This is a genomic window from Deltaproteobacteria bacterium (assembly GCA_009692615.1).
Taxonomy (GTDB): Bacteria; Desulfobacterota; Binatia; order UBA9968; family UBA9968; genus DP-20.
This window is the reverse complement of sequence record SHYW01000023.1, coordinates 1-54,118: the sequence shown is the minus strand read 5'-3', so window position 1 is coordinate 54,118 and position 54,118 is coordinate 1. Positions and strand designations below refer to the sequence as shown.

The window sequence follows — 54,118 nt, the reverse complement described above, 5'->3', positions numbered from 1 at the left end:
GCAAATCGAGGCAAAACTAAGGACCCTATTAACCACGAGAGCAAAATGTAATCTGATATAACTTCGCAAAAACTGTAACTCATTACGAAAAAAACGATCTATCCTCCGCTGCCCTGCTTCCAGGGCAGTTGTTCAGAGGTTCCTTAACAAGAGTGTGTGGTGGAAGTCCGTTCCGTCATTCCGGCGCAGGCCGGAATCCAGAGCCCCGAGGCGATGGTGAAAATACCCATGAGACAAAGACTGGATGCCCTTCGCCGGCATGACAAGAGCGCAATTCGCCGTGGATCAATTTCATGGTTTCTAATCATGGCCGTCCTGTGCATGAACCAACCTGCCAACGCACAAGAACGACTGCGCGTCGGCCTCAGTTCGGTCAGCGCGACTCAGGGCGCCATGTGGGTGGCCGAAGAGCGCGGCTTGTTCAAAAAATACGGCATCGATCCCGAAGTGATCGTCATCGGCGGGGGCGCGTCGCTGGTCGTTAGCTCTCTGCTCGCCGGCGAAATTCAATTTTCCGTCGGCGGCGGCGACGCGGTGATCCGCGCGGCGCTCAAAGGCGCCGATACGGTGCTGGCGGTTTCGCCGTTGAAAACCGGCTTGCAGCGCTTGATGACCCGCGCGGAAATCAAAACGCCGGCGGATCTCAAAGGCAAAAAGATCGGCGTCACCCGCTTCGGCTCGGCGTCACACTGGGTACTGCAAATGTTTTTGCGCAAATGGAACATGCGCAACGACGACATTCAAATCTTGCAGCTGGGATCGTCGCCGGCCAACTTGGCGAGCATGGACAATCGCGCCATCGACGGTGCGGTGCTCACGCTGCCGTCATTTTTTGTCGCCGAAGAGCGCGGTTACCGCCTGTTCGCCGACCCCGCCGACCTCGACATCGTCTACTTGCAGAACTCCATCGACACCACGCGCGGCTATTTGAAACGTAACCGCGATCAAGCTGTGCGCTTCGTCAAAGGCTACTGCGAAGGGATAGCTTATTTTAGAAAGAACAAGCGCGACAGCGTCGCTATCATGCAAAAGAAACTGCGCATCCAATCAGCCCAGGAGAAAGACACCAAGTATCTGGAAATGTCCTACGATCTGCTCGCCAGTAAGTTTTACAATCTCATTCCCTACGCCACGCCCAAGGCTGTGGAAACGACATTGGATTTCGTCGGTCTCGACGAACCCAAAGCCAAAGGCGCCGACGCTAAGCTATTTCTCGACGAAAGCATCGTTCGTGAACTGGAGACCAGCGGCTTCTTCAAGTCGCTCTATGAAGGAGCCTATCGTTAATCGATCGACCGTAGGGGCGACCGGCGGTCGCCCTTCCCTCTGAAAGGAAACTCATGTCTGACTACAAAGAAATCATCTACGAGAAAAAACGCGGCGGCGTTTTGATCACATTGAATCGCCCAGACGCGCTCAACGCGATCACCCGGCCGATGTTGAAAGAATTCCACGACGCCTTGGATCAAGCCGAAGCCGACCCGGAGATTCGCGCCGTGATTATCACCGGCGCCGGGCGCGCCTTTAGCTCCGGCTTCGATCAAGCGCCGAACAGCGGCCGGCGCCGCGACATCGAATGGCCCTACGGCATTCAGAGCGGCATGAGCGCCGCCGATCTGATGAACTACTGGTCCCACGACGACGTCAATTTGGTGCGAATATTTGAAATGACCAAGCCGGTCATCGGCGCCGTGCGCGGCTGGGCCATGGGCGGCGGTTGTTGGCTGGCGCTTTACACCCATATCACCATCGCCGCCGAAGACGCGGTCTTCGCCCAACCCGAAGTGCGCCACGGTTCGAACACGACGTTCATGTGGACGCTCCTCGCCGGCTTTAAAAACGCCCTGCGCTACGGTTTGGTGGGCGATCACATCGACGCCAAAGAAGCGCTGCGCATCGGCCTGGTCAACAAAGTAGTTCCCGTGGAAGACCTGCTCGAAGAATGCTTCGGCATCGTCGAACGCATCGCCCGGGTGCCGCCGGAAACCGTAAAGATCAATCTCGCGATCTCGACCATGGGCTTGCAGATGATGGGCCTGCGCGATGCGCTACATTTGGACGAAACGTTATCGATCCCCGCGCATATGATGCTCAACGAAGAGTTCCGCCGTCCGCTCGACGAAGCGCGCGCCAAAGAGGGCACGAAAGCCTATCTGCAAAAACGTGACGGACCGTTCCAGCCGGAGCCGTTTGGGCCGCGATCCAAGAAAAAATAAGTCTGATAAAGAGAGGTCGGATTAAGTTCCAGCCTTTCGACCTTTAAACCTTCAGGCTTATTAGCATTGAGTAAAACTATGACTACGGAACAAGATCCAACACAGACAGTCATCCCCTGGCGCGACCTCACTCCACTGATCGCGCCCAAGTCCGTTGCCATCGTCGGCGCGTCGCAGCGCGGCGCGGATGCCAATCTGGCGCGAGAGCCGCGCGGCAATCGGGTCATTCGCAACCTGCGCAACTTCGGCTTCACCGGCCGTATCGTCACGGTCAATCCGAAATATAGCGAGATCATGGGCTATCCCTGTTATCCAGATGTTGCTTCGATTCCCGAGCCGGTGGACTGCGTGGTCTCAGCAGTACCGAACCGCCATGTTCCGGATTTATTGGAATCCGCCGCCAATGCCGGCGTACGCGCCGCCGTCGTTTTCGCCGCCGGATTCGGCGAAATCGGCGGCGAAGGCAAGGCCCGACAAGCAAGGCTCGAAGCATTATCCAAAGAGCGCGGCTTTCTGATCTGCGGACCGAACTGTTACGGCGTGTTGAATGTTCACGGCAAGGCGCCGCTGTTCGCCTCGACGATTCCCGCTGGTTTCATCGCCGGCTCGGTGGCATTGATCTCCCAGAGCGGCGGTCTCAGCACGACCATCGCCAACGCGCTCATGCTCAACCGCCACGTCGGCCTGAGCCACATTATTTCCTGCGGCAACCAAGCCGGCGCGACCATCGAAGAGTACATGAACTACTTCGTCGAAGACGCCAACACCAAAGTCATCGCCGTATTCGTCGAGGGCTTCAAGCAGCCGGAGCGCTTGCTCACCGTCGCGCGCAAAGCCGCCGAAGCGAACAAGCCTCTTATTATTTTAAAAGGCGGCCGCTCCGATGTTTCGAAGCGCGCCGCGGCGACTCACTCTGGATCGTTGGCCGGCGCGACCGAAGTCGTCGACGCGGCGTTTCGCCAAGGCGGCATCGTCGCGGTGCGCAGTATCAACGAATTAATCGACAGCGTCAGCGTCTTTTCCTGCGACGGCTTCATGAAGAAATATCGCGGCGGCCGGCGCATCGGCGTGCTCAGCGGGTCGGGCGGCGAGTGTACGCTGGTCTCCGACGCCGCGACCAACGTCGGTGTCGAAGTTCCCGAGCTCACCGAAGCGACCAAAGCGAGCTTGCAAGCGGCGGTCGCCGACTTCGGCAACATGAACAATCCGCTCGACGGCACCGGCGCCATGTACGACGACGACAAAATATTTCCGCGCCTGCTCCAAGGCTTGATCGACGATAGCAACATCGACATCGTCACGATCAATCTCGAAACCAACGATCCGCGGCCAAAAGAATTGAAGAGCGGCAACCGATTCACCCTGGCGATCGAGACCGCCGCGGCGGCGAGCAACAAGCCCATCGCCACTTTCAGCTCAGTGGTCGGCGGGCCGGTCGATCCAGAAATTCTCCAGCCGCTGCGCGCCGCCGGCATCCCGATCATGGAAGGCGCCGAATGCGCCACAGCGACGATTCGCAATCTCGCCGACTATTACGACTTTCAGAAAGCGCGCTTAAGCGGTGGCGGTGAAGTTCCCCGGCCGGTAGCACATGCAAAATTGCCGTCAGGAATTCTTGGCGCGGAAGCAGCGTTCGCGCTCTTCAAAGCATTCAACATTCCAGTCGCGCCGACGGTGCTGACGAGAAGTGCTGACGAAGCCGCGCTTGCCGCGGATAAGATCGGCTATCCAGTCGTCCTTAAAGTTGAGTCATCACAGATCACCCACAAGAGCGATGTCGGCGGCGTCGCCTTGCGACTTTCTAATGCCGGCGAAGTTAGAGCTGCGTTCACGCGCATCCAAAGCGAAGTCAAAAGCCGAATGCCGAGCGCGAAGATCGACGGCGTCATTGTCCAGCGAATGGCGGGCGAAGGCATCGAGATGATTCTCGGCATCAAGCGCGATCCGCTGTTCGGTCCGGTCGTCCTGTGCGGATTGGGCGGCATTCTCGTCGAAGTGTTGAAAGATATCGCCGTCGGCATTCCGCCGCTGTCGCGCCAGCAGGCGAACGATATGCTCACGCGCCTGCGCGGCTATCAGATTCTCGGCGGCGTGCGCGGCAAACCTGCCGGCGATGTGGACGCGCTGTGCGATGCGATCGTCGCCATCGGCAATCTCGCGGTCGGCTTGGGCGATCAGTTGCTCGGTGTCGATATCAATCCGCTGATCGTACTGCCGAAAGGCCAAGGCGTCGTCGCCGTGGACGCGGTGGTGGAGATCCAATGAAAGCTTCGAACAAGTTTCATTCGATTCCCCCCTTTGAAAAAGGGGGGCCGGGGGGGATTTTCTTACACACGCGCACAAGAAAATCTCCCTCGCTCCCCCTTTTCCAAAGGGGGAAGTGGCACTCGGGCGCGCTGTCGATTTCACATCCGTCATACCGGTGCAGGCCGGTAACCATCTTCATTGCGAATACCGCCCCTCCCCTGGATGCCGGCCTGCGTCGGCATGACGGAATTGGATTCGGAGCGGAGGAAAAATGAAACGCATCACTACCTTGATCTGTGCAGCGATTGGATTGTTGATCATTTTCCCAACATTCTCACCCGCCCAAACCAAACCGCTCAAAGAAGTCCGCGTCCCCTACGCTCTCGGCGGTTCCACCGGCTTCTTTTGGGTCGCTCAACGCTCAGGCTCATTTGAAAAATACGGCCTCAAAGTCTTGCCGATTTTCATGCGCGGCGGACGCGAGGCGGTGCAGGCGTTGATCTCGCGCGACGTGACGATCCTGCAACAGGGCAGCGCCGGCGTGGTTCTCGCATGGGCCCAGGGCGCCAAGGATCTGGTTGTGCTGGGCGCCACCGGTAATAAACTCGATTACGTCTTCGTCAGCAATTCCAATATCAAGAAACCCGCCGACTTGAAGGGCAAACGAATCGCCATCAGTCAATTGGGCGCCAGCACCGATTTCATTGCGCGCATCGCGTTAAAACAACTGGGCATCAATGACAAGGAGGTGCAGATCCTCGGCATCGGCGCCCAGGGCGAGCGTTGGGCCGCGCTGGCCGGCGGCCATGTCGATGCTTCGGTGTTTCAGCCGCCGGTGACTTTGCGCGCGCGCAAGTTGGGTCTGCCGGTCTGGGTCGATTTTTCCAAGAGCGATTATGAATACGTCGTCGCCGGCCCGGTGACGCTGCGCTCGTTTATCAAATCGGACCGCGACACCGTGATGAATTTCATGCGCGGTCTAGCCGACGGCATGGATTTTTACCGTGACGAAAGAAACAAAGACACGGTCATCAAGTATCTCGGCGAGTTCTACAAATCGAACAATCTGGAAGAGCTGGATGAAACCCGCAAGGTTTACACGCAAGTGACGCCGGGATTGCCCATCGTCACGGCCAAAGCGATGGACAACATGATCGCCAGCGACCGCACCATGGCGACAATGAATATCAGCAGCGGCGATGTCATGGACTTGTCGTTCCTAAAACAGCTGGAGGAAGAACGGAAACTTAAACGGTGACTGGAGTGATGGATTTCGGACCGACCCAACACTCCATCACTCCACCACTCCAATTTTTTCCAAAGGAGTTTTGATGCCCGACTACAAAGAAATCCTCTATGAAAAACAGCGCGGCGGCGCGCTGATCACGCTCAACCGGCCGGATGCCTTGAACGCCATCAGCCGCAGCATGATCAAGGAGATCCATCAGGCTCTCGATGAAGTCGAACAGGACAAGGAAGTGCGCGCCGTCGTGCTCACCGGCGCCGGACGCGCCTTTTCCGCTGGCATGGATCAGGGCAATGCTTCGGGGCGGCGGCGCGATTTGCATTGGCCCTACGGCATCGTCACCGGTGAAACCGCCGCCAGCGTGGTCGATTCCTGGCGCAACGATCCGCGCAACTTCCGGCGCATGTGGGAGTTCGGCAAGCCGATCATCGGCGCGATCAACGGCTGGGCCATGGGCGCGGGCTCCTGGCTGTCGCTGTTCACACATATCACGATCGCCTCGGAGCACGCGGTGTTCGCCCAGCCGGAAGTGCGCCACGGTTCCAACACCAGCTTCATGTGGACGCTGCTCGGCGGTTACAAAAATGCCTTGCGCTACGGCCTCACCGGCGATCACATCGACGCTCAGGAAGCGCTGCGCATCGGCCTGGTGGTCAAAGTCGTGCCGGCCGATAAGTTGATCGACGAAAGTTTTAGTATAGTCGAGCGCATCGCTCATGTGCCGCCGGAAACAGTGAAAGTCAATCTGCAAGTGGCGACCATGGGGCTCGATATGATGGGGCTGCGCGATGCCTTGACCATGGACAATCAACTCTCGGCGCCGGCCCATGTCATGTTGCGCGAAGAGCTGCGCAAGCCCCTCGACGACGCCCGCGCCAATCAAGGGATTCGCGATTATTTGCAGAAACGCGATGGCCCGTTCCAGCCCGAGCCGTTTGGGCCGCGATCGAAGAAAAAAACGGAGTGATGGAGTATTGGAGTGGTGGAGTGGTGGGTTTTTCCGGCCCATTACTCCAGTACTCCAACACTCCAGTACTCCAACTTAACTTGATAGGAGCAGACAATGGCAGAGTACAAAACGATTCTTTATCAGAAGCAGCGAAAAGGCGTCTTGATCACGCTCAATCGGCCCAATGCGTTGAACGCGATGAACCAGGACATGATGGAGGAGCTCGACGCGGCGTTTGCCGAAGCCGAACATGACGCGGAGATCCGCGCGGTGGTGGTTACCGGCGCGGGCGGCGCGTTTTCCGCCGGCGAGGATATCGCCGGCAACGATCCGGCCACCGAGTGGCCCTATGGCATTCCAACCAATACTTCGCTCAACGCGACGTATAATAAATTTCGCGACGCCGACCGCAAAGATATCTTGGGCCGGCAACTTTACCGCTGGCAATATTCCAAGCCGATTATCGGCGCGGTCAGCGGTTGGTGCTTCGGCGCAGCCTCGTGGCTGGCGCTCACCTGCCACATCACCATCGCCGCCGAAGATGCGGTGTTCGGCCAGCCGCAGGTGCGCCACGGCGCCAATACGGATTTTATTTGGGTTGCCTTGGCCGGTTTTAAAAATGCCCTGCGCTACTCCCTCACCGGCGATCACGTCGATGCTCAGGAAGCGCTGCGCATCGGCCTGGTCAATCAAGTGGTGCCCAAGAGCGAACTTCTAGAGACCTGCTTCAAGTTCGTCGAGCGCGTCGCTTTGGTGCCGCCCGAGACGGTGAAAATAAATTTGCATATCTCGACCATGGGGCTGGAGATGATGGGGCTGCGCAAAGCCTGGACGTTGAATTCTGAACTGGCCGCGATGGCGCGCTTAACCAAACGCGAGGAATTCAACAAGCGCCTCGACGACGCCAAGAAAAAAGGCGGCCTCGCCGCCTTTCTAGAAGCCCGCGACGGCCCGTTTCAACCGGAACCGTTCGGACCGAAGGCGAAGAAGAAGTAAGGGGTAAGGCGTTCGCGCCGCAGTAATACCCACCGCGGCGCCCCTCTTACCTCCTCTCCCTCGACGGGAGAGGAATGAGGTGAGGGTGCCAGAAGTTTTCAACTAGAGAGATAGGAATCCGCAAAATCTATCGGGTGCGTACGGCTGGAATCCGATCGATTATCTTTTCGTAAGAGCCCGCGTCGCCTGCGTCCAGCGATCCTCGGCTTTCTCGTACTCGGCGCTGGTCATGCCGCGTTCGGGGTATTCGCGCTTGAATGGGTACTCTTTCCACGCCACTCCGTAGCGAAACTGCTCCATCAGTTTTTGTCCCTCAGCGCCGATGACGAAATCCGTGAACAGCAACGCCGCGTGCGGATGGGGCGCGTTGGCAACGACCGCCGATCCGCCGGCATTGGCGACCGCTACGTCGAGCGGCACCCAATCGACCGGCGCTCCCCGCTCCTTCTTAACCGCCACCTGATTCTGAAACACCACCGGACCGCCGCCAACTTCACCGGCGGCGATGAGATCGAGAAAGCCGGCGCTCGAAGCTTTGAACAGCCTCACATCCTGTGACCGCAAGCGCTTGAAATATTCATCGCCCTTGTACTTGAGCATGGCACCGATCACGCGGCTGGAGGAACTTTCAGTGGTGACCGCCATTTTGCCCTTAAGTTCTGGCTTCAATAGATCTTGATAATTTTTTGGCACTTCCGTTGGCGCGATCAGACGGGTGTTGTAACCGAATCCCATGTACGCTTCGCGGTCGGTCACCCAGAAAACCCGCGCGCCATCGGCTTTGCCTTTAGCTTCATCGGGAAACTTCGAAAGCTCCGGCGAGACGTAGGGCTTGAGCAGGCCGCGATCGCGCAAGACCATGAGCAGCCCCGGCGTGCTTTCGAGGGCATCCGCCACCGGGCGGCCGGCTTGCGCTTCGTTGATAATTCTTGGCGTAAGGTCATTGCTGCCGCCGCGAAACACATCGACCGCGATGTCCGGATATTTTCTTTTGAACGCATCGACCATCTCTCGGTAGACGCCGGACAGCGAAGTGTACCAAACGATCTTACCCTCCGCCTTGGCGCCGTCGAGCAGGATTTGCTGGCGGTCAGAACCCGTGTAAGCCGCCAGATCGTCCAGCGTCCGCGGTTTTCTTGCTTGCCCCCAACTCAACGAAGCCAGCGTCGCCAGCAGCACCAAAACAAGCGCCGGAATTTTCATCGTAGGCCTCCTCGCGTGGTCATTTAGCTAGCCGAAGCTAATCATTCTGGCTCGGCAGTTATCACGTCATCGACGATCCTGGCAAGCGACAACAGCTTCGCCCACGGTCACACCGGGCAAATACATTGACAGCCGCGCGCGAATCGGACTATACGGCAGTTGACGATTGCGGGAGAACCCAGCACAGCACTTTTACTGTCCCAAATCCAACCGATACCCATAGGAGATCTTTTTATGCTCGGCGGTCATGCGGTGGCTCAATGTTTGCACAACGAAGGCGTGCGCCATGTTTTCAGTGTACCCGGCGAAAGTTACATCGCCGTCGTTGACGGACTGGTGAATTTTCCGGAGATCAAACTCATCACCAACCGCCAAGAAGGCTGCGCGGCGTTTATGGCCGAAGGCTATGCCAAAGCCACGCGCACGCCCGGCGTCTGCATTGTCACCCGCGGTCCCGGCGCGACCAACGCGAGCATCGCCGTCCATAGCGCGAAATACGATTCCGCACCGCTCGTCCTGCTAGTCGGCCAAGTCAGCCGTGCCGCGCGCGGACGCGAAGCAGGCCAAGAGATCGACTACGGACAATTCTTCGGCAGCATCGCCAAGTGGGTGATCGAGATCAACGATCCCAAACAGATCCCGCGCATTATGAGCCGGGCATTTCATATCGCGCGCAGCGGCCGGCCCGGTCCGGTGGTGGTCGCCTTGCCGCGCGACGTCACCGAGACGGATACCGAAATCGTCATGAGCGCGCCGATTCCGCGGCTCACGCCCAATGCCGATGCGGCGGCGGTGGATAATCTGGTCGGGCGGATCAACGCAGCGCGCAAACCGGTGCTCATGATCGGTTCGGGAACGCAGTACTCGAACGCTTGGAAAGAAGTGATTGAGTTTGCCGAAAAATTTCAGCTCCCTGTGCTGACATCGTACAAACGGCAAGATGCTTTCCCCAACAATCATCCCAACTATGCCGGCAATATTTTGACGTCGAACAAACATGCGCAAAACCTCGCCTATGAAGAAAGCGACCTGTTGATCGTCCTCGGCAGCAGGCTCAGCCAGCAGAACACCGCCGGCTTTACCTTTCCGCGCCCAGGCCGCCCGTTTGTTCACATCGACGCGGACGAAGAAAACATCGGCCAAAACTCGCGCCCAGAGGTCGGCATTGTCGCCGAAGCTAAACAGTTCCTGCTCGCAGCGTTGAAACATCCTGCGCCGCGCCCCAACGAGAACCGCGCGTCGTGGATTGCCGAGCAGCATGCGGCGCAAAAAGATTTCTGCACCCCCAAAGAGCGCCCGACAGCCAAAGTCTCCATGGAACGAGTCATGATAGATCTGAAAGCAGCGATGCCCGCCGATGCGATCACAACCACCGATGCCGGCAGCTTCGGCCAATGGCAGCAGCGCTATCTCGAGTTCGATCATCCCGACTCGTACATCTCGCCGACCCTCGGCTGCATGGGACCGGGCGTGCCTTCAGCAGTAGCCGCGAAGCTCGCGCACCCACATCGCACGGTCATCGCCCACATCGGCGACGGCGGCTTTCTCATGACCGGCCAAGAGATGGCGACGGCGAAACAATACAATGCCCCGATCATCGCCATCGTCTACAACAACGAAGGCTACAACTCGATTCGCATGCACCAGGAAGCGCAGTTCCCCGGCCGCCAACACGGCGTCGCCCTGGAGAATCCCGACTTCGCTCTCATGGGTGAATCCTATGGGGCACTCGGATTGAAGGTGACGCGCGACGAAGAATTTTTGCCGGCGTTTAAAAAAGCTCTGGCCGCAAATCGCTCGGCGCTGATCGAAGTGCAGACCGATTACGAATACGTCACGCCAACGGCGAATCTCGCAGAGCTGCGCGGCAAAAAATTGGCGGGGGATTAGTGCGCGCAACCAGATATTTCCCTCTCCCTCTGGGAGAGGGTCAGGGTGAGGGTCGACCGACAGGCGCGCCATAAGATTCGCCCTCACCTCAGTCCTCTCCCAAAGGGAGAGGAGGTAAATCCGAAAGCGAGGCTCCATGCGATCCGCTTTTCGAGTAACGATTGCGATTCAGCTCCTGCTTTGGAGTTGGCAGGCGGCCCAAGCTCAGGACGAACTCGTCGCCAAAGCGCAAGTCGAGCGCGAATTGGTCGTCTACGGGACCGCGTTGGTGACCCAGTTCGACAAATTCATCGAGCCCTTCAAGCGCCACTATCCGTTCATCAAGCCGATGTACTCGCGCACCACCGGCGAAGCGCTGACAACCAAGATCTTGCAAGAAGTGGCCGCCCGCCAGTTGAGCGCCGACGCCATCCTGATCAACAACTACACCCAACGTATCTTCATGAAGAAAAACATCATCACCGCCTACTTCCCGCCGGGCGCGAAAAATTTCCCGGCGGGCTTCGCCGACAAGCAGGGCTATTGGTACGGGTTTTATTTGGTTCCCTACGCCATCACCTACAACAGCAATTTGGTTTCGAAAGCCAATGCACCGAAATCCTTTGACGATTTGCTGCTCCCTAGATGGAAATGGCAAATCTCTCTGGAACGGGAAGAATATCTAGTGACCCAAGCGCACACGCAGTTCCTGGCCAGCACAAAGCCATCGACTATTTCAAAAAGCTCGCGCGCCAAGATCTGATCATGATCAACGGCCACAGCAAACAGGCGGTGCTGCTAACAGCCGGGGAATTTCCCATCATCGTCTACAGTGACATCGCCCGAACCGAAGAACTGAAGCGCAAAGGCGCGCCGGTGGAATGGGTGAGCACCGAACCCCATGTCACGGTGCTGGTCACCGCGTCGATCACTCGCGAAGCCAAACATCCGGCGGCCGCCAGACTCTTCATGAATTACCTGGCCTCGGACGAAGGCCAAAAGGAAGTCATCAGCATGGACAAGCCGCCGGCGCTACCGAAGTTTCAGCCGGAATATCTGCGCGGAGTGAATTTATTTCCAGCGGATTGGACGTTGTCGGATAGCTTTGAGGAGTACAACAAAACCTATCGGGAGATTTTTTGGAAGTGAACGATACCGACACTTACGGAGCGGATTCGTTCACACAGCACTCATGCCCACGAAAGCTGGCATCCAGGCTAATTCCGTAGGGGCGGACCTGCGTGTCCGCCCTCTCCCTGCATTCCCGCGTGCGCGGGAATGATGGAGAAAGAGATTCTGCCCGTCAGCGCTAACAGAGAATTAGATGAAAATAAAGGAGACGGAAACAATGACAATTTTAAGCATGATCCTGTTGGCTCTCTCACTTCTCCCCTCCGGCGCCTGGGCGCAGGCGCGCAAACCATCGACCATCGCCGAACTGGCGATCTACCGCGGCGCCGACCGCGAGCAACTGCTTTACGCCGGCGCCAAGAGCGAAGGCCGCATCGTCTGGTATACATCGCTGGCCGGCGACTCCTACAAAGAGATCGTCAAGGCCTTCGAGACCAAGTATGCCGGCGTCAAAGTCGACTCCTACCGCGCCCCGGGACGCCGATTTAGTCGTGCGCTTGGAAGAGGAAGCCAAAGCCCGGCGCAACATCGCCGACGCCATCGAAACCACCGAGGGCAGCCTGATCTTCCTGCGCGATGGCAAACTGCTGCGCCCCTACGACTCGCCGCACCTCGACCGCTATCCGGAAGACGGCAAGGAACGGGCCGACAAGAATCTGGTTTACTGGGCGCTCGCCAGAGAATCCTACATCGGCTTCACCTACAACAAGACGCTCCTGACCAAAGACGCCGTGCCGAAGAATTTCGACGGCCTGTTGCACCCGCAGTTGAAGGGTAAAATGGGCATCAGCATCGGCCAGACCAGCGACAAAGTCATCGGCGCCATGATCAAAAGCAAAGGCGAAGAGTTCGTCCGCAAACTCAAAGCCCAGGAGATCAAGCTCTACTCCATCGACGCGCCCGCGCTGGTGAATACGATCACCATCGGCGAAATCGCCGCGTCGCCGGCGATCTTTCAAACCCACACGCTGCTCGCCGCGGCCAAGGGCGCACCGGTGGAATGGGTGCCCATGGAGTTCGTGCCGACTAACGTCGGCAGCGCCGCCGTCGCCGCCAACCCGCCCCATCCCCATGGCGCATTACTAATGGCGGATTTTCTTTTGAGCCCCGACGGCCAAGCGGTTTTAGAAAAGTATTACTACGGCAGCGGCGCCAAGGATTACGGCTTCAAAAAATGGCGCCCAGAGCATGGTCTAACGACGGATCAATATGAAAAGGAACTGCTACGCTGGGACAAACTGCTGCATTCGATCACGCGCAAATGAACTGCGTTATTCGGCGTCGGGGCGAAAAGTTTTTCGCCCCGACAATAATTCAACCTGGTGGAAACCCATCAACTGTGGAAGGCACCCAAACATGAACAACCTACGCATCATCGACGCCGACGGCCATGTCCAAGAGCGCGATGCCAACTGGCAGGAACTTCTGGACCCGCCCTATCGCAAGCACGCGCCAAGCATGGTCATGGGCGCCGATGGCAGGACGCATTTATTGCTCGAAGGGAAAATCTGGGCCAAGCCCAGCGGTTTCGGCTGCGGCATCGGCACCGCGCCAATCACGCGCAAACCGCGCACCACCACCGGCATGTGGGACCCGGTGCAGCGCCTCAAAGACATGGACCTGGAAGGCATCGACACCGCGGTCAACTTCGGTACCACGGTGTTTTTAAGTCTGCCGTTTCTGGAAAATCACGACCTCGCCTGCGCCATCGCCCATGGCTACAACACTTGGCTGCACGAATACTCTAAGACCGATCCGCGGCGCTTGAAGGGCGTCGCGCTGGTGGCCCAACAGGAGCCGCTGGAGGCGGCCAAGGAACTCGAACGCTGCGTCAAACAATTGGGCTTTGTCGCCGTCGCGGTGGCTGCCCACTCCGCCGGGCGCAATCTCGATCATCCCGATCTCTATCCGTTCTACGCCAAGGCCGAGGAACTGGGCGTGCCGGTTTGCGTCCATGTCGGCTCGGGCCGGCCGGCGGCGGCGGCGGAACGTTTCGACAATCCTTACTTTGTCCACGCGACGACCCACGCCTTCGAGCAGATGATCGGCGTCATGTGCATCGTCGGCGGCGGTATACTCGAACGCTTCCCGAAATTGAAAGTAGCCTTTCTCGAAGCTGGCGCCGGCTGGGTGCCGTACTGGATGGAGCGTTTGGACGAGCATTATGAATATATGTCCCCCGCCGTGCCGCTGATGAAAAAGGAACCGAGCGAATACATGAAGAGCGAGCAGGTTTATTACTCCTTCGAGCCCGACGAACGCACGTTGAACTTCGTCATGGATTACGTCGGCGAGGACCGCTTCGTTTTCGCCTCGGACTACAATCACGGCGACAGCAAATTTCCCCATACGGTGGAGTCCGTCACCGGCCGAAAAAATTTAACCGAGTCGCAATTGCGCAAATTGATGTGCGACAATGCGCGGCGGTTGTATAACATTTGAAGAAGGCAATAGGCAACAGTTCGGAGGCTGACGCCAATGACACGATTGAGTCGTTTGATCTTATTCTTTCTGACTATTGCCTATTGCCTGTTGCCTGCTGCCTCTTCAGCCCAGCTGAAAAAATTTCGCTGGGGCGTGACTTCGCTCTCGGCGTCGCAATGGATTCCGTGGATCGCCAAGGACGTCCGGCTTTACGAAAAACATGGCATGGAAGCCGAGCTGGTGCTGCTGCGCGGCTCCGGGCAATCGGCCCAGGCGATCATCGGCAACAGCATTCTCGGCGCCCCCTGCACTCTGACGACGGTGATGGGCGCGGACATGAGCGGCGCGGATCTCGTTACCGTGGCGCATACCGTGGCCGGCGTGTAGAGTAAGTTGTTGGTGCGGCCCGAGATCAAGAAGCCGGAGGATCTGCGCGGCAAGAGAATCGCGGTCTCGGGCTTCGGCTCATTGGGGGATTTTCTCGAGCGCTATATCCTAAAAAAATACGGCCTCGATCCTGGCCGGGATGTCATCATGCTTTCCATCGGCACCCAACCCGACCGGATTCAGGCGCTGATAACAGGCGTCGTCGATGCCGCCGATCTATCCCATCCTGCCGACCTCCAAGCCGAGCGCAAAGGATTTAAGATTCTGTGGGACGCCAAGCAGGAAGTCGCCTATCCTTCCATGTCGATCGTGACCCGGCGCAAATGGGTCACCGAAGAGCGCGACAGCGTGATGCGCATGATCAAAGCCCACGTCGAAGCGATTCACTATCTCAAGGCGAACAAGGAGTCGAGCATGAAGATTCTCGGCAAGTATCTTAAAACCAACGACCGCGAACTGCTTGAAGGCTCCTATGAGATCTACCACAAAGACTTCATTTCGGTTCCCTACCCGATCACTCAGGGACTTCAGCCGACCTACGAATACGTCGCCGCGCAGCGACCCGAGATCTGGAATCACAAGCCAGAAGCGTTTATGGACGCCAGCTTCATCGCCGAGCTGGAAAAAACCGGCTTCATCAGGAGCTTATCGGCCGCGCGCTGATTTGCAAACGCAGCGATTTGGAGTATTGAAAGTATAAACGGAGGACCGCATGAGCAACATTTCCGGCAAGTACGCGATCGTCGGCGTCGCTGAAACCAAAGTCGGCAAACGGCCGGACGCCAGCACGCATTCGCTGCATTTGGAATGCATTAAAGCTTGCCTCGACGACGCTGGATTAAAAGCGTCTGATATAGACGGCTTCATCACCAACCAACCGCTCAACGACGCCCATCGAAGCTACGCCGTGCGCATGGCGAACATGGCGCGCATGAGTCCGACCTACGCTACTGATCTAGCGCTCGGCGGCGCGACACCGATCGCGATGGTGCAAAACGCGGTGATGGCGATTGAGGCGGGCATGGCGAACACGGTGCTCTGCGTCCACGCCCGCAAGCGCGGCACGCCCGATCCCACGCCGGGAAATCCGATTCGCCACGGCGACGAACACTGGGAAGAACCCTGGGGACATTTTTCGGCGGTGGCCAATCACGCCTTTGCCGCTCAGCGCCACATGTACGAGTTCGGCACCACCAGCGAAGATCTCGCCCACGTCGCCGTCGCCACGCGTAAGCACGCCTGCTTGAATGGCAACGCGACCATGCGCAAGCCCATGACCATCGCCGATCATCAAGCCTCGCGCTTCATCTGCGAGCCGTTACGACTATTCGACTGCGCACTGGAATCGGATGGCGGCGGCGCGGTGATCGTTACCAGCGCCGAGCGCGCCCGCGACTTTCCCAACAAAGCAGTGGCGGTGCTCGGCATGGGCCAGCATCATCCGCACTTCAGTTTGATGGACGCGCCAAGCTTGACCACACTCGGCGGCAAGAGATCTTCCGCGCACGCGTACGAAATGGCCGGCCTTACTCCGAAAGACATGAACTTCGCCGAGATCTACGACTGCTTCACGATCACGACGATGATCACGCTGGAAGATTACGGCTTCTGCAAGAAGGGCGAAGGCAAAGACTTCGTCAAGAACGGCCGCATCGAAATCGGCGGCGCGTTACCGGTCAACACCCACGGCGGCCTGCTATCGCAAGCGCATATCGAAGGTATGCTGCATGTCACCGAAGCGGTGCGCCAATTGCGCGGCAATTCCGTCGAACCCGAACGCCAAGTGAAAAACGCCAAAGCCGGCATCGTCAGCGGCCACGGCGGCAGTCTGTGTATGCATGCAAGTTTAATATTGGGGGCCCTATGAGCGAAGCAAGCGATAATCGCGGCAGAAATGTCAGAAGAGTCCGGCCGTTTCTTGAAGAACTAGAGGCCAAACCGTTCTGGGCCAATTTGCGCGAGCACAAGCTCACGGCGCAGAAATGCAAATCCTGCGGCAAATTTTTCTCCTACCCGCCCCAAGGCTCGTGTCCGCATTGTTTGTCGAGCGATTATGAGTGGGCACAACTCAGCGGCAAAGGCATAGTTTATTCCTTCGTCAACTATCACCGCGCCTGGCATCCGGCCTTCGAAGGCAAGACGCCCTACAACGTCTCGCTGGTGGACTTGGATGAAGGGCCGCGCTTGATCAGCAACGTCATCGACTGCCCGACGGATCAAGTGAAGATCGGCATGGCAGTGCAAGTATTGTATGAGGATAATGAAGAGTTCACTCTGCCGAAGTTTCGGCCTGCGACGTAAGCAGCTTGAGCGGCGGAAAATATTTTCTTGACTCAAATAACCACGACGGTAATATGACGGGCCGTGGGCGATCTGATGGAGTTCATCGCAGCATTATTGTTCCATTGGCTGCTATTGGGCCTCGGCGTCATAGCGCTTGCCGTTTCCCAGGCCGTCGACTTCAAGGATGACAGACGCTCCAGCCGCTGCTGGTTATTTTAGGACTGGGCTGCGTCCTGGTCGCCTTCTTCCTCACAGTCAGCGGACAACTGACAACGCCAAAGTAGTGGCTTGAACCCCAAGCTCTCTGGCGTCAGCTGAAATCTTCACTGCCCTAAAGCCTTGCGCGCCTCGTCGAGAAAGCTCGACGCCATGATGTCCTCGACTCTCGGCAAAGGTTTCTTCAGCACGCCGTCCTCGGCCATCAGGTTGAGAAGGGTCTGCACGCCCTTGACGCTCACCGCGCCGTTGCGCGGCCAGATTTGGGTCTTGGTATAGACCTCCCACGAGGCGGGAATGTATTTGCGCTCCAGCTTGGTGATCGGCCCCAGCAGCTTGATCGCTTCGTCGCGGTTGTCGTGCAGCCACTGATAAGTGGACAAAAGCGCTTTTAAATAACGCACCACCAGCGGGCGATTTTTTTGCGCCCAACCGTCGCGCACGCCGATCGCCGACAGCTGATACTCGGGCAACACTTTGTAGGCATCGAGGAGATTGCTCAGCCCCTGCTCAATAGCGATCAAACTCAATGGCTGCGCCAACAGCGCGGCATCGATTTGGCCGGCCTGCAAGCCCTGGAGCAGGCCGGCGGAGCCGTTGCCGATGGAGATCAAACTATAGTCGCGCGGATAAATCACGCCGCGCTCCTTCAACAGCTGCTTCATCATCATCGTGCCCGCCGAGGTGAAGCCCGACATGCCGAGGCGCGCGCCGCCTTTCAAATCCTCGATTTTTTTGTGTTTGGCCAGCGCGACCAGCGAATAGGTCGTGCCGTTGAACGAACCGGCGATCAGTTTGATTTCGCCGAAGCCCTGCTGCTGCATGGTCAGCAGCAAATTGGGCGGCACGTTGCCGAACTGAAGCGAATCCGACACCAGCGCCTGAACGATATTTTCATTGCGGCTGATAACCACGATCTCGGGATAGAGACCTTCGCGCTTGAAGAAACCTTTTTCCTTGGCGACGAACACCGGCGCGTAACCGAAGACGGTGCTGATGATGCCGATGCGGATGGTGTCTTCGGCCCGTGCCACTTGTGCGCACAACAGCAGCGCCAGCGCCGGCAACAATGAAATTCGCTTCATAAGACCTCCCCGAATCAGAAAAGAGTTAGACCGGCTATTTGATCGCTTCGGCTTTTTGCAGCTCCTCGACTCGCTCTTGAGTCAAGCCGAGAATCCGCCCGAACAATTCATGGTTGTGCGCGCCGATCCAAGGCGCGGGCCGCGCCGCGCTAGCCTGCGACAACGAAGGAATACCCGGCAAACCATGATGGGTGATCTTGCCCCATGGCGGCGCTTCGCTTTCGACGATGTGGCCGCGCGCGCGCAGGTGGATGTCGTGAAATAAATCTTCGCCGGAGGAAGGAATTCCCGCCGCGACGCCCGCTTCTTGCAACAACCGGAACGCTTGTTTCGCCGTGCACTTCCGCGTCCACTCGGAAAGCTTTTGCTCAAGCTCTTCGCGATGCTCCTCGCGTCCGGCTTTGGTTGCGAATTTACCATCGGCAGCCCAAGAGGATTTGCCGATGAGATTTACCATGGCGCGCCACTGTTCATCATTGGCGCAGGCGATGATGATCCAATTATCTTCGCCGGCGCAAGGGTAAACACCGTAGGGTGCATAGCACTCGCCGAGAATTTCGCGGTAACCCAAGGCGTCCCATTCGTTGCCGTTGACCGTGTAATCGAGAATCGCCGGCCCCATCATCGCGCCCTGAGCTTCGAGCATGCCGGCTTCGATAAACTGTCCTTTGCCGGTGCGCGCCTGATATTCCAGCGCGGCAAGCACGCCGAGCGCCATGGTCACCGAACCGACGCGATCGGGCCAGGCGATCTTGCAGCGCGTCTCCATCGGCGAGTCGGAATAACCCCAGAGCCGCATGATGCCGGTGTAGGCGAGCAGCTGCCAGCCCCACGCCACCCAAGTTTTCATCGGCCCGCTCAAACCCCAACCTGGCATAACGGCTTGGACGATGCCGGGATTGATCTGCTGCAACACTTCGAATGAAAATCCCAAGCGTTCGACGACGCCGGAGCTAAAATTATCGACGACTACATCCGATTTCGCGACTAACTGTCGAAACAATTCCTTGCCCTCGGCATTGCGCAAGTTGAGCGTCGCGCCGAGCTTTCCCCGGTTCATGCAGGCATGCACCGCCGCCTCGCGCTCCTTGCTGGGAATCGTGCCGGTCTCGATCTTGACGATTTCCATGCCGTAGTAAGCAAGCAATTCGGTGCCCAACGGCCCGGCGTATTGTTGGGTCAGATCGGCCATGCGCAAACCGGCGAGCATCGGCGCTCCCAGCCGTTCACTATCTAATTTCACACTGTTGGCAGCCAACTTCTCAAGCTCAAGCAAAATCTCACTTCGATGCTGATCGAGCAGCGGCGCCGGCCGGCGCACACGCATCGGCGTCAGCGACAAGCGCATCGGTGTCCCTGGCGCTTTGTATTTGCCGATCACCGGATGATCGAGTTCCTGCATCCATTCGCGCTCAAGGTTCTGCTGACAATTGACAAATTGGCCGATGGTATTGAGCGGCGCGGCGGCGAGATGGCGTGCTTGGGCTTGATTGGCGAAATCGTCGGCGTCGAACTGGCCGATAAACTCGGCGAATGCCTTGGCGACTTCGTCAGAATGTTCATCGCGATAGCGCGGACTCTCCCACTCCGGCCCGGCCAGAACTTTGCTGGTCATCCAATTTTGCGCGAACTCCTTCCACATATGCGGCATGTTGGTGGTGAAGTGTACGTAGCGGCCATCTTTGCAGCGATAAATATTCGTCCCCGCGCCACCGTAAGCTTTGCCGCCGGGGCGCCGCTCCAAACGGTTCTCTCGCGAATAGCGCGCCACGCTGCTGCTGTTGCAAAAGGTCAGCGCTTCTTGCAACGACATGTCGATGCGCTGACCGGCGCCGGTGACGCGCGCGTGGCGCGCGCCGGCGAGACTCAACAGCGCCGCCATGGTGCCCGCCATTTGATAGGCGAGATGGCTCGGCGCCGTGCATTGGCCCTTGGTAATGTCACCCTGGCCGTAAAGAAATCCTCCCGTCGCGTTGGCGATGGCGTCGCTGCCTTTGTAATGACGATATGGCCCGCTACGGCCGAAGGGCGTGATCGAAACCGTAACTAATTGCGGAAAGCTCGTGCGAAAACTTTCATCGGTAAAACCGAACTTTTCCAAATAGCCGAGCGGCGTCGCCTCGACCAAAATATTGGCCGACGCGAGCAGCTTGGAAAACGTTTCTCGATCGGTCTCCCGCTCGAGATCAAGCATGATGCTGCGCTTGTTGGCGTTGGCGTTGATGAACGTCAGGCTGCGTTCGTCATGCGCAATATTGCCGGCGAAGGGCGGCAACATCCGGTTGGGATCGCCGCCGACCGGCTCGACCTTGATCACGTCCGCGCCAAGATCGGCCAACTGGCGGGTCGCATAGGATGCAGGAATATCACCCAGCTCGATCACCCGTAGATGGCCGAGGGCCGTGTCGTTGTTGTTTGATTCTGCCAAGTGATTACCTCTCCGCTCAATCCGAAGAAGACGTTTTCACCACGAAGGCACGAAGGACACGAAGGGTTCAGACAATTAAAACTCCGAACTTCGTGCTCTTCGTGTCCTCCGTGGTGAATAATCTTTTTGCCTATTTGCTCAGGTCGACGACGACACGTCCGCGCACGCCGCCCTTGAGAATCTTGTCGATCTCCGCTTCCAACTCTTCGAGGGAAACCTCTTTGACGATCTTCGACAGATCGACGCTCCACTCGCCGGCGAGTTTGTTCCACGCCATCTGCCGCGCGCGCATGGGAATCTCCACCGAGTCGACACCGAGCAAACTGACGCCGCGCAAGATGAACGGAAACACGCTGACGGCGAGATCGGCGGACATGGCGTTGCCGCAGGCGGCGACCAGGCCGCCGTACTTCGCCGTCTTGAGCGCGGTGGCGAGAATGTTGCCGCCGACCGTGTCGACGACAGCGGCCCATCGGCCCTTTTGTAGCGGCCGCCCCGAAGTGTCGTTGGCTTCTTCGCGCGTGATGATCGAGGTGGCGCCGATGCTCGTGAGAAAATCTTTTTCATTCGCCTTGCCCGTGGCGGCGACGACATTGAAGCCAAGCTTGGCGAGAATCGCCACGGCGATGCTGCCGACGCCGCCAGTGGCGCCGGTGACCAATACTTCGCCCGATTCTTTGGTCAGACCGCCGGCCATCAAACGCAAAACGCAGAGCGCCGCCGTCAGTCCCGCCGTGCCGTAGCCCATGCTGTCCTTCAGCGATAAGTTTTGCGGCAACTTAGCCGCCCACAGCGCCGGCACGCTGATATATTGGCCGAAGCCTCCAGAAGTATTCATGCCGAAATCGAACCCCGTCACGGTTACTTCATCGCCCACCGCAAACATGCGCGTCGTCGAGCTAGCGACCACGCCCGCGGCGTCGATGCCCGGCGTGTGCGGATACTTGCGCGTCACGCCCTTGTTGCCGCTGGCTGACAGCGCATCTTTATAATTTAGCGACGAGTATTTTACTTCGATGATCAACTCGCCGGCGGGCAAATCGCTGAGCGCCCGTTGCTTGATCTCGCGCACGAAGGTTTTCTCGGCGGTCTCGGCAACCACCAGCGCTTTGAAGTTTTGCGGTAAGGCCATGTCTGTAGCTCCTCATCTATCGAGAAATTGTATCACCAGCGGTATCTAATCCAGCGGCAAACTGTCAAGGGGCAGCCGCACCGTAACGATAAGTATTTGACGACTTGAAATCGCAATCACCCCGTTGCATTGTCGCTTTGGAGGACAATTCAATGGCAGAGAAAAAAACTGGCGGCCTGGAAGGCATCATCGCCGGCAACACGGCTATCTCGACCGTCGGCAAACAAGGCGTCGGCCTCACCTACCGCGGCTATTCCATCGAAGATCTGGCGGCCCATTCAACTTTTGAAGATGTCGCTTATTTATTGCTCTATGGCCGGCTACCGAAAGCGGACGAGCTCGAAGAATATAAAACTCGACTGCGCAACCTGCGAGGACTCCATCCGACGCTAAAACTCGTTCTCGAACAAATTCCCGCCAGCGCCCATCCCATGGACGTCATGCGCACCGGCTGTTCGATGCTCGGGACGCTCGAGCCTGAAGGACCGGGCCGCACGCAGATCGCCGTGGCCAATCGCTTGACCGCTTGCTTCAGTGCCATGCTGCTGTACTGGCACCACTTCGTCACCACCGGCAAGCGGATCAACACGGAAACCGACGACGAAGACACCGCCGGCCACTTTTTACATTTGCTCCATGGCAAGAAACCCGACGACCTGCACCGCCGCGCCATCGACGCCTCGCTGATTCTCTACGCCGAACATGAGTTCAACGCGTCGACGTTCACTTGCCGCACCATCACCGCAACATTGGCCGACTTCTACTCGGCGATCACCGGCGGCATCGGCGCCCTGCGCGGACCGCTCCATGGCGGCGCCAACGAAGCGGCGATGGAATTGATCGAGCAGTTTTCCACGCCGGACGAAGCCGAAAAAGGTTTGCTCGAAATGATGGCGGCAAAAAAATTGGTGATGGGTTTCGGCCACCGCGTTTACAAAATTTCCGACCCGCGTTCCGACGTCATCAAAGCTTGGTCGAAAAAGCTTGCCGAAGCCAAGGGCGACATGAAACTCTACGCGATCTCCGAGCGCATCGAGCAAGTCATGCGGCGCGAGAAGAAAATGTTTCCCAACTTGGATTTTTACAGCGCCAGCGCCTATCACTTCTGCGGCATCCCCACCGCCATGTTCACGCCGCTGTTCGTGGTCTCGCGCATCACCGGCTGGGCCGCGCATGTCTTCGAACAGCGCGCCGACAATCGCCTGATTCGACCCAACGCCGACTACATCGGCCCGGAGCCGCGGCCATTTGTGCCGGTCGCTAACCGTTAGAAACAAGCGTCGAGGAGTATTCACCACGAAGGACACGAAGAGCACGAAGTTCGGAATAATATTTGTTCGAAACCTTCATGTCCTTCGTGGTCAGAAAGCATCAAACACGTGAGCAGCACGATCTCCAACATTAGACCTGAGCCGGACTCGCTTCTGATCGAGCTCGCCGAATACGCGGCGAACTATCAACCGACGAGCCAAGAGGCGCTCGACACGGCGCGCTACAATTTGCTCGACACCCTGGGCTGCGGCTTGTTGGCGCTCAATTATCCCGAATGCGTTAAACATTTGGGCCCGGTCGTGCCCGGCGCGGTTTTGGCGAACGGCGCCCGGGTGCCGGGAACCGATTGGCAACTCGATCCGGTGCACGCGGCATTCAACATCGGCGCGATGATTCGTTGGCTTGACTACAACGACACCTGGCTCGCCGCCGAATGGGGCCATCCGTCGGATAACCTCGGCGGCATTCTCGCCCTCGCCGATTATCTCACCCGCGCTAAACAGAAAACTTTTACCGTCGCCGATGTGCTAAACGCGATGATCAAGGCCCATGAGATTCAGGGAATTCTGGCGCTGGAAAACAGTTACAACCGTGTCGGTTTGGATCATGTGCTGCTCGTCCGAGTCGCGACCAGCGCGATTGCCACCGCCATGCTCGGCGGCAGCAAAGCACAAATCGTTAGCGCACTGTCCAACGCCTGGACCGACGGCGGCGCGCTGCGCGTGTATCGCCACGCGCCCAACACCGGGCCAAGAAAATCCTGGGCCGCCGGCGACGCCACCAGCCGCGGCGTGCGTTTGGCGTTGATGGCGCTGCAAGGCGAGATGGGTTATCCGTCGGCGCTGACGGCGAAGACTTGGGGTTACTACGACGTGCTGTTTCACGGCAAACCATTTGCTCTCGGCCGGCCGCTCGGTTCCTACGTCATGGAGAACGTGCTGTTCAAAATTTCTTTTCCGGCGGAGTTTCACGCCCAGACCGCCGTCGAGTGCGCGGTGCAAATGCACAATCAGGTGAAGAATAGGCTCGACGAAATCGACAAAGTGGTAATCACCACGCAGGAATCGGCGCTCCGCATCATCGACAAATCCGGCCCATTGCACAATCCCGCCGACCGCGATCACTGCATTCAGTATATGACCGCCGTCGGTTTGATTTTCGGCGCCCTCACCGCGGATCATTACGAAGACAAGATCGCCAACGATCCGCGCGTTGATTTACTACGCGCGAAAATGACCTGCGTCGAAGATCCGCGCTACACGAAAGAATATTTGGACGCCGACAAACGCTCGATTGCTAATGCCGTGCAAGTTTCCTTCAAAGACGGCACCAGCAGCGATAAAGTCGCCGTCGAATACCCCATTGGCCACCGCCGCCGCCGCGCCGAAGGCATGCCGCTGCTGGTAAAAAAATTCGCGGCCAACCTAGCATCGCGCTTTGCGCCGGAGCAGTGCCAAGCGATTATGTATTTATGTAACGATTCAAAGTCACTTGATGCGACGCCCGCAGACAAGTTTATTGATATGTTCGTCACGGCATTCCCATGAAACCGTGGTTGTGCTGACCGTCATCCTGAGCGAAAGCGAAGGATCTCGACTCATTCCATCGAGTCTGCGTTAACAAAGATTATTTCCTAACCAGGCTCCATGCCAACTGCGCAGTGTCGTGATCGTCCTGCATGTTCAATCGGATCTCGTTAGCGACGAGAACCCCTCGGTAATGATTTTTCCGTTCTCGACTTGTGTCGCCTTCGACGGCCGCGAAGCGGAGAAAAAAAGAAAGTTCCGCGCCATCGATCCGACCCTCCTCGATGCCGTGCTTCACGCCGAGATAACTCGCCGTGCCAAAGAGCTTGTCGCCTTCCGGATGGAACATGAACTGCTCGGTGAATTTACCGCGACCGGGATATGCCACTTCCCCTTGCCAAGAGCCGGCGAGTTTCTGAATCATCCCCAGGTTCGCGGACGGCGACTTTTCTTCGAAATATTTATTCGCTTCCTGACGCCACTGCCACCACGCGGCGAAGGTCACTAGGGCGAGAATCAATGGGACTTTCCAGACCAGCCGGCGGGTCAACCGCTTGCGCAGTTCTATGCGATCATCGGTCTGCATGCAGCGTCAAAGTGGTTCACGCCCAATAAGTCGTTCGGTCGACCGGAATATGCCGCAAGACTTCGCCCGGCACGAAATCTTCTAACTTAATCCGCGCCAGCGCTTCATCGGGACATTTCGACACTGGTGAAAACGGTCGATCTAACGGCTTGGTCGCATCTATGATCATCGCCGAAGTCTTGCGCGGGTCGACCATCGATGGATCGATCAAACTGCCGCGCATGATTTGCTTGATGATCGACACTTGGAGATGAGGCTGGACACGGGTCGCCAGGGCCCAAAGAATTTCCGTCGGATTGTAAACGTCGATGTCTTCGTCGAAGACGAAAACATTTTTGCACCAATCCCAGGTCAACACCGCAGCGGCGGCGCGGCCGGGATCGCCTTCGGAAAGTTTTTTCATCGAGATGAAAACATTCAAGAGCGCGTGGCGGCCGCTGGTGCAGACCGCTTGTACATTTGGCACGGCTTCACAGGCGCGCCGCAAGTAGGCGCCTTCGCGCGCCAGGTCCATCCACGGTTTGTCGCCTTCCGGCGTGAGTATCGAAGTGTGCAGCGCGCCGCGCCGCCGGGTAATGGCGCGCACTTCGTAGTGCGCCGATTGCTGGTAGCCTTGCACGCCCAAGTAGCCGTTCACTTCGCCGAAGGGGCCTTCGACCATACGCTTGCCTGGTAGCAATGCGCCTTCGATGACGATCTCGGCGTCGGCGGGAACCAGCAGACGCTCGCCCCAAGTCTCGGACGGTGTGAGACGCAGCGCTTCCTGCATGTAGCCGCCGATGATGTCGTATTCGCTGATCTCGAACGGCCCGCCGTAGCAGGCGCCCATCTGATAGGCCGGATGATGACCGATCACCGTCGCCACCGGACATTCTTCTCCGGCTTCTTCGTAGGCGCGAAAAATCCGCCACATATGCTGCAAGCTCATCAAGAAGCCGGTGTGGTTGCGGTCTTTGACTTCCATGCGGTGGTAGGAGCAATTGTATGCGCTGCTCGAGCGATCTTTGGCGACACTCGACATATCGATGTACGGCCCGCCATCCATTTCATGATGCTTGAGCAACGGCAGATCGTAGAGATCGACGCCATCACCGGTCTGAATGAGCTCTTTTACCGGCGCCGCCTCTTTGCTAACAATCAGCGGCGCGATCCTGCCGGCTTCTCGACGCAAACACTCACGCGCCATCTCTCCACGGTCCATGTCATTTGGAACACCGAGAGCAACCTGAATTTTCTTCTGCGAGTTCTCCGCGCTCATGACCACTTGCATATCCGTCGGGCAGCCGTGGCCATTGAGCGGCTGCTCGAAGATCAGCACGGGAAATCGTTTCAGCGCGCCGAGCTGCTTGACGATCGCGGTGACATCGTAGGTAAGCGGATTAACGGGTTTAGAGATTGAAACGACTTCGCTCGGGTAAGCCCCGCGCATATCGTCAAGAAAGGAACGCAGACTTTTTGCCATGTGCGTAGCGAACGATAGGCTTACGATTTATTTAATTCGAATTCGGAAGAGACCTTCGCAAAGGCGCAAAGACGCCAAGTTCGGAGGGGAAAGACCATAAATAATTCGAACGACTTTCAGCCATCTCTTCCGAACTTAGCGCCTTAGCGCCTTTGCGAGAGATATTCCGACTCTATAAAAACTCTACGGGCAATGCGCAAGCTAAACTTTTTTCTTTTGATGCGACAGATAGTCGACCAGGAGATATTCACCGAGACGGTCCGGGCGGGTGTAGAAGGCGCGGCCTTTGTTGATGCGGGTGAGGTCGTCGACGAAACCGCGCAGCACCGGACTGTCGTCAAGCATGAAGGTGTTGATGGTGATACCTTTGCGGGTGATGCGTTCCGCTTCTTTCAAAGTCTCTTCGGCGGCGCGCTGGCTGATACCGCCAAAGCTGAGCGGCCATTCACAATAGAGCCGTCCTTGGCGGCAGTAGGCGGTCGGCTGGCCGTCGGTGATGACGATCATCTGCTGATTAGCGCTCGGCTTGCGATCGAGCATGGTCGAAGCCAGATGCAAGCCGTCTTGCAAGTTGGTGAAGGGATCGCCCATGTTCCAAGTCGCCTGCGGCAAGTCTTTCGCCTTGAGCTCGACGGCACGAGTAAAGAAACCGACGATGCCGAAGTAATCGCGCGGGTGGAGCGCCCGCACTAAACTTTCCATTGCTAATGCAACTTTTTTCGCCGCCGCGAAACGCCCTTCCCAACTCATCGACCAGCTCATGTCCAAGAGCAATACCGTAGCAGCGCGGGTATTATGCTCGGTCTCGTAAACCGCGAAGTCTTGGGGGTTGATTCTGACCGGCACGCCGCCGCCATGCAGCAGGGCATTTTTCAGCGTTTGGATCATGTTGATATGCAGCGGCTCGCCCTGGACGTAGGGACGGCTGCTTTCAAGAATGACTTCTTGGCTGCCGCGCCGGTCGGTGGAATGGCGGCCCATGCCGTCGCGGCGCAACTGCTTGTAGATGTCGCGCAGCGCCAACTGTCCTACCCGGCGCACGCCTTTGGGCGTGAGATCGAAACGTTCGCCCTGTTCCAACACGAAGCCGCCCTCTTCGAGCAGCGACTGCATGCGCATGACGCCTTCGAAATCTTGGCGCGGCTCGCCGCCGAGCATCTTCTCCAATAGCTCCTTGTCGACATCCTTGAGCTGCATGCTCGACAGCTGGCCTTCGAGCTTGCGCAGATCCTCCATATGCTCCATCAGCTGCTGCGACTGTTCGAAGTCCACCGGCGTCTGACCGCGGAATAGACTGCCTTCCCGGCGCAGCCAGTTTTCCAGCTTACGGATCTGGTCGAGCTGCATCACCAGCTCCTGAAAATCCTGCTCGGCGTTGGAATTGTTAAAGCTGTAGGAGGTGAGTTTTTCGATCGCCTCGCTGGTCTTGCCCGGCAGATCGTTGAGAAACTGTTTTTGCTCTTGGGTGTCCTGGCCCGACTGGTCCATCTCGTCGAGGGTTTGCTTTTCCTGATCGACCACCGAATCGAGCTTGTCTTGCATCTGCTCCTGGGCCGACTGCAGGCGGTACTCGTCGTAAAGTTTGCGCATCTCTTTGGCCACTTGGGCGAGCAAATCCTCGATGCCTTTGGTTTGCTTCTCGCCGTTCTTGATACCCTTCTGCATTAGGCGGCGCATCGCCTGTTGCAGATCGCCGGTATCGTTCATGTTCTCATTCAACTGATCGAACACGGACTCGGCGTCGAGGGAATGGCCGCCGTCGGTATTCCACCGGCTATAGCGAATATGCACCATGAAGGGTGTATTCTAGAGCTTGTTGACGCGCAGCGCTACGACAATCTATTTGCCGTAGGTCGCCCGGCCGCCCTCGATCTCCTTGTTGAGTTTCTGGTGCAGATGCAATCCTTCGAGGACGAATTCGGTCGCCGACGCTATCAAGTTCGGCGAGTCGGAGACTTCCAGGGACTTGATCGCTTCTTTCAAACCGGCGATTTCCTTGATGCCATCGAGATATTCCTGCGCCGGCATCTGGTCGGAAACTTCCATGCCCCAACCGGAATTGAAATACTCGATGACTTTTTGCAGCGAATTAAGATTGAAATATTGATCGAAGACTTTAATGATCGCGCGGTTGATCAGCTTCTCGACCAGATCCTCTTCCTTCTTATCCTCGCCGACATATTCCATTTCGATCTTGCCGTTGGTCGAGGCCAACAGCGCGTGCAGATCGCTGACCCGCGGCACGATGTCGCTTTCCTTGCAGCGCAGCGCGCGTTTCTCGGCGTTGCTGATGATGCTTTCATAGTTGTTGATCGACACGCGCACGCTGACGCCGGAGGATTGATTGATCTCGTTGGACTTGCGCGCTTCGAAGGTCAGATGGCCGAGGATTTCCTTCATGAAGCGCGGCACTTCCACTTTGCTGCTGCGGTTGAGCGTCGGCGCCGCCTCCTGCTCCATGATGCTGATTTCGTCCTCGATGTTTTTCGGATAGTGCGTGCGGATCTGCACGTCGAAACGGTCTTTCAAGGGTGTGATGATGCGGCCGCGGCTGGTGTAGTCTTCCGGGTTGGCGCTGGCGACGATCACCACGTCGAGGGGTAAGCGAATCTTGTAGCCTTTGATCTGGACGTCTTTCTCTTCCATCAAGTTGAACAGACCGACCTGGACTTTCTCGGTTAAATCGGGCAGCTCGTTGATGGCGAACACGCCGCGGTTGGTGCGCGGCACCAAACCGTAATGGATCGTTTCTTCGTCGGCCAGATAACGCCCTTCGGCGACTTTGATCGGATCGATTTCGCCGACTAGATCGGCGATGGAAGTGTCGGGGGTCGCCAGCTTTTCGCCGTAGCGGTGATCGCGGTCGACCCATTCCAGCGGCAACGCATCGCCCATCTCGGCGGCTTTCTTACGGCAGCCGCGACAGATCGGCGTAAAGGGATTGTCGTTGATTTCGCAACCGGCGACGATGGGAATGCGTTCATCGAGCAGACTGGTGAGGCCGCGAATGATTCGCGATTTGCCTTGGCCGCGCTCGCCGAGGAAGACCATGTGGTGGCCGGACAGAATCGCATTCTCGATTTCCGGTATGACGGTTTCGTCGTAACCGATGATGCCCGGCAGGATGCGTTCACCGCTTTGCAGCCGGCGAACGAGATTCTTGCGCATCTCATCGCGCACCGTCAGCACCGCAACGCCGCTCTTTTTAAGTTCCCCTAATGTTTTTGCCTCGCTCACGTGTTCTGGCCTCCCTGTAGATTAATTTCCATTCGCTCCAATTTTACGAATTCAATCCTCGATATAGTCTTTGCGCCGGCGAATTCACATAGGCAAGTTGTTGAAGTGCGGCGCCAAACGATCGAAGCTGTCGAACAAATGCTGCGGCATCACACGAGTCTCACCGAGCACCGGCATAAAATTGGTATCCCCTTCCCCGCGCGGCACGATATGCCAATGCAGATGGGCTTCGATGCCGGCGCCGGCGTACTTGCCGAGATTCATGCCCAGATTGACGCCGCCAGGATTGAAAACCCGGCGCACGATAGCGATCGCTTGGCGCAATTTCTCGTTGAGATCGCTGAAGGCGTCACCGGACAGGTGGCTAAGATCGTTTTCATGGCTTTTGGGCGCGAGCAACAGATGACCGTTGTTATACGGATATTTGTTCATCATGACCACCGTATGCTCGGTTTGCGCCAGCACCAACGCCGCGCGCGGGTCGGGCTCCAGCGGTTTGAGACAAAAAATACAGCCCGGATCTTTGGCCTCCTCATCGATATAGGCCATGCGCCAAGGCGCCCAGAGTTGCTTCACTAATCGTCTCCATCGGCGTTGGGATCGTAGGGCTGGCCGTTGACGCGCAGGCGCAGTTCCTTGCCGACTTTGAAGAACGGCACGCGTTTGGCCGACACCGACACCAAAGCGCCGCTTTTGGGATTGCGCCCCTGACGCGCCCGCCTTTGCTTGACAACGAAACTGCCAAAACCGCGAATCTCGATACGGTCGCCTTGAGCCAAGGCATCGACCATGGAATCGAAGATGGCGTTAATGATGACTTCCGAATCGCGCCGCGACAAATGCGGAAAACGCTTGTTTACTTCATCGATCAAGTCCCTTTTGGTCATATCTTCTCCCTCACAGCATCAGAAGCTTTGGCAATTGCCCGCCGTCAGCTCGGCCTCATTGAAGCAATGACGGCGACCATTCATAACGTAGCCAGCCGCGTTCCGCGCCAGGTAGGCGGCGGCCAAAAAACCCCATAAACACGCGCTCCCACCAGCGCTCTTGCTCTGGGCGGGAGTAGTAGACCGCTGGCTCGCCGGAAATCTTCCCCTGGCGCGCCGCCAACTCAATGGCGTCTTCCAAAGTACCTAACTCATCGACCAATCCCAGATCCTTGGCCTGGGCACCGGAATAAATTCGCCCATCGGCCAACTTACGCACCACCGCTTCATCCAAGCCGCGGCCCGCGGCGACCGCGGCGACAAATTGTCCATGGACGTTGTCGACCAGCGATTGAAGTATTTCTCTGCCCTCCACCGACAGCGGCTGGAACGGCGAGCCGATATCTTTGTTGGCGCCGCTTTTTACATTGTAACCCTTGACGCCGATTTTTTTCATCAGCTCTTCGACATTATTAAGCTGCATGATCACGCCGATGGAGCCGGTCAAGGTGCCCGGGTTGGCGACGATCTTGTCGCAAGCGGCGGCGATGTAGTAACCGCCCGACGCAGCGATGCTACCCATGGAAGCGATGAACGGCTTCTTTTTTTTCGAGCGTTGAATCTCGGCAAAGATCTCCTGGGTCGGCGCCACCGCGCCACCCGGCGAATCGACGCGCACGACGATCGCTTTGATCCAGGGCATAGCGCGGAAACGGCGCAGCTCGGCGAGAATCACCCGCGGATCTTCGATGGCCCCGTCGATTTGCAGCACGCCGACACCGTCGCCGGAGAACAGCGCCAAAACTTTGCTGTCGCCGCCGCTCAGATAGGCGAAAAAGAACACCCCTGTGAACAGCGCCAGCGTCAAGCCGAACATGATTCCCAGCCCGCGCAGTATGAAGTGCTTCCTGGCCATGTCGGTAACGACCGCTCAGGCCGTTCTAACGGCGCCCCTTGCGCCCGCCTTGGGGCTCGTCCTCACGGTCGAGACGGAGCTCGTCGCCAAGCAGCGATTCAAAGGAAAAGCGCGCCCCTTCTTTCTCCCGCTTCAAATAGCTCTCCATCTCTAAGCGTTCTTCGGAGCGCCGTAACGCCCGCACGCTGAGACCGATCTTGCGATCGGCGAGATCGATGCTGACCACTTCAGCTTCCACTTCATCGCCGACTTTGTAGAGGCTCGACGGTTTGTCTACGCGCTCCGAGCTCAGCTGGGAAACGTGAATCAAACCCTCAACCCCTTCGTCGATGCGCACGAATACGCCGAACTCAGCCACGCTGGTGACTTGGCCCTTGATCTTGGAGCCAACCGGATGGTTATTGGCAACCACCTGCCAAGGATCGGTCGCCATCTGCTTGATGCCGAGGGAGAACCGTTCGTTCTCCACGTTCACGCCCAAGACTTTAGCTTCCACCACGTCGCCCTTTTTATAAAGCTCCGAGGGATGCTTGATCTTTTTGTTCCAATGTAGATCCGAGATGTGAACGAGGCCGTCGATACCTTCTTCGATGCCGACAAAGATGCCAAAATCGGTCACGTTGCGCACCGGGCCGCTAATCACCGTGCCAACCGGGTACTTGTCCTTGGCTGCTTCCCAAGGATTGGCCATGATTTGCTTCAAGCCAAGGGAAATGCGCCGGTGGCCGGGATCGACGTTGAGGACGACCACTTCGACCTGTTGGCCCACCGAAAGCAGCTTAGATGGATGGGCAACCTTACGGGTCCAGGACATTTCGGAAATATGAATCAGCCCTTCGATGCCGCTTTCCAATTCGACGAACGCGCCGTAGTCCATCAGACTGATCACTTTGCCTTGGACGCGCGCGTCAATCGGGAACTTCTCAGCCACGGTGTGCCAAGGATCGGGCGTGAGCTGCTTCATGCCGAGAGAGATACGCTCTTTTTCGGTATCGAACTTGAGCACTACCACGCGGATCTTGTCGCCCACCTGGACGATTTCCGAAGGATGATTGATGCGGCCCCAGGACATGTCGCTAATATGAAGGATGCCGTCGATACCGCCGAGATCGACGAAGGCGCCGTAACCGGTGATATTTTTCACCGTGCCCTCCAGGATCACGCCTTCTTCGAGAACTTTTAGAATCTCCTGCTTGAGGCTGTCCCGTTCCAGTTCCAACAAAGCCCGGCGTGAAACCACCACGTTGCCGCGCTCGCGGTTGAACTTGAGAATGGCGAAACGGTCGGTGGTGCCGATGAAACGGTCCAAATTGCGGCTCGGGCGGATTTCCACGTGGGAGCCGGGCAAGAATCCCGGCACGCCCACATCGACTTTGAAGCCGCCTTTGACCTTGCCAAGGATTTTTCCTTCGACGCCCCGGCCATCGTTGAAGGCGCTTTCAAGTTCTTCCCAGATTTTGAGATTCTCGGCGCGCTGACGCGACAACACGATGCCGCCGCCTTCGCCCTCGGAGGTTTCAAAATAAACATCGACATCGTCGCCGACCTTGACCTGCACGTTGCCGTCCCGGTCGGTGAATTCGTGAATCGGGGTTTGTCCTTCGGACTTGTAACCGACGTCGATCAACACATGGGTCGCGGTAATGCCGACCACCCGTCCTTTGACCACGCCGCCCGGCTTCACTGTGCGCAGGCTTTCCTCAAACATCGCTTCGAACTCGCTGGCGCCACCTGCATTTGCGCCTGTGTTATCTTCCAATTGAGCCATGAAAACTAACTCCGATCTCTTTAATTTTTTCGCTTTTTACGCTGATTAACCAATTCCAATACGATCGCCGCCACCTGTTCCGCATCCACCGCCGAAGAATCGACGCGCACCGCGTCGGCGGCCTGACAGAGGGGCGCCAAGTCGCGCTCGCTGTCGCGCTTGTCGCGCTCTTCCATCTCGCGGAGGGTCTCCGCCAATTGCACCGAGCGGCCGGCCGCGCAAAGTTCATGATAGCGCCGGCGTGCCCGCTCGCTTACCGATGCATCCAAAAATATTTTCACCTCGGCCTCGGGAAATACCACGGTGCCGATATCGCGCCCTTCGGCCACCACGCTGCCGCGTTTGCCGAGATCCCGTTGCAACTCGAGCAAGCGCCGACGCACACTCTTGAGCGCCGAAGCCTTGGACGCGGCCTGACTCACTTCCGGAGTGCGGATGGCGCCGGCGACATCTTCGCCGTCCAATAAAACTTCCAACTTACCCCGCTCGTCGCGCAAATCTATCGCTGTGGAACTCAGCAATGCCGCCATGCGCGCATCATCATCCAAATCGACGCCGCGACGCAAGAACTTGAGGGCCAGCGCCCGATAGAGCGCGCCGGTGTCTAAATAAGTAAAACCCAGTTCAAGCGCCAAGCGCTTCGCCAAAGTGCTCTTGCCGGCACCCGACGGACCGTCAATGGCGATAATCACCGGCGACCTCGTTTCCGCGCAAACTATCCTCCGTATACGTCCCTATTGCAAACAAATCTTCTCCAACAGTTGAAAAAACGTCGGGAACGAAATATCGGCGCAGGCGGCATCGTCGATCTCTACCGCCGCGGCACTGACCAGACCCGCGACGGCGAAGGACATTGCAATGCGATGATCGGCGAAACTCCGCACCGCCCCGCCCTTGAGACGAGCGCCGCCGTGAATCGTCATGCCATCTTCGCGCTCGTCGACTTGAACACCGAGAGTGCGCAGCCCTTCGGTCATGGCGGCGATGCGATCCGACTCCTTGTAACGCAATTCTTTAACGTCGGAAAAAGTCGTGGCGCCATCCGCGACAGCTGCGGCGATGGCGAGAATCGGATACTCATCAATGGTTCTGGCTACCCACTGCGCGCCCACGTCGATGCCTTTGAGTTTGCCGCCAACGACTTTGAAATCTGCGACGCGCTCGCCGGCGGCGGCACGTGGATTGATCATTTCAATGGACGCACCCATGCGGCGCAGTATCTCGATGACGCCATCGCGGGTCGGATTGCAGCCGACATTGCGAATCGTCACGTCGGAGCCGGGAACCAACGCCGCGGCGACGAGAAAAAATGCCGCCGATGAAATATCGCCGGGAATGCGCACCTCTTGGCCGCTCAGCGATTGCCCACCTATAAGCGAAATAGCCGTGCCCGCCACCGACAATTCACCACCGAAACCGCGAATCATCACTTCGGTGTGATCGCGCGACTGTTGCGGTTCTTCTACCACTGTCGTGCCGTCAGCTTGCAGCGCGGCGAGCAGAATCGCCGACTTCACCTGGGCGCTGGCGATGGGCATACGATAGCGCATAGCGCGCAAGCCGCCGCCGTCGATTGCCAGCGGCGCCAAACCGTTGCCGCTCTTGCTGCGAATCTTGGCGCCCATCTGCATCAATGGATCAATCACTCTTTGCATGGGTCGTTGGCGCAGCGAGCCGTCACCGTCCAGTTCGCTGTGAAACGGCAACCCGGCTAACAAACCGGACATCAGCCGCATAGTAGTGCCAGAATTGCCGCAATCGATCGCTTGCTCCGGCGCCTGGAGTCCACGCCAGCCTTTGCCTTGGATACAGAGCGCATCGCCGTCACGGCCGATCTCGACGCCGAGTTGGCGAAACGCCCGCACGGTGCGCGAATTGTCGTCGCCGCCCGATAAATTATAAATCCGCGTCGGCCCTTCGGCGATGCTGCCGAAGATCACCGCCCGGTGGGCGATGGATTTGTCCCCCGGCACGCTGATATCGCCGCGCAGCGGTTTTCGAGTTGGTTCGATGCGTTTCATCGTTAAGGAATCTGCGCTCGCGCGGCGAATGCTTTGGCAAACTCGCGCTCCAACAGCGGGCCCTTTTCAGTTTTTATCCAGCCGTTGAGCTGTTCGAGATATTTTATGTAATCCCCGAGCGAACGGCTGAGCGCCTTGCGATTCATCAAACAAATGTCGCGCCACAGTTCCGGCCGGCTCGAAGCGATGCGGGTAAAATCTTTGAAACCGCCGGCGCAGTAACTTTTGAGATCGACGCCTTTCAAATGCGTGCGATCGAGGGCATTGACCAGCGCGTAAACCAAGACATGGGGCAAGTGGCTGATCACGCCGAGCACTCGATCGTGCACATCGGGATGCATGATCTCAACATCGGCGCCGACGTTACGCCACAGCGCGGCAACTTTACGCAGCGCTTTTTCATTGGTCTTCTTGGTCGGCGTCAGCACGGTGCGATGGCGCACGAATAAATTTTCCCGCGCCGCCTGGGCGCCCCACTGCTCGCTGCCGGCGATCGGATGACCGGCGATGAAATAAATATTTTTTGGCAGAATTTTTTCCATGCCGCGAACAATCTCGCCCTTGACGCTGCCGACATCGCTGACGGTGCAGCCCGCTTGGAGCTTCGGTAAAAACGCCTGGGTCAACGGCACGATGGTTTGCACCGGAGTGCCCATCATCAAAAAATCGACGCCGGCGGGAAAATCTTCGTCACGGAGAAAATAGCTGTCGATGATGCGCTTTTTCTTAGCGAGCTTGAGATTGCTCTCGCTGCGGCCATAGCCAACGATCTCTTTGACCAGCTTTTGCCGGCGCATGTCGAGGGCCAGGGAACCGCAAATCAGTCCCACTCCAGCCATCACCATCTTATCAAACATCACTGCCACGATTTTGTCATTCCCGAGTTGTTAGAAATTCTGAATCACCTTTTGCAGCGCGGCGATAAACTGACGGTTCTCATTCATGGTGCCAACCGTCACCCGAATATGCTCGGGCAATCTGTAGCCGCCCATGGGCCGGACGATCACGCCGAGGGCAAGCAATTGCTTGAACACTTCCTGGCCTTTGCCGACCCGCAGCAAAATAAAATTTCCCTGGCTCGCCACATAGGCCAAGCCGAGCTTGGCGAACTCCGCGCCGAGATACTCAAGGCCTTGGCGGTTAACTTCTAAACTTCTCTTTACATGCTCGCCATCGTCGAGCGCCGCCAGCGCCGCCCACTGGGCCGGCGCGTTGACGTTAAACGGTTGACGCACGCGCTGCATCATGGCGATCAACTCTTTCGGCGCCACGCCGTAACCGATGCGCAAACCGGCCAAGCCGTAAAGTTTTGAAAATGTCCGCAGTGTCAGGATCGCCCGCCCTTCCTTATGGTACTTAAGCGAATCGGGATAATCCGCGTCCTGGACATACTCGAAGTAAGCTTCATCGACGATCAGCAAAACATCGGGGGACACCTTGGCGAGAAATTTTTCCCAAGCTTCGCGGCGAAAAATCGTTCCCGTCGGATTATTCGGATTGGCCAAAAACACCAGCCGGGTTTGCGGCGAAATCGCCGCCGCGATGGCGTCGAGATCATGGGTGTAATCCTTGAGCGGCACCTGCTTACTCTTGCCGCCCACGGCTTGAACGATTAGCTGGTACACGACAAAGGCTTGCTCGGCCAACACCGCTTCGTCGCCGGCGCGCATGAAAGTGCGCGCCGCCAACTCGATAATCTCGTTGGAACCGTTGCCGAAGATCAGCGTCTCGGGCGCGACGCCGAGCTTCTTCGCCAAACCGGCTTTCAAGTAAAAACAATCGCCGTCGGGATAAAGATGCAGCTGATCGAGCTTGGCGCGCAGCGCCGCGACGGCTTTGGGCGACGGCCCCAAGGGATTTTCATTCGAGGCGAGCTTCACCGAATTGGCAATGCCGTACTCGCGCTCGACCTCTTCGATCGGCTTCCCCGGCTCGTAGGGAATCAGCGAGCGGATATATTCCGGTACTTGTTCGACGCTTTTCATCGGCCGCTCGGATAGGAGCCCAAGATTTTCAAGAACACACAATTCTTTTCTAAACCGGCGATCGCCTGCTTCACCGCCGGCTGTTCGCGATGGCCCAACAGGTCGAGAAAAAACAGATACTCCCAGGGCTTGTTCTTGATCGGCCGAGATTCAATCTTGGCCAAGTTGATGCGCCGCTTGGCGAAGGGTTGGAGCATCTGATGGAGCACGCCCGGTTTGTCCTTGGCCGAGAACACCAGCGAAGTCTTGTCGCGCCGTCCCAGCTTAGTGGGCATTCTGCCGATCGCTAAAAAGCGTGTGATGTTGTTGCTGCGGTCTTCGATGTTGCTGGCGATGAATTCTAAATTGTAAACTTCTTTGGCCAAGGCACTCGACACTGCCGCCACCGAACCGTCCTGGCTCGCCGCGATCGCCGCATGGGCCGTGCTCGCCACCTCTTCCACTAAAATCTTGGGAAACTGCGTGCCGACCCAGCCGCGGCATTGCGCCAGCGCTTGCGGATGGGAAACAATCCGCCGCACATCTTCAGCCCGGCCACTGCGCGAAAGTAAGTTGTGATGTATGTCGAGAAAAATTTCAGCGCAAATCTGCAAGTCCGAGTCGACTAAGCAGTCCAGCGTGTGCGCAACCACGCCTTCGGTGGAATTTTCAATCGGCACCACGCCGAAGGTAGCGCGGTCTTGAGCCACCTCTTGGAATACTTCCGGGATGCTCGCCGTCGGCCGCAATTCGGACGATGCGCCGAACTGTTGTTTAGCGGCGAGATGGCTGTAGGTCGCCGGAGCGCCGAAGAACACGACGCGTAGTGGTGCTTCGAGGGAACGGCAAGCGGACATCACTTCGCGATAGATGGCTTGGATCGCACTCGGTGTGAGCGGACCGCGATTCAGACCGGAGAGTCTTTGCAGAATCTCCTGTTCACGCTGGGGAACGTAAACCTCTTGGTTAGTAAGGCTCTTGCTTTTGCCAATCCGCTGCGCCAGCAAAGCCCGGTTATTTAGAAGGTTAACGACTTTTTCATCAATCTGATCGATTTTTTTTCTTAGTTCATCGACCGACTCGTTTCGACTCAATGGCAACCTCGCCCAGCGCAAACCAACAAGGATGAATTCCTCGGCGCCGTGCACGGAACCTAGCTTAATCCTTAGTGAAAAGCAAATATTGCCGGGCTTAAACCTTGACTCCAACCTGGCCCTGCCGCAATCTGGAATGCGCCATGCGTGAAATCGTCGTAGGGCCGGCTGAAGCGGCAAAGAAATTGGCGAACTTTCTCAAAAAACAGTTCCCCATCGGTTACGTGCGCAAGCTGTTTCGTAAAAACGGCGTGCGGCTAAACGGCCGGCGTGGCAAACCGGATGACGCCATCGGCGCCAACGATAGCATTCAGCTTTTCATTCCCTTCGAAGCGCAGAACTCAAAACCCACGACGCCCCGAGGCGAGATTGAAATCATCTTCGAAGACGAAACCCTATTGGTGATCGACAAACCCGCCGGCCTCGCGGTGCACGAAGGCAAAACCGTCAGCCACGCCAACACGGTCGCCGGCTGGATTGAGCGCAATTATCGAGACAAAGCCCTACGGCCGCTGCTGGTGCACCGACTGGACCGCGATACGTCGGGTTTACTATTGCTGGCGAGGAATGAAAATGCCCAAGCTGAATTGGAGAAACAATTCGAAACCGGCAAGCTTGCCAAAGAATATCTCGCATTGGTCATTGGCCGCCTGGCGGCTAACGCCGGCAAGATCGAATCGCCGCTGCCCGGACGCGACGGCAATTTAGTGCCCGCGCTGACCCGCTACAAAGTCATCAAGCGCTTCCGTGAAACCACGCTGGTGCGGGTCAATATCGAAACCGGCCGGCTACATCAGATCCGTCTCCACTTCGCCCAACTCGGTCACCCGGTCGTCATGGACGACCAGCATGGCGATTTCACTTTCAACAAAAAGTTCCGCAAAGAATTTGGTTTGAAACGGCAATTCTTACACGCTGACAAGATGGCAATTGGCGACGCCGAAAAAGCCCACCGCTGGTCCATCGCGCCGGCCCCTGACTTGGCGCAAGCACTGCGCAGATTAGAGATCAACGAGTCACGCGCGCGCTAACTGGCGCTGGACGCCAAGACTAAAAGTTTGCGCACCGATTGATCGGCAAGATAGTTCAATGACATCACCGCCAGCGGGCCGTGACGCAGAGCTGGGTCGCTCGGCATTTTTTTGAATTCGTCGTAGGATTCCATTTCTCGTAGGTGAACGAATGCCCGGACATTTTCACGGTCCTCGACATTGAACGGATCGTCGGTCAGAATCACTTCGTAATCGTTACGCAAAACCGGCGCCTCCGGCGCCGTCGGCGGGCTTTTTTTACCGAAGAGTTTCTCTAGGAGCTTCATCCCTAAACTTCCCTGTAGCACAGCCCATCGATGATTGCCGCCGGCTAAATCAGCCGGCTCTTTCGCGCAACATTTTTTCAACTCTTCGAAGGACGACTTACCGATCACGCGGTTGAACTGCGAGCGGTAGTTGTTGACGATGCTGATGTCGACCACCACGGCATCGTAGACTTTCCACTTACCGTCGGTCCGTTTGAGGCGATAGATCAGCGGGCTTTCTTCATTCTTGCCGTTGATCCATTTGGATTCCACTTCGGCGAAATCTTGGTTGACGGTTTCGCGGCTGAAGACCAGCCGCTCGCCGTCGTCGATGTCGATCTGATCGGCATAAATTTTTTCCAAGAAGGCGCGAAACAGCTTGGTAAACTCTTCCCGTTCGGCCGGTGTGCGCCGCTCCCAATGAGGCGCCAAGGTGCGCCGGGCGATCTCGTCGTAATCGAAAATCGGATTGATGATCGCTCGCAACTTCTCGGCGCGCTCGCGCTTGCGATCAGCCGCCTTGAATTGCGGATCGCGCAACAGCGCGATCACTTTGTCCGCCGCCGATCTAACCAAGTCCAAAGGCTCGCCGGCGCGCGCCGGCCCGGACAGTGAAAAAATGAACACGACCATCAACCAAGAACGCGCGCTGAGCAACATAATGATTCCCTCCCATCGTCAACCGAGCAAGACAATCGTCCAAACCGAACCGGCAAGGACAATCGCGCAAAACACCGCCGCCGAACCGAGATCTTTAGCTCGTCCAGACAACTCATGATGTTCGAATCCGACGCGGTCCACCGTCACTTCGATGGCGGTGTTAAGAATTTCCACAATCACGATCAGCAAAGCGCTGCCGATCAACAACGCCCGCTCAACCGCGCCATGGCCGAGCAGCCACGCCGCCGGCAGCGCGACGGCCATACAATAGATTTCATAGCGCAGCACCGCTTCGCTCGCCCACGCGCCGCGCAGACCTTTGAACGAATTGCGCGTCGCGTTGACCAAGCGCTGCAGCGGTGCGACATCGTTGTTGATCATGAAACCACCTCGACAACCGAGCAAAAACAAACTCGAAACCAATTTAGACCGAACGTCCCCTGAGCGCATCCAAAACTTTCTCAGCCGTGATCGGCAGCGATTTGATGCGCACGCCGACGGCATCTTCGACCGCGTTGGCGATGGCGGCGGCGGTGGGAATCAGCGCGGTCTCGCCGATGCTCATGCTGTTGTAAGGGCCGCTGCCGAAATCCGACTGCAAGATCGTCGTTTCAAGCGCCGGCATATCTTTGATGCAGGGAATTTTATACTCGCCCATGTTGTTCGCTAGCACCTTGCCGCTTTCGTCGTAGCCGATCTGTTCCACCAGACCGTAGCCGAAACCCATCGCCACCCCGCCATCGATCTGACCTTGGTGCGTCAACGGATTCAAAATCGTCCCGGTGTTATGAGCGGTGGTTAGTTTGCGCACCGTTACCGTGCCGGTTTCGCGGTCCACTTCGACCTCCGCCACTTGCGCGACCAACGAAGCTTCGGGGCCGTCCGACATGTTGGCATAATGGCCTTCGACGACGATCGGCTGACCGTGGGCGCGGGCGATTTCACCATAGGTCATGCGCCGTTCGGCGCGGCCATGGGTGACGCCGCCGTCAAACAGCAACAGCTCGTCCGGCGTGGAGTGCATCAATTGCGCCGCGATGCGCAGAATTTCCGTCCGCGCATTGATCGCCGCGTCGAGCGCCGAACCGCCATGGACCCGAGTACTGCTGCTACCGCGCACGCCGGTGTCTTTAATCACCTGCGTCGAGTCCAACATTTCTACGCCGATGGCATCGAGCGGTACTTTGAGTTCTTCGCCGACGATCTGACGCATCATGGTGAACACCCCAGGCCCGGTGTCGGTCACCGCCGATGATAAGGTTATTTGACCCTGCTCGTCGATCTTAATCTTCGCGTAGGATTCGCCGCCCTTGGAAACCCAATCGCCAATGGCGAAACCGCGGCCGATATTTTTGCCCTTCGGTTTATTGAAACCGGACGCCTCGAGCGCGCGATTGAGCGTTTCAGCCGCTTTGACATGGGAAATCACGTGACCCAAGGGCGAGCTGTCACCGTCGCGCATGAAATTCATACGGCGAAACTCGGCAGGACTGATCCCCAAGCGCTGGGCGATTAAATCCGCTTGGCTTTCGGACGCGAAGAACGCTTGCAGATGGCCGGGCGCGCGCATGTAACCGGCGGGCATTTTGTTGGTGTAAACATATTTCTCTTCGACCAAGCAGTTGGGCACGCGGTACGGACCGGGCGCGTCATGGGCGCCGACCAAGTATCCCTGCGGCCGGTAGGAACCGTAGGCGCCGCTGTCGAAAACGAACTCGATATGCTCGGCGATCATGATACCGTTTTTCTTGACGCCGGTTTTGATCTTGATCACCGCGCCATGGCGCGGATTGCCGGAGATCAATTCCTCGGTGTAATCCACCGTCAGCTTCACCGGTCGACCCGCTTTACGCGCCAGCGCATAGCACAACGCGACATCGTTACCGTCCCCTTTGCCGCCAAAATCGCCGCCGACGTAACAGGGATGAATGATCAAACTCGTGGGCGCGATTTGCAGCGCCGCGGCGACCACATCGCGCATGCCGAAGGGACTCTTGTTCGACGACCAAACATCGGCCGTACCGTCGGCGTTGATACGCACCAGCGACGAATGCGGCTCGATGTAAGCCTGATGCACGGCGGGCACGGTGAAAGTGTTTTCGACGATCACATCGGATTGGCGAAAGCCCTCTTCCACCACGCCCTTTTTCCAAGTGAGATTGACCAAGACGTTGCTCGGCACGTCAATCTTGTGCAAGAGCCCTTTATAGCCGGCGACATCGGGATGGAGCAGCGGCGCGTTCGCGCGCATCGCTTCGAGCACGTCGGTGACCACCGGCAGCTCGTCATATACCACGTCGATCAAATCCAGCGCGGCCTCGGCGATCGCCTCGCTCACCGCGGCCACCGCGGCAACTTTTTCACCGGCGTAGCGCACGACATGGTCGGCGAGCAGCGGCATGTCGACGATTTTTTTACCGATCTTGGCGCCGGTGAGATCGGCGCCGATGAGCAGCGCTTTCACACCGGGCAAAGCCGCCGCCTTGGCGGTGTCGATACGCTTGATCCGGGCGTGGGCAAGCGGACTTCGCAGCACCTTGGCCCACAGCATATCCGGCACCGCGACATCGACGGCGTAAATCGCCGCGCCGGAAACTTTTTGCTCGCCTTCGACTCTCGGACTGGGAATTCCGACGCTGCGCAAGTCATTCATCGCCCATCTCCTCGATTTTTTTCCGCCGTCGACAGTTACAAGTTGAAAACAATTTTCAGCTAAGTTTCATGAAACAAAAACATTTTGTCGGAAGAAATTTACCCTGCTTGTTTTCTCTACGCGTATGTGATTTTACGTAGGTACATCAAGGACACTGACAGCGCAAGGCTACGAGGAGAAAGACCATGGACGATCTAAAAAATCAAATGGAAAGTGTCACCCGCACCTACACCGAATTCGACAATAAAATAGCTGACAAGGGCGGTGCGCAAAATCTTTTCGGCATGAACCGCAAGATTCGACAAGCGTTGGAAGCGATCAGCATCGGCGAGATCGATTCCATGCTCGCTGAAATCCATCGCGCCAAGGAAGGTTTGACCCGCTTGCAAGAAGATATCGTTGAGATTCGCCTGCTCAAGGAAGTCTTGAGCTCCCCGGTAATGAAACAGGGGAACGACGTCAACCGGCCCGACGTGTTCCAAAAATCGGTGCCGGTAAACTAGGCCGCTGCTTCACCGAGAACTATTTCAACGGCTGGAGCTTCGCTGGCTGGAAGAGTGCTGAAAATCCATTTGGAGTCCTTTGACGGGCTCAGGACGAACGGAACAGAAGTTAAAATCATTTAGCAAAATCCGTTCATGCTGCGCAGCTTGTCGAAGCATGTTCCGCTTCTTTCAGCACCCTGCTAGCGCGCTAAGCTCCAGCCGTTTTCTTTCCCAGATTGTGGCGGTCAGCCGCGCGCCGGGTTGACCTGCTGCAATCGGCTAATCAATTCGCCAACCAAGCCAACTTCCAGCGCCAGGCCATTTTGGTAAGCGATCGCTTGATTGGAATAAGGCGACAAGCGCGCGCCCGGCGCGACGATGCCGACTAAATTCAACGGATCGGCGGCGGCGACAATGGTTGGCGCCAGTTCAGCTCGGGCAATTGGGGTGTTACGGCGCGAACGAAGCGCTTCCAGCGCCGCCGGCAAGGCGAACTGCTCGCCGACAAAACCGCTGATAAAGCGGCCGCCGCGAATCTCGCCACGGGCTTCGAGACGGCGGTAGAGGGCCAACAGACTGCGCCAGGGCGGCATGTTCGATTCCCGCACCAACAGTTCACGAAACACCACCCCATAACGATCGAGTAGTTGGCGCCCACGCCGTTCGACGATCTCGTCGTTTTTAATTTCCTCACCGCCCGATTGCTGGCGCCACAGTGACCAGCGGCCAACCGGCATGACGCGCTCGGCGGCACGACCGCCAGAGATTACGCGCAAGCGGCGCCGTTCGACCCGTTTATGTTCCGGCGTCAACAGCACGCGCAGGCCGGCGATGCCGTCGCCGGTGGCCAGGCCGTGAGCGACCAATTGCCACAACGCCTCTTCGACTTTCACTTTCAACAAGCCGGTGCCGCGGGCAATGTCGGCGAGAAAACTCGCCCCCTGCCGTTCGAGGAAGTGGGCCACTGCCAACGCCATCGGTGAGAGCGTCGAGATTTGCTCCAAGCGTCCCGTCGACGCTTCGAGAAACGACGATAATTCTTCGCGCAACAAAAACGCGATCGGCGCATTGCGCGCCGGCGCCGACAAGCGGCGCGATTTTTTCAGCCGAGCGAAACTTTGCGCGCTCTCGGCAGTCTCGCTTTCACTTCGCAAGCGGCCCCAGGCAATCATGCCGGCCAAACAAAGCTGTTCGAGATCGCCGGGATCGTAGTTTTCAATGCGCGCCGGCAAAACCTGCCGCTCCCACGCCGGCGCCGGCAGTTCCAATCCCTGCAACTGCTCGATCACTTGCAAGACGCCATCGCGCCCGCGCAGATGGGTTCCCGGCGCCACATGTTGCCAAGCGAGCAGAAAACTCATGAACTCGGCCGCCGTCACCGGCTCAATCTCCTTGCGCATGCGGCCGAGAGTCAATCGATGAATGCGCGCGAGCAAGACGCGCTCGCACCACTCCTCACTGTTAGCGTGCAGGGCTTGCGCGGTGAATTGCCCGCGCATCACCACACCGGCGCTTTCCAGGCCGAGTAGCGCGACGCTGATTTTGTTAGCGGCGATGCCCAAGCGCACGCTCAAACCGTGCACCTTCACCGGTCCGCTGACTTCGAGCCAGCCTTGAACGATTTTTCTAAGCGCCTCTTCTTCATTGACCAGCGATTCTTGAAAGCCGAGCGGTAACTCAATGGGCGGCGATAACCTAACGTTGGGAATCGCCAAACGCACCAGATCACTGCGCTCAGCGGCGACATAAGCCGAAAAATCACCGTCGGAACTCTTCCAAGATGCAATCGTGGCTCGATGATTCGCAATCAATTCGTCGGCAAGTGGTTGCCAATCCGGCCGCAACGCTGTCGGCAGCAAACAGACGCCAAGCAACAGATCGTGCAATTCATCGCCATTGCGCGCTTCCGGCCACGCTTGCCTGCACACTTCGGCGATGGCCGCGCCGTCGAGCTGGCCAAACTCCCGTCCCAACCAGGGATCGATGCGGCGCAGCGAGACGGCGCGGGCGCGCCGCTCTTCCAACGGCGCGTCGTCGAGAAATGCATAGGGATTGGCGTTGAGAATTTCATGGGCCATGGGCGACGGCGACGGCGTGTCGATGGCGAGGGTCTGAATAGAACCGTCGTCGATACCAATAAGAACTTGCATCAAGCCGTCGAGATCCATCGCTTCATGCAAACAATCGCCGATGGTTTCTTTGACCAAGGGATGATCGGGCAGCTCGACTGGACCGCTACGGTTGTCCTGACACATCACCTGCTCCGGGAACACCGCGGCCAACAAATCTTCGGCGCGCATGCGTTGGAGCGCCACCGGAACTTTTTTGCCGCCGCTAAATCGCGTCAACGCCAACGCGCGGGTCGCGTTCCAGCGCCAACGATTGGTGAACATCGGCGAAGCGAGCGCCGCTTGGGTTAAAGTGTCTTCGACGATGGCCGGCTTGAGCATTTGAAAAACTTCTGTCAGTGGAAACGAGTGTTGCTCGACCAGAGAAATGCAGATGCCGTCGTCGGTGGCCGCCGCTTGCAGCTCGCGGTCGAAGCTGACGCAAAACCGTTTGCGCAGCGCCAGTCCCCACGCCCGATTGACCCGCCCGCCCCAGGGCGAATGGAGAATCAGTTGCATGCCGCCGGCCTCGTCGAAGAATCGCTCGGCGATGATTTTATTCTGCGACGGCACCGTGCCGAGCACCGCGACCGTGTCGGCGACGTAGCTGACGACCTGTTCGGCGGCCGCCAGCGGCAGCGAGATTTCCTCCATGAGCCAGCGCGACGCCGCATCTTTGTCCGCCAGCCGCTCGGCGACAGCGCTGCGCAGCTCAGCCACGGCTTTAGATAATTCAAAAGTCCGCGCCGGCGCCTCGCCCATCCAAAACGGAATGCTCGGCGGTAAACCTTGAGCATCGTCAACCCAGACTTTGCCCGAGCCGACCCGCCGGATACGCCAGGAACGATTGCCGAGAAGAAATATGTCGCCGGCCAAACTCTCGATGGCAAAATCTTCATGCACCGTGCCGACAAACGTCTCGCTGGCGAACTCGACGACTTGATAGTCGGCGGTATCGGGAATCGCCCCGCCGTTGGTGATCGCCGTCAAACGCGCGCCCCGCCGCGGCCGGAGTACGCCGTTGATGCGGTCGCGGTGAATATAAGCGCTACGCCGGCTGCGCCGGGTCTCGACGCCTTCGCAGAGCATTTCCAAAACCTGCTCGTATTCGCCCCGCGCTAAATTTTCATAAGGATAAGCGCCGCGCATCAGTTGCCACAAGGCCTCTTCGCTAATTTCTTCTTCACTAGACCCTTTTGCGCCCTTTGCGTTTTTTGCGGCCATTCTTGAGCTAGCCACCGTGGCCACCATCTGCTGGGCAAGAATATCGCGCGGCTGCTTCACCACGTGAAGCAAATCCAACTCGCCCTGGCGCAAGGCGCGAATCGCCGCCGCCGACTGCACCAGATCGTCACGCGTCAACGGATAGACAATGCCTTTGGGAATCGCGCCGAGCCAATGGCCCGAGCGGCCGACGCGCTGCAAGAGCACGGCTAAATTGCGCGGCGCGCCGATATGACAGACGACATCGACGTGGCCGATGTCGATGCCGAGTTCCAATGACGCGGTCGCCACGACAACCGGATACGCGCCCGATTTGAGTTTCTCCTCCACCGCCAGCCGGGTCTTGCGCGACAGACTGCCATGATGAGCGCCGACCTTGTCTTCGCCCAAGCGCTCGGTCAACTGATGCGCCACACGTTCGACCAAGCGGCGCGTGTTGACGAAAATCAACGTCGTCCGATGGGCGGCGATCGTCGCGATCAATTTATCGTACACCGCCGCCCAAATATCTTGGCGGATGATCGGCCCCAACTCGTTGTCGGGAACTTCGACGCGCAAATCCATTTCACGTTGATGGCCGACATCGACGATGACGCAATCCGGTTTGCGATCCGCGCCAATGCGCCGGCTTCCCACCAACAGCCGCGCAATCTCATCAATCGGCTTTTGCGTCGCGCTCAAACCGATGCGCTGCAAGCGCCGGCCGCATAACCGATCGAGCCGCTCCAAGGACAACGCCAAATGGGCGCCACGCTTGTCTTGGGCCACCGCATGAATTTCATCGACGATCAAAGTTTCAGCGCTGCGCAGAAATTCCCGGCTGCGCGGCGCGGTGAGCAAAAGATAGAGCGATTCCGGCGTGGTGATAAGAATATGCGGCGGCCGGCGCACCATCGACTGGCGCTCGCTCGCCGGCGTATCGCCAGAGCGCACCGCGACGCGAATCGTCGGTAACAAAATCCCTTCTCGTCCCGCTAGCGCATAAATCTCCGCCAAAGGCGCTTGAAGATTTTTCGCGATGTCGTTGCCTAGCGCCTTTAACGGCGAAACGTAAACAACGCTCGTGCGTTCATCCAAATCGCCCGCCAACGCCCGCTTGATCAACCGGTCAATCGACCAAAGAAACGCCGCCAGTGTTTTACCTGAACCGGTCGGCGCCGCGATTAGCGTGGAATTGCCGGCGGCGATGGAATCCCACCCTTGCGCCTGCGCCGGTGTCGGATTGCCGAAGCGCTCATAGAACCAGCGCTCGACTAGAGGATGAAACGAAGACAGCAAAATTTTTTCCCGTGCAATGACGAAAATTAAGCTAGAGGGAAAAAAGCGGAGGGTCAAGAGAAACGAAACAGCTCCGGAGGCAACCGGACTTTTGTTTGGGATATCGACAATCGGGTTAGCAGCGTCGCGGTGGGCGGCATCACCACCAGCATGTACTACGACTACAGCGGCGCGGCGGTGCGCAAGGACGGCAGCGGCATCACGCTTTATCCGGTCCAGGGCTATGAGATCGATCCGAGCGGCACGATCACCAAGTTTATTCGCATCGGCGGGGAGTCCATCGCTTCGAAGAAAGGCACGAACAAATATTTTTACCACAACGATCATCTCGGCAGCGTCAACGTAGTCTCCGACATGAGCGGCGCGAGAGTGCAGCTAAACGAGTACGATCCCTGGGGCGCGGTGTCGCGCAGCGAAGGCAGCATCGACCCCGACCAAAGATTCACCGGCCAGAAGCTCGATCCGGAGACCGGTCTCTACTACTACGGTGGCCGCTACTACGATGCGGAGATCGGCAGATTCATCTCCGCCGATCCGTTCATCCAGACGCCGTACGAACCGCAGAATCTGAATCGTTACAGCTACGTTGTTAACAATCCGCAGAATCATACTGATCCGAGCGGGTATTTTCATAAAATCGTAAAAAAGAAACCGAGTTTCTGGTCGCGATTTGGTGGATTTTTCATCGGCGCAATAGTTGGAATCTTGAGTGGTGGTGCCGGAATGCCTGCCGTGCTAGCCGGCGCAATCGGTGGCTTTGTTGGCGGGGCGGTTAATAGCGGGGGAACTACAGGGAGTCCTCTACGGAGTGTTTTAGGTGGAGCATTCCTTGGAGGATTGGGAGGTGCAATTGGCGGCGCAGCTTTTGAAGGGTTAGGTGGAATTGTTGGCGAGGGTTTTACGCTTGGGAATTTTGGCGCGACTGTCGGTGCGGCGGCTATCTCGGGCGCGATCACTGGGGCGGTGGCAACGGGAATCTATGGTGGAAATTTCGGAAAGAATGTAGGGTTTGGAGCGTTAGGAAGCGCGATTAGCGCGGCTGTGGTTTACGGTGGAATGGCTGCGTGGAATGCTCTTAATGGGAATGGTGGAGCCCAAACGGCAAACTCCGGACGAAGCGGATTGGAATTTGCTGATGCACGAGACGCGATACAGCGCAACAGTCCAGCGACATCAATGAATGATGCCAGTCCCAATTGGCAGGCAGTGGATGAGTTCATACGCTGGGTAGAGCATGTTAAAGATCCATTCACTAGATTAGCAACCGCTGCTGCCGGGATGTTTACTGGAGCTGCCATTCAATGGGGCGGGTGGAATACTCTTGCAGCCAGTTATGCGATTTACCCTGTCAATCCAGTCGCGGGAATTGTCGGCTCGTTCACGGGCTTGGGGCTGGTTGGTTTAGGTTTTGGTATAGAACTCGGTAGTGTTTGGATTGCAAACCAACTCCTGCCAACGCCTCAAAGTCTGCAATTCTCGCCCAAACTAGCCAGGTAATTGGAATATGAGATTTAAGAAGGGGTTCGCGACATTTCTCAAAGCCCTTCCTTTTATGACGATTTTTCAGTTGGGAATGGCTGCTTCAATTGGAGGCGGAATTGTAGCGGATTGGTTTTGCACCTCAGTGCTTAAGTTTTCAGAAACTGGAAGGATCCTCGCTTGGGTAGTCGCGCTTGGATCAAGTGTGTTTTTTGGCACTTTAGTTTGTTACCAGCAATTTGGTAACACGATTGAAACGTCGCGAGATTCGACACGCGCTGTGAAGGAGATGATCCGAAACGTGGTTGTCTTAGCGCCGCTCTTAATCGGTGTAGCGTTGGCGATTGATCCATTGATTTCTCGTCAACACGCGAAATCGTCAGTGATACTTTGGACGGGAATTGTTGGTTGGGGAGCACTTAAATTTATATTCAGAAAGCGATGAGAAGGCGAAGAGAAGGGGGCAGGGGAATAGGGTCAAATCTTTACAGGCTGTTGAAAAACTCGGTGCTTCAAATGGGTACTCCGTTGAAACCAGCCACCAGTCCAGATCAAAGGGAATGGAACGGGATCTGACACTACAATCTTTACAATCTTGATTCTGGAAGACTGACGATGTCCGACGTTTATCACGATTCTTTTTCGGTCGTTCATGAGTGATGTGTTTTCGACTGACTGGAAATCGGAGCTTATCGAAAAGTAAACGGTCCTAACAAATTACTAATTGTCATCAACTCAAAAGGAGGCAAAGTCATGCAAGCCAAACATTTCATCTCGACAGCAGTCCGCTCAGGACTCGCCATCGGCGTCGCCGCGCTCTTGTTAGCGCCCAACCTCCACGCCCAAAGCTCCCCGCTGACCGTCCAACCCTCGACGGGCCGAGTCGGCGTCGGCAACACCAATCGCGCAGAGACCCTGGATGTGACGGGAAATATTCAACAAACCTTCTGAGTACGGGATAAGGACAACAAGGGAGAGTTTCCCAGGGTTTTTATTTGCACCTTGTCATAGGCCATTAGAAGTTTGTCCGCCCAGCCGGTGCCGCCACGAATTTCCATCTTGTCACTGGACTCGACAATGCGGTTGACGTTTTTGTAAATGTGCCTCGTCCCGTTGTTTAGTTCGACCCATACCGTCATGGTAGCCACCTTCTTCCCTTGCTTTGCGAGCTTATCACAAAAGCAGTTACGTAAAGCTACCCCGCCGGAAAAATATCTCAGCAGAAACTTAGCACGCGGGAGCCCGGCAAGGGATATTGAAAGATGCCCAGTTGCGCTCAGCTCACGTGCTCGGGCCGCGTGAAGGAACCTAAACCCGGTGATGCAAATATCGCGGACGTGGTCAGGTGCGGCGCCTTGTCAGGGACCGGCCACATCGCGTAGCGGTTTTTTCTCGGCATCGGTGCCGGTGTACCAATAGGCCCATGCGATTAACCCAACTTGCAACGGTAGCCTGAGCCATAACACTGCCGGATGATACTCCGGGTAAAGCTCAGGGTTAATTGACATGTGAATATTGGCGGGAAAGACCGCTATCAGCAGCGCGATGAGACCCCACGCTGAAAAACGGGTGAACTTGGGAATCACAACCGAGACCCCAAGCACCATCGCAAAGAATCCGCTCAGGTAAACGAGAAACAGACGCCCCAGCAGGTACGGCGGCATGATCTTGAGGTAGAAATCCGCGCTGATGAAATGATTGAGTCCAGCCGTTACGAAGAACAGGCCCAAAAGATATTTCAGGATACGCTTGAGACTTGTCATTTTCTCCTTTCGCTTACGCGACCTTTGTTTTGCTGCCAAACGATGTCCGCCCGGCGCAAAGAAAATACCCGCCATACTTTACAATCCGTCGGCGCCGGCGGCTCTGGTTCGATGCCGACTTTGAAACCGCGCTTACGCAGTTCGAGCACGATGGGTTGTGCGGCGGGGTTGCCGGCGGCGGCGAGTTTGGGAATATGGATGGGAATTTTTATTACTCGACAATGAACAAAGTCTTCAAAAAAGTCCCACACGATCAGGATGTAGCAATCATGTTCGCTAGCCACAACATCGAAGCGCGCAGCGCGTTCATCGCCGCGGCAATCAGAAACACGAGCAGGACAACCTAGCCGACGAACAGTGTAAACTTGGCGCCGTTGAGATTGGTCAACGGTTTCGGATTGAGCAGCCGTCGATCCGGTGCCAGCACGCGCTGGGCGATTTCCCAATTGACCGGCGGCAGAGGAGTTAACTGACTGATTTGCTCAAGCGTGAAGTATTCGGCATGGTCGGTTTCATGGCCATCCGATTTCGGCTCGCCGCCGATCGGCCGCAGGAGAAGAATCACGTAGATACCGTTGCCGTTATCGGGATCGTAGCGGCTGCGCAGTCCCAGCACCGCTTCAACTTCAGTCGTCACCCCAGCCTCTTCCTGAACTTCGCGCACCACGGCTTGCTCGATGGTCTCATCCGGCTCGATGAAACCGCCGGGTAGCTGCCAGTTGCCGCGCCCGTGGCGCGACGCGCGGCGCACGAAGAGAAGCTTGCCATCACGCACCACCGCGCCGCCGACGCCGATGTTGTAGCCCGTGTTGTAACGTTCAGGGATCGCCATGACACCTCTCGTGTTTCAATATAACTGCCAAAGCATGAGCATGGCTGCTGGTACTGTAAAAAGAGCAATCAGGAACAAAACCCGCAGCGCCCGTTGCCACCCCGGATCCGATTGCCGGTCCACATCAATGATGTAGCGTTGAACTGGCTGAAACAGGAACTCAATCACAAGCTGTCCGACGCCGAAAAGAAGCGCTACACCAAGCCATTGAATCAACAACAAGTCTGGCAATCGACGACGCAGCGGCAAGTCGAGAACCAGCGTTATGCCACCACAAAAAATCAGGAACGTAACAATCAATAAAAAGTGTCTCACCCAACGTTTCGAAAGTTCTAACACTGGGTTGGACTAGGCGTTCAGTCGAAACAATCGCTGCGCATTCTGCCAACGAATCATTTCTTTCGCCGCTTCGGAAATTTTTGCATTCTCGCGCAGCAGTCTCACATCTTCGAACTTCATCCGGCCGCCGGGATCGTCGTGCGGATAGTCGGTGGCGAAAAGAAATCTTTCGGCGCCGAGAAATTCGATCGCTTCGACCAATTCCGGCTCTTCGGTTTCAATCGTGAAGTAAAAATTGTTCTTGAAATAGTAGCTCGCCGGCTTTTTATTCTTCTCAAGAAAAACATTCGCCGGATTGAGCGCCCTGGCCCGGCGTAGCCGTTCGCCGACGTAGGTCAGCTCTCGGTTCGACAGCGGCACCTCTTGATCGTCGTAATCCACCGGCGGCGATTCCAAAATTTTATCCAAGCGCTGCACTAGCGGTTTGATAAACGACGTGCCGGCTTCGGTGTAAATAAATTGCAGCTTGGGAAACTCATCCAACAAACCGCTGGTGATCAGCGACACTAAGCTTATCTGCCCTTCTTGCGGGGCAAAAATGTAAAGCCCATCACGTTGGAATACCGGCAAGTTGCTCATGCGATGGCCGTGCTGGACGTTGTGCAGATAAATCGGCACGGACAATTCTTCGGCGCGTTTGAAAAACGGCCAGAGCTCGCGGTGGCTGCCCAAGGGTTCGCTGTAGGCGTGCTCTTTAACCGGATAAACCTTGTCGAGCACCACCGAACAAAAACCATTGTCCATCGCCCATTCCATCTCGCGGATCGAAGCCGGAACATCCTGCAATGGAATCAACGCTGAACCTAACATCCTGCCGGGAAACGTTTGCATCACGCGCAGCAGCGCTTGATTATGCGAGCGCGCCATCCGGCAAGCGAGTTCCGGCTCGATCAAGTACGACCACCAACCGGAAAACTGCGGCAAGATCACATGGCGATCGATGCCGAGACGTCCGTCGTAGTCGGCCATGCGCGCGGCCGGCTCCCACAAGCTTTTGAACATCGCCCCCGAGCCCGGCGCCAACAGCGGGCTGGTTCCCACCACTTCCGCCGGATAACCGGGAAAATCGACATCGACGTAAAGATCTTGGTCGTTGAAGAGCAAATTTGGCTTGCTCGCAGCCAACCGGCCATCGACGCCGTCAAAGGCATCGCGCGGCATGAGATGAGTATCGCAATCGATGATCACCCTGGTAACCTCCCACTAAAGAATAAACTCACTTGTTTATAGGGCGTGGGAGAGCGACAAGTCAACAATAGCCAAGTCCCGGTGTTGTAGCAAAGTGATTATGTCAGGGGTTAACGGCAACGTAATTATGTCAGGGTGGAAGGATGACAACCCTGACAATGAAAGACGAGAAACGACTAGACGTAATTCAACGAGTATATCGCAGCGAGATCACCGTGGTTGAGGCCG

48 protein-coding genes are annotated in these 54,118 nt (G+C 57.3%); 22 read left to right on the top strand and 26 right to left on the bottom strand.

Annotated features, from left to right (window positions below; translation table 11 throughout):
• Positions 1-159 precede the first annotated feature (159 nt).
• The 6 genes from EXR70_07825 (at position 160) to EXR70_07800 (ending at position 7,654) form a co-directional block, all read left to right on the top strand.
• Positions 160-1,287 (top strand): ABC transporter substrate-binding protein, encoded by a 1,128-nt coding sequence (locus EXR70_07825; GenBank protein MSP38384.1) that lies wholly within the window; start codon positions 160-162, stop codon positions 1,285-1,287.
• Between the two features lie 53 nt (positions 1,288-1,340).
• The gene (locus tag EXR70_07820) at positions 1,341-2,216 is read left to right on the top strand and encodes an enoyl-CoA hydratase/isomerase family protein (GenBank protein ID MSP38383.1); all 876 of its coding nucleotides are present in this window, start codon (positions 1,341-1,343) and stop codon (positions 2,214-2,216) included.
• A gap of 78 nt (positions 2,217-2,294) precedes the next feature.
• A complete protein-coding gene (locus tag EXR70_07815) occupies positions 2,295-4,481 on the top strand; it encodes a CoA-binding protein (GenBank protein ID MSP38382.1) in 2,187 nt (728 codons plus the stop codon).
• A gap of 253 nt (positions 4,482-4,734) precedes the next feature.
• Complete coding sequence (locus EXR70_07810; protein MSP38381.1) at positions 4,735-5,721, top strand: ABC transporter substrate-binding protein; 987 nt, start codon at positions 4,735-4,737, stop codon at positions 5,719-5,721.
• A gap of 73 nt (positions 5,722-5,794) precedes the next feature.
• Positions 5,795-6,676 (top strand): enoyl-CoA hydratase/isomerase family protein, encoded by an 882-nt coding sequence (locus EXR70_07805; GenBank protein ID MSP38380.1) that lies wholly within the window; start codon positions 5,795-5,797, stop codon positions 6,674-6,676.
• Between the two features lie 96 nt (positions 6,677-6,772).
• Complete coding sequence (locus tag EXR70_07800) at positions 6,773-7,654, top strand: enoyl-CoA hydratase/isomerase family protein (GenBank protein MSP38379.1); 882 nt, start codon at positions 6,773-6,775, stop codon at positions 7,652-7,654.
• A gap of 159 nt (positions 7,655-7,813) precedes the next feature.
• Here EXR70_07800 and EXR70_07795 read toward each other — a convergent pair whose 3' ends face one another.
• Complete coding sequence (locus EXR70_07795; GenBank protein MSP38378.1) at positions 7,814-8,857, bottom strand: extracellular solute-binding protein; 1,044 nt, start codon at positions 8,855-8,857, stop codon at positions 7,814-7,816.
• Positions 8,858-9,091: 234 nt separating this feature from the next.
• Between EXR70_07795 and EXR70_07790 the strand changes: the two genes are divergently transcribed.
• From EXR70_07790 to EXR70_07750, 9 genes are all read left to right on the top strand, one after another.
• Complete coding sequence (locus EXR70_07790; GenBank protein ID MSP38377.1) at positions 9,092-10,747, top strand: thiamine pyrophosphate-binding protein; 1,656 nt, start codon at positions 9,092-9,094, stop codon at positions 10,745-10,747.
• A gap of 136 nt (positions 10,748-10,883) precedes the next feature.
• On the top strand, positions 10,884-11,489 hold the full coding sequence (locus EXR70_07785; GenBank protein MSP38376.1) for a hypothetical protein: 606 nt from the start codon (positions 10,884-10,886) through the stop codon (positions 11,487-11,489).
• Positions 11,372-11,875, top strand: a complete 504-nt coding sequence (locus EXR70_07780) for a hypothetical protein (protein ID MSP38375.1) — start codon at positions 11,372-11,374, stop codon at positions 11,873-11,875. The genes EXR70_07785 and EXR70_07780 overlap by 118 nt, the downstream gene beginning before the upstream one ends.
• 422 nt (positions 11,876-12,297) lie before the next feature.
• Positions 12,298-13,122 (top strand): extracellular solute-binding protein, encoded by an 825-nt coding sequence (locus EXR70_07775; protein MSP38374.1) that lies wholly within the window; start codon positions 12,298-12,300, stop codon positions 13,120-13,122.
• On the top strand, positions 13,067-14,299 hold the full coding sequence (locus EXR70_07770; protein ID MSP38373.1) for an amidohydrolase: 1,233 nt from the start codon (positions 13,067-13,069) through the stop codon (positions 14,297-14,299). Before EXR70_07775 ends, EXR70_07770 begins: the two co-directional genes overlap by 56 nt.
• 36 nt (positions 14,300-14,335) lie before the next feature.
• Positions 14,336-14,668, top strand: coding sequence for a hypothetical protein (locus tag EXR70_07765; GenBank protein MSP38372.1), 333 nt, complete (start codon positions 14,336-14,338; stop codon positions 14,666-14,668).
• Between the two features lie 6 nt (positions 14,669-14,674).
• Positions 14,675-15,331, top strand: coding sequence for an ABC transporter substrate-binding protein (locus EXR70_07760; GenBank protein ID MSP38371.1), 657 nt, complete (start codon positions 14,675-14,677; stop codon positions 15,329-15,331).
• A 49-nt stretch (positions 15,332-15,380) separates the two neighbouring features.
• Complete coding sequence (locus tag EXR70_07755; protein ID MSP38370.1) at positions 15,381-16,535, top strand: thiolase family protein; 1,155 nt, start codon at positions 15,381-15,383, stop codon at positions 16,533-16,535.
• Positions 16,532-16,969: a Zn-ribbon domain-containing OB-fold protein gene (locus EXR70_07750; GenBank protein MSP38369.1), complete on the top strand. Its 438-nt coding sequence runs from the start codon at positions 16,532-16,534 to the stop codon at positions 16,967-16,969. The genes EXR70_07755 and EXR70_07750 overlap by 4 nt, the downstream gene beginning before the upstream one ends.
• A 305-nt stretch (positions 16,970-17,274) precedes the next feature.
• Here EXR70_07750 and EXR70_07745 read toward each other — a convergent pair whose 3' ends face one another.
• The 3 genes from EXR70_07745 to EXR70_07735 all read right to left on the bottom strand — a co-directional run bounded on the left by EXR70_07745 (position 17,275) and on the right by EXR70_07735 (position 21,812).
• A complete protein-coding gene (locus tag EXR70_07745; protein ID MSP38368.1) occupies positions 17,275-18,252 on the bottom strand; it encodes an ABC transporter substrate-binding protein in 978 nt (325 codons plus the stop codon).
• A 34-nt stretch (positions 18,253-18,286) separates the two neighbouring features.
• Positions 18,287-20,680 carry a CoA transferase gene (locus tag EXR70_07740; protein MSP38367.1) on the bottom strand — a complete coding sequence of 798 codons (2,394 nt, stop codon included), beginning with the start codon at positions 20,678-20,680 and terminating at the stop codon, positions 18,287-18,289.
• A gap of 130 nt (positions 20,681-20,810) precedes the next feature.
• Positions 20,811-21,812 (bottom strand): acryloyl-CoA reductase, encoded by a 1,002-nt coding sequence (locus EXR70_07735; protein ID MSP38366.1) that lies wholly within the window; start codon positions 21,810-21,812, stop codon positions 20,811-20,813.
• Between the two features lie 152 nt (positions 21,813-21,964).
• Between EXR70_07735 and EXR70_07730 the strand changes: the two genes are divergently transcribed.
• Complete coding sequence (locus EXR70_07730; GenBank protein MSP38365.1) at positions 21,965-23,083, top strand: 2-methylcitrate synthase; 1,119 nt, start codon at positions 21,965-21,967, stop codon at positions 23,081-23,083.
• A 108-nt stretch (positions 23,084-23,191) separates the two neighbouring features.
• Positions 23,192-24,631 carry a bifunctional 2-methylcitrate dehydratase/aconitate hydratase gene (locus tag EXR70_07725; GenBank protein ID MSP38364.1) on the top strand — a complete coding sequence of 480 codons (1,440 nt, stop codon included), beginning with the start codon at positions 23,192-23,194 and terminating at the stop codon, positions 24,629-24,631.
• Positions 24,632-24,710: 79 nt separating this feature from the next.
• On the opposite strand, the gene EXR70_07720 is transcribed toward EXR70_07725, so the two are convergent.
• The 13 genes from EXR70_07720 to pheA form a co-directional block, all read right to left on the bottom strand.
• The gene (locus tag EXR70_07720) at positions 24,711-25,196 is read right to left on the bottom strand and encodes a hypothetical protein (protein ID MSP38363.1); all 486 of its coding nucleotides are present in this window, start codon (positions 25,194-25,196) and stop codon (positions 24,711-24,713) included.
• Positions 25,197-25,212: 16 nt separating this feature from the next.
• On the bottom strand, positions 25,213-26,658 hold the full coding sequence (locus EXR70_07715; GenBank protein ID MSP38362.1) for a UbiD family decarboxylase: 1,446 nt from the start codon (positions 26,656-26,658) through the stop codon (positions 25,213-25,215).
• 201 nt (positions 26,659-26,859) lie between these two features.
• Positions 26,860-28,452, bottom strand: coding sequence for a VWA domain-containing protein (locus EXR70_07710; GenBank protein ID MSP38361.1), 1,593 nt, complete (start codon positions 28,450-28,452; stop codon positions 26,860-26,862).
• 45 nt (positions 28,453-28,497) lie between these two features.
• Complete coding sequence (locus tag EXR70_07705) at positions 28,498-29,895, bottom strand: magnesium chelatase (protein ID MSP38360.1); 1,398 nt, start codon at positions 29,893-29,895, stop codon at positions 28,498-28,500.
• Between the two features lie 84 nt (positions 29,896-29,979).
• The gene (locus EXR70_07700; protein ID MSP38359.1) at positions 29,980-30,471 is read right to left on the bottom strand and encodes an HIT domain-containing protein; all 492 of its coding nucleotides are present in this window, start codon (positions 30,469-30,471) and stop codon (positions 29,980-29,982) included.
• Complete coding sequence (locus EXR70_07695) at positions 30,471-30,782, bottom strand: integration host factor subunit beta (GenBank protein ID MSP38358.1); 312 nt, start codon at positions 30,780-30,782, stop codon at positions 30,471-30,473. The genes EXR70_07700 and EXR70_07695 overlap by 1 nt, the downstream gene beginning before the upstream one ends.
• Positions 30,783-30,837: 55 nt before the next feature.
• Positions 30,838-31,737 (bottom strand): signal peptide peptidase SppA, encoded by a 900-nt coding sequence (gene sppA / locus EXR70_07690; protein MSP38357.1) that lies wholly within the window; start codon positions 31,735-31,737, stop codon positions 30,838-30,840.
• 25 nt (positions 31,738-31,762) lie between these two features.
• Positions 31,763-33,505, bottom strand: a complete 1,743-nt coding sequence (locus EXR70_07685; GenBank protein MSP38356.1) for a 30S ribosomal protein S1 — start codon at positions 33,503-33,505, stop codon at positions 31,763-31,765.
• 20 nt (positions 33,506-33,525) lie between these two features.
• Entirely contained in the window at positions 33,526-34,197 is a 672-nt protein-coding gene (locus tag EXR70_07680; GenBank protein MSP38355.1) for a (d)CMP kinase, read from the bottom strand.
• Positions 34,198-34,239: 42 nt separating this feature from the next.
• Positions 34,240-35,526 (bottom strand): 3-phosphoshikimate 1-carboxyvinyltransferase, encoded by a 1,287-nt coding sequence (aroA, locus tag EXR70_07675; protein MSP38354.1) that lies wholly within the window; start codon positions 35,524-35,526, stop codon positions 34,240-34,242.
• Positions 35,527-35,528: 2 nt separating this feature from the next.
• Entirely contained in the window at positions 35,529-36,392 is an 864-nt protein-coding gene (locus EXR70_07670) for a prephenate dehydrogenase/arogenate dehydrogenase family protein (protein ID MSP38353.1), read from the bottom strand.
• A gap of 21 nt (positions 36,393-36,413) precedes the next feature.
• Positions 36,414-37,511, bottom strand: coding sequence for a histidinol-phosphate transaminase (locus tag EXR70_07665; GenBank protein ID MSP38352.1), 1,098 nt, complete (start codon positions 37,509-37,511; stop codon positions 36,414-36,416).
• A complete protein-coding gene (gene pheA, locus EXR70_07660) occupies positions 37,508-38,584 on the bottom strand; it encodes a prephenate dehydratase (protein ID MSP38351.1) in 1,077 nt (358 codons plus the stop codon). The genes EXR70_07665 and pheA overlap by 4 nt, the downstream gene beginning before the upstream one ends.
• Positions 38,585-38,727: 143 nt before the next feature.
• On the opposite strand from pheA, the gene EXR70_07655 reads away from it, so the two are divergent.
• Positions 38,728-39,615 carry an RluA family pseudouridine synthase gene (locus tag EXR70_07655; GenBank protein ID MSP38350.1) on the top strand — a complete coding sequence of 296 codons (888 nt, stop codon included), beginning with the start codon at positions 38,728-38,730 and terminating at the stop codon, positions 39,613-39,615.
• Here the strand turns inward: EXR70_07655 and EXR70_07650 are convergent.
• From EXR70_07650 to EXR70_07640, 3 genes are read right to left on the bottom strand one after another with little or no spacing between them, the layout of a single operon-like run.
• Entirely contained in the window at positions 39,612-40,541 is a 930-nt protein-coding gene (locus tag EXR70_07650; GenBank protein ID MSP38349.1) for an ABC transporter substrate-binding protein, read from the bottom strand. The two genes, EXR70_07655 and EXR70_07650, sit on opposite strands and share 4 nt — an antisense overlap.
• A gap of 18 nt (positions 40,542-40,559) precedes the next feature.
• Entirely contained in the window at positions 40,560-40,922 is a 363-nt protein-coding gene (locus tag EXR70_07645) for a diacylglycerol kinase (protein ID MSP38348.1), read from the bottom strand.
• 43 nt (positions 40,923-40,965) lie between these two features.
• Positions 40,966-43,194 (bottom strand): xanthine dehydrogenase family protein molybdopterin-binding subunit, encoded by a 2,229-nt coding sequence (locus EXR70_07640; GenBank protein MSP38347.1) that lies wholly within the window; start codon positions 43,192-43,194, stop codon positions 40,966-40,968.
• Between the two features lie 185 nt (positions 43,195-43,379).
• On the opposite strand from EXR70_07640, the gene EXR70_07635 reads away from it, so the two are divergent.
• On the top strand, positions 43,380-43,697 hold the full coding sequence (locus EXR70_07635; GenBank protein ID MSP38346.1) for a hypothetical protein: 318 nt from the start codon (positions 43,380-43,382) through the stop codon (positions 43,695-43,697).
• 227 nt (positions 43,698-43,924) lie between these two features.
• Here EXR70_07635 and EXR70_07630 read toward each other — a convergent pair whose 3' ends face one another.
• Entirely contained in the window at positions 43,925-48,616 is a 4,692-nt protein-coding gene (locus EXR70_07630) for a DEAD/DEAH box helicase (GenBank protein ID MSP38345.1), read from the bottom strand.
• On the opposite strand from EXR70_07630, the gene EXR70_07625 reads away from it, so the two are divergent.
• From EXR70_07625 to EXR70_07615, 3 genes are all read left to right on the top strand, one after another.
• A complete protein-coding gene (locus EXR70_07625; protein MSP38344.1) occupies positions 48,440-49,786 on the top strand; it encodes a hypothetical protein in 1,347 nt (448 codons plus the stop codon). The two genes, EXR70_07630 and EXR70_07625, sit on opposite strands and share 177 nt — an antisense overlap.
• 7 nt (positions 49,787-49,793) lie before the next feature.
• Positions 49,794-50,213 carry a hypothetical protein gene (locus tag EXR70_07620; GenBank protein MSP38343.1) on the top strand — a complete coding sequence of 140 codons (420 nt, stop codon included), beginning with the start codon at positions 49,794-49,796 and terminating at the stop codon, positions 50,211-50,213.
• Positions 50,214-50,521: 308 nt separating this feature from the next.
• The gene (locus EXR70_07615) at positions 50,522-50,719 is read left to right on the top strand and encodes a hypothetical protein (protein MSP38342.1); all 198 of its coding nucleotides are present in this window, start codon (positions 50,522-50,524) and stop codon (positions 50,717-50,719) included.
• 407 nt (positions 50,720-51,126) lie between these two features.
• On the opposite strand, the gene EXR70_07610 is transcribed toward EXR70_07615, so the two are convergent.
• The 5 genes from EXR70_07610 to EXR70_07590 are packed head-to-tail and all read right to left on the bottom strand — an operon-like array spanning position 51,127 to position 53,890.
• A complete protein-coding gene (locus EXR70_07610) occupies positions 51,127-51,531 on the bottom strand; it encodes a DoxX family protein (protein ID MSP38341.1) in 405 nt (134 codons plus the stop codon).
• A complete protein-coding gene (locus EXR70_07605) occupies positions 51,528-51,815 on the bottom strand; it encodes a hypothetical protein (protein ID MSP38340.1) in 288 nt (95 codons plus the stop codon). The genes EXR70_07610 and EXR70_07605 overlap by 4 nt, the downstream gene beginning before the upstream one ends.
• A 59-nt stretch (positions 51,816-51,874) precedes the next feature.
• Positions 51,875-52,363: an NUDIX domain-containing protein gene (locus EXR70_07600; GenBank protein ID MSP38339.1), complete on the bottom strand. Its 489-nt coding sequence runs from the start codon at positions 52,361-52,363 to the stop codon at positions 51,875-51,877.
• A gap of 15 nt (positions 52,364-52,378) precedes the next feature.
• On the bottom strand, positions 52,379-52,678 hold the full coding sequence (locus tag EXR70_07595; protein MSP38338.1) for a hypothetical protein: 300 nt from the start codon (positions 52,676-52,678) through the stop codon (positions 52,379-52,381).
• Positions 52,679-52,711: 33 nt separating this feature from the next.
• Positions 52,712-53,890 (bottom strand): amidohydrolase, encoded by a 1,179-nt coding sequence (locus tag EXR70_07590; protein MSP38337.1) that lies wholly within the window; start codon positions 53,888-53,890, stop codon positions 52,712-52,714.
• Between the last annotated feature and the right edge of the window lie 228 nt (positions 53,891-54,118).

Coding starts and splice junctions, on each gene's coding strand:
- EXR70_07820 (MSP38383.1), top strand. CDS start 1,341: ATGTCTGACTACAAAGAAATCATCTACGAGAAAAAACGCGGCGGCGTT.
- EXR70_07815 (MSP38382.1), top strand. CDS start 2,295: ATGACTACGGAACAAGATCCAACACAGACAGTCATCCCCTGGCGCGAC.
- EXR70_07810 (MSP38381.1), top strand. CDS start 4,735: ATGAAACGCATCACTACCTTGATCTGTGCAGCGATTGGATTGTTGATC.
- EXR70_07805 (MSP38380.1), top strand. CDS start 5,795: ATGCCCGACTACAAAGAAATCCTCTATGAAAAACAGCGCGGCGGCGCG.
- EXR70_07800 (MSP38379.1), top strand. CDS start 6,773: ATGGCAGAGTACAAAACGATTCTTTATCAGAAGCAGCGAAAAGGCGTC.
- EXR70_07795 (MSP38378.1), bottom strand. CDS start 8,857: ATGAAAATTCCGGCGCTTGTTTTGGTGCTGCTGGCGACGCTGGCTTCG.
- EXR70_07790 (MSP38377.1), top strand. CDS start 9,092: ATGCTCGGCGGTCATGCGGTGGCTCAATGTTTGCACAACGAAGGCGTG.
- EXR70_07785 (MSP38376.1), top strand. CDS start 10,884: ATGCGATCCGCTTTTCGAGTAACGATTGCGATTCAGCTCCTGCTTTGG.
- EXR70_07780 (MSP38375.1), top strand. CDS start 11,372: ATGGAAATGGCAAATCTCTCTGGAACGGGAAGAATATCTAGTGACCCA.
- EXR70_07775 (MSP38374.1), top strand. CDS start 12,298: ATGCCGGCGTCAAAGTCGACTCCTACCGCGCCCCGGGACGCCGATTTA.
- EXR70_07770 (MSP38373.1), top strand. CDS start 13,067: ATGAAAAGGAACTGCTACGCTGGGACAAACTGCTGCATTCGATCACGC.
- EXR70_07765 (MSP38372.1), top strand. CDS start 14,336: ATGACACGATTGAGTCGTTTGATCTTATTCTTTCTGACTATTGCCTAT.
- EXR70_07755 (MSP38370.1), top strand. CDS start 15,381: ATGAGCAACATTTCCGGCAAGTACGCGATCGTCGGCGTCGCTGAAACC.
- EXR70_07750 (MSP38369.1), top strand. CDS start 16,532: ATGAGCGAAGCAAGCGATAATCGCGGCAGAAATGTCAGAAGAGTCCGG.
- EXR70_07745 (MSP38368.1), bottom strand. CDS start 18,252: ATGAAGCGAATTTCATTGTTGCCGGCGCTGGCGCTGCTGTTGTGCGCA.
- EXR70_07735 (MSP38366.1), bottom strand. CDS start 21,812: ATGGCCTTACCGCAAAACTTCAAAGCGCTGGTGGTTGCCGAGACCGCC.
- EXR70_07730 (MSP38365.1), top strand. CDS start 21,965: ATGGCAGAGAAAAAAACTGGCGGCCTGGAAGGCATCATCGCCGGCAAC.
- EXR70_07720 (MSP38363.1), bottom strand. CDS start 25,196: ATGCAGACCGATGATCGCATAGAACTGCGCAAGCGGTTGACCCGCCGG.
- EXR70_07715 (MSP38362.1), bottom strand. CDS start 26,658: ATGGCAAAAAGTCTGCGTTCCTTTCTTGACGATATGCGCGGGGCTTAC.
- EXR70_07710 (MSP38361.1), bottom strand. CDS start 28,452: ATGGTGCATATTCGCTATAGCCGGTGGAATACCGACGGCGGCCATTCC.
- EXR70_07695 (MSP38358.1), bottom strand. CDS start 30,782: ATGACCAAAAGGGACTTGATCGATGAAGTAAACAAGCGTTTTCCGCAT.
- sppA (MSP38357.1), bottom strand. CDS start 31,737: ATGGCCAGGAAGCACTTCATACTGCGCGGGCTGGGAATCATGTTCGGC.
- EXR70_07685 (MSP38356.1), bottom strand. CDS start 33,505: ATGGCTCAATTGGAAGATAACACAGGCGCAAATGCAGGTGGCGCCAGC.
- aroA (MSP38354.1), bottom strand. CDS start 35,526: ATGAAACGCATCGAACCAACTCGAAAACCGCTGCGCGGCGATATCAGC.
- EXR70_07665 (MSP38352.1), bottom strand. CDS start 37,511: ATGAAAAGCGTCGAACAAGTACCGGAATATATCCGCTCGCTGATTCCC.
- EXR70_07655 (MSP38350.1), top strand. CDS start 38,728: ATGCGTGAAATCGTCGTAGGGCCGGCTGAAGCGGCAAAGAAATTGGCG.
- EXR70_07650 (MSP38349.1), bottom strand. CDS start 40,541: ATGTTGCTCAGCGCGCGTTCTTGGTTGATGGTCGTGTTCATTTTTTCA.
- EXR70_07645 (MSP38348.1), bottom strand. CDS start 40,922: ATGATCAACAACGATGTCGCACCGCTGCAGCGCTTGGTCAACGCGACG.
- EXR70_07640 (MSP38347.1), bottom strand. CDS start 43,194: ATGAATGACTTGCGCAGCGTCGGAATTCCCAGTCCGAGAGTCGAAGGC.
- EXR70_07635 (MSP38346.1), top strand. CDS start 43,380: ATGGACGATCTAAAAAATCAAATGGAAAGTGTCACCCGCACCTACACC.
- EXR70_07625 (MSP38344.1), top strand. CDS start 48,440: ATGTACTACGACTACAGCGGCGCGGCGGTGCGCAAGGACGGCAGCGGC.
- EXR70_07630 (MSP38345.1), bottom strand. CDS start 48,616: ATGATCGTTGTGGTAAAAATATTTGTTCGTGCCTTTCTTCGAAGCGAT.
- EXR70_07620 (MSP38343.1), top strand. CDS start 49,794: ATGAGATTTAAGAAGGGGTTCGCGACATTTCTCAAAGCCCTTCCTTTT.
- EXR70_07615 (MSP38342.1), top strand. CDS start 50,522: ATGCAAGCCAAACATTTCATCTCGACAGCAGTCCGCTCAGGACTCGCC.
- EXR70_07610 (MSP38341.1), bottom strand. CDS start 51,531: ATGACAAGTCTCAAGCGTATCCTGAAATATCTTTTGGGCCTGTTCTTC.
- EXR70_07600 (MSP38339.1), bottom strand. CDS start 52,363: ATGGCGATCCCTGAACGTTACAACACGGGCTACAACATCGGCGTCGGC.